Source organism: Roseovarius sp. D22-M7, from assembly GCF_037083785.1.
Taxonomy (GTDB): Bacteria; Pseudomonadota; Alphaproteobacteria; order Rhodobacterales; family Rhodobacteraceae; genus Roseovarius.
Genome location: NZ_JBAPKY010000016.1, coordinates 1 through 55,548, shown reverse-complemented (window position 1 = coordinate 55,548; position 55,548 = coordinate 1). Strand labels below are relative to the sequence as shown.

55 protein-coding genes and 1 pseudogene (1 of these 56 only partly in view) are annotated in these 55,548 nt (G+C 66.6%); 30 read left to right on the top strand and 26 right to left on the bottom strand.

What is annotated here, in order from left to right; genetic code table 11:
• A protein-coding gene (gene selD / locus V8324_RS09360; RefSeq protein WP_336419668.1) for a selenide, water dikinase SelD crosses the window boundary here: on the top strand, nt 1-2,023 show its 3' portion. Its footprint begins 164 nt before the window's first position; only the last 2,023 of its 2,187 coding nucleotides appear in the window; its start codon lies off the left edge, out of view; its stop codon occupies nt 2,021-2,023.
• Here the strand turns inward: selD and mnmH are convergent.
• From mnmH to cobS, 3 genes are all read right to left on the bottom strand, one after another.
• Nucleotides 2,020-3,057, bottom strand: a complete 1,038-nt coding sequence (mnmH, locus tag V8324_RS09355; protein ID WP_442970499.1) for a tRNA 2-selenouridine(34) synthase MnmH — start codon at nt 3,055-3,057, stop codon at nt 2,020-2,022. The genes selD and mnmH overlap by 4 nt on opposite strands.
• 92 nt (nt 3,058-3,149) lie before the next feature.
• Entirely contained in the window at nt 3,150-5,027 is a 1,878-nt protein-coding gene (gene cobT / locus V8324_RS09350) for a cobaltochelatase subunit CobT (protein ID WP_336419666.1), read from the bottom strand.
• Between the two features lie 24 nt (nt 5,028-5,051).
• Complete coding sequence (gene cobS / locus V8324_RS09345; RefSeq protein ID WP_336419665.1) at nt 5,052-6,038, bottom strand: cobaltochelatase subunit CobS; 987 nt, start codon at nt 6,036-6,038, stop codon at nt 5,052-5,054.
• A 175-nt stretch (nt 6,039-6,213) separates the two neighbouring features.
• Between cobS and V8324_RS09340 the strand changes: the two genes are divergently transcribed.
• From V8324_RS09340 to V8324_RS09330, 3 genes are all read left to right on the top strand, one after another.
• A complete protein-coding gene (locus V8324_RS09340) occupies nt 6,214-6,756 on the top strand; it encodes a sigma-70 family RNA polymerase sigma factor (RefSeq protein WP_336419691.1) in 543 nt (180 codons plus the stop codon).
• The gene (locus tag V8324_RS09335; protein WP_336419664.1) at nt 6,753-7,451 is read left to right on the top strand and encodes an anti-sigma factor; all 699 of its coding nucleotides are present in this window, start codon (nt 6,753-6,755) and stop codon (nt 7,449-7,451) included. Before V8324_RS09340 ends, V8324_RS09335 begins: the two co-directional genes overlap by 4 nt.
• A gap of 101 nt (nt 7,452-7,552) precedes the next feature.
• Nucleotides 7,553-8,140, top strand: coding sequence for a fasciclin domain-containing protein (locus V8324_RS09330; RefSeq protein ID WP_336419663.1), 588 nt, complete (start codon nt 7,553-7,555; stop codon nt 8,138-8,140).
• Nucleotides 8,141-8,214: 74 nt separating this feature from the next.
• Here V8324_RS09330 and mmsB read toward each other — a convergent pair whose 3' ends face one another.
• The 8 genes from mmsB to V8324_RS09290 form a co-directional block, all read right to left on the bottom strand.
• On the bottom strand, nt 8,215-9,087 hold the full coding sequence (gene mmsB / locus V8324_RS09325; RefSeq protein WP_336419662.1) for a 3-hydroxyisobutyrate dehydrogenase: 873 nt from the start codon (nt 9,085-9,087) through the stop codon (nt 8,215-8,217).
• The gene (locus tag V8324_RS09320) at nt 9,084-10,136 is read right to left on the bottom strand and encodes an enoyl-CoA hydratase/isomerase family protein (RefSeq protein WP_336419661.1); all 1,053 of its coding nucleotides are present in this window, start codon (nt 10,134-10,136) and stop codon (nt 9,084-9,086) included. Before V8324_RS09320 ends, mmsB begins: the two co-directional genes overlap by 4 nt.
• The gene (locus tag V8324_RS09315) at nt 10,133-11,275 is read right to left on the bottom strand and encodes an acyl-CoA dehydrogenase family protein (protein WP_336419660.1); all 1,143 of its coding nucleotides are present in this window, start codon (nt 11,273-11,275) and stop codon (nt 10,133-10,135) included. The genes V8324_RS09320 and V8324_RS09315 overlap by 4 nt, the downstream gene beginning before the upstream one ends.
• Nucleotides 11,276-11,480: 205 nt before the next feature.
• On the bottom strand, nt 11,481-11,765 hold the full coding sequence (locus V8324_RS09310) for a hypothetical protein (RefSeq protein WP_336419659.1): 285 nt from the start codon (nt 11,763-11,765) through the stop codon (nt 11,481-11,483).
• A 139-nt stretch (nt 11,766-11,904) separates the two neighbouring features.
• Nucleotides 11,905-13,425: an alanine/glycine:cation symporter family protein gene (locus V8324_RS09305; protein ID WP_442970502.1), complete on the bottom strand. Its 1,521-nt coding sequence runs from the start codon at nt 13,423-13,425 to the stop codon at nt 11,905-11,907.
• 64 nt (nt 13,426-13,489) lie between these two features.
• Nucleotides 13,490-13,924 carry a universal stress protein gene (locus V8324_RS09300; RefSeq protein ID WP_336419657.1) on the bottom strand — a complete coding sequence of 145 codons (435 nt, stop codon included), beginning with the start codon at nt 13,922-13,924 and terminating at the stop codon, nt 13,490-13,492.
• A gap of 225 nt (nt 13,925-14,149) precedes the next feature.
• A complete protein-coding gene (locus V8324_RS09295; protein ID WP_336419656.1) occupies nt 14,150-14,941 on the bottom strand; it encodes a hypothetical protein in 792 nt (263 codons plus the stop codon).
• Nucleotides 14,935-15,771 (bottom strand): sulfite exporter TauE/SafE family protein, encoded by an 837-nt coding sequence (locus V8324_RS09290; protein WP_336419655.1) that lies wholly within the window; start codon nt 15,769-15,771, stop codon nt 14,935-14,937. Before V8324_RS09290 ends, V8324_RS09295 begins: the two co-directional genes overlap by 7 nt.
• A 136-nt stretch (nt 15,772-15,907) precedes the next feature.
• Between V8324_RS09290 and truA the strand changes: the two genes are divergently transcribed.
• Complete coding sequence (truA, locus tag V8324_RS09285; RefSeq protein ID WP_336419690.1) at nt 15,908-16,684, top strand: tRNA pseudouridine(38-40) synthase TruA; 777 nt, start codon at nt 15,908-15,910, stop codon at nt 16,682-16,684.
• Here truA and ppk2 read toward each other — a convergent pair.
• The 7 genes from ppk2 to guaA all read right to left on the bottom strand — a co-directional run bounded on the left by ppk2 (nt 16,676) and on the right by guaA (nt 24,316).
• Complete coding sequence (gene ppk2, locus V8324_RS09280) at nt 16,676-17,554, bottom strand: polyphosphate kinase 2 (protein ID WP_336419654.1); 879 nt, start codon at nt 17,552-17,554, stop codon at nt 16,676-16,678. The genes truA and ppk2 overlap by 9 nt on opposite strands.
• A gap of 39 nt (nt 17,555-17,593) precedes the next feature.
• Nucleotides 17,594-18,568 carry an alpha/beta fold hydrolase gene (locus tag V8324_RS09275; protein WP_336419653.1) on the bottom strand — a complete coding sequence of 325 codons (975 nt, stop codon included), beginning with the start codon at nt 18,566-18,568 and terminating at the stop codon, nt 17,594-17,596.
• Between the two features lies 1 nt (nt 18,569).
• On the bottom strand, nt 18,570-19,493 hold the full coding sequence (locus tag V8324_RS09270) for a homoserine O-succinyltransferase (RefSeq protein ID WP_336419652.1): 924 nt from the start codon (nt 19,491-19,493) through the stop codon (nt 18,570-18,572).
• A gap of 28 nt (nt 19,494-19,521) precedes the next feature.
• Nucleotides 19,522-20,394 carry an ATPase gene (locus tag V8324_RS09265; RefSeq protein ID WP_336419651.1) on the bottom strand — a complete coding sequence of 291 codons (873 nt, stop codon included), beginning with the start codon at nt 20,392-20,394 and terminating at the stop codon, nt 19,522-19,524.
• Nucleotides 20,395-20,517: 123 nt separating this feature from the next.
• Nucleotides 20,518-21,666 (bottom strand): OmpP1/FadL family transporter, encoded by a 1,149-nt coding sequence (locus V8324_RS09260; RefSeq protein ID WP_336419650.1) that lies wholly within the window; start codon nt 21,664-21,666, stop codon nt 20,518-20,520.
• A 142-nt stretch (nt 21,667-21,808) separates the two neighbouring features.
• Nucleotides 21,809-22,696, bottom strand: a complete 888-nt coding sequence (locus V8324_RS09255) for a DMT family transporter (protein WP_336419649.1) — start codon at nt 22,694-22,696, stop codon at nt 21,809-21,811.
• A gap of 48 nt (nt 22,697-22,744) precedes the next feature.
• Entirely contained in the window at nt 22,745-24,316 is a 1,572-nt protein-coding gene (gene guaA, locus V8324_RS09250) for a glutamine-hydrolyzing GMP synthase (RefSeq protein WP_336419648.1), read from the bottom strand.
• A 205-nt stretch (nt 24,317-24,521) separates the two neighbouring features.
• On the opposite strand from guaA, the gene V8324_RS09245 reads away from it, so the two are divergent.
• A complete protein-coding gene (locus V8324_RS09245) occupies nt 24,522-25,703 on the top strand; it encodes an RsmB/NOP family class I SAM-dependent RNA methyltransferase (RefSeq protein WP_336419647.1) in 1,182 nt (393 codons plus the stop codon).
• Between the two features lie 194 nt (nt 25,704-25,897).
• On the top strand, nt 25,898-28,090 hold the full coding sequence (locus tag V8324_RS09240; protein ID WP_336419646.1) for an ATP-binding protein: 2,193 nt from the start codon (nt 25,898-25,900) through the stop codon (nt 28,088-28,090).
• 37 nt (nt 28,091-28,127) lie between these two features.
• On the opposite strand, the gene V8324_RS09235 is transcribed toward V8324_RS09240, so the two are convergent.
• On the bottom strand, nt 28,128-28,763 hold the full coding sequence (locus V8324_RS09235; RefSeq protein ID WP_336419645.1) for a gamma-glutamyl kinase: 636 nt from the start codon (nt 28,761-28,763) through the stop codon (nt 28,128-28,130).
• A 191-nt stretch (nt 28,764-28,954) separates the two neighbouring features.
• Here V8324_RS09235 and recA point away from each other — a divergent pair, with 191 nt between their 5' ends.
• From recA to V8324_RS09195, 8 genes are all read left to right on the top strand, one after another.
• The gene (recA, locus tag V8324_RS09230) at nt 28,955-30,034 is read left to right on the top strand and encodes a recombinase RecA (protein ID WP_336419644.1); all 1,080 of its coding nucleotides are present in this window, start codon (nt 28,955-28,957) and stop codon (nt 30,032-30,034) included.
• 134 nt (nt 30,035-30,168) lie between these two features.
• Complete coding sequence (gene alaS, locus V8324_RS09225) at nt 30,169-32,844, top strand: alanine--tRNA ligase (RefSeq protein ID WP_336419643.1); 2,676 nt, start codon at nt 30,169-30,171, stop codon at nt 32,842-32,844.
• On the top strand, nt 32,841-33,128 hold the full coding sequence (locus V8324_RS09220) for a DUF1330 domain-containing protein (protein WP_336419642.1): 288 nt from the start codon (nt 32,841-32,843) through the stop codon (nt 33,126-33,128). Before alaS ends, V8324_RS09220 begins: the two co-directional genes overlap by 4 nt.
• 43 nt (nt 33,129-33,171) lie before the next feature.
• The gene (locus tag V8324_RS09215) at nt 33,172-33,717 is read left to right on the top strand and encodes a histidine phosphatase family protein (protein ID WP_336419641.1); all 546 of its coding nucleotides are present in this window, start codon (nt 33,172-33,174) and stop codon (nt 33,715-33,717) included.
• A gap of 101 nt (nt 33,718-33,818) precedes the next feature.
• Nucleotides 33,819-35,198 (top strand): cysteine--tRNA ligase, encoded by a 1,380-nt coding sequence (gene cysS / locus V8324_RS09210; protein WP_336419640.1) that lies wholly within the window; start codon nt 33,819-33,821, stop codon nt 35,196-35,198.
• Nucleotides 35,195-35,812 (top strand): DUF6680 family protein, encoded by a 618-nt coding sequence (locus V8324_RS09205; RefSeq protein ID WP_336419639.1) that lies wholly within the window; start codon nt 35,195-35,197, stop codon nt 35,810-35,812. Before cysS ends, V8324_RS09205 begins: the two co-directional genes overlap by 4 nt.
• Nucleotides 35,802-37,424, top strand: coding sequence for a citramalate synthase (cimA, locus tag V8324_RS09200; RefSeq protein WP_336419638.1), 1,623 nt, complete (start codon nt 35,802-35,804; stop codon nt 37,422-37,424). Before V8324_RS09205 ends, cimA begins: the two co-directional genes overlap by 11 nt.
• Nucleotides 37,415-38,197 (top strand): squalene/phytoene synthase family protein, encoded by a 783-nt coding sequence (locus tag V8324_RS09195; RefSeq protein ID WP_336419637.1) that lies wholly within the window; start codon nt 37,415-37,417, stop codon nt 38,195-38,197. Before cimA ends, V8324_RS09195 begins: the two co-directional genes overlap by 10 nt.
• Before the next feature lie 8 nt (nt 38,198-38,205).
• Here the strand turns inward: V8324_RS09195 and V8324_RS09190 are convergent, their stop codons facing one another.
• On the bottom strand, nt 38,206-38,529 hold the full coding sequence (locus tag V8324_RS09190; protein ID WP_336419636.1) for a HesB/IscA family protein: 324 nt from the start codon (nt 38,527-38,529) through the stop codon (nt 38,206-38,208).
• 94 nt (nt 38,530-38,623) lie between these two features.
• Here V8324_RS09190 and V8324_RS09185 point away from each other — a divergent pair, with 94 nt between their 5' ends.
• The 6 genes from V8324_RS09185 to scpB all read left to right on the top strand — a co-directional run bounded on the left by V8324_RS09185 (nt 38,624) and on the right by scpB (nt 44,934).
• On the top strand, nt 38,624-39,781 hold the full coding sequence (locus V8324_RS09185; protein ID WP_336419635.1) for a deoxyguanosinetriphosphate triphosphohydrolase: 1,158 nt from the start codon (nt 38,624-38,626) through the stop codon (nt 39,779-39,781).
• Nucleotides 39,782-39,851: 70 nt separating this feature from the next.
• Nucleotides 39,852-41,594, top strand: a complete 1,743-nt coding sequence (argS, locus tag V8324_RS09180; protein ID WP_336419634.1) for an arginine--tRNA ligase — start codon at nt 39,852-39,854, stop codon at nt 41,592-41,594.
• Nucleotides 41,595-41,678: 84 nt separating this feature from the next.
• A complete protein-coding gene (locus V8324_RS09175) occupies nt 41,679-42,482 on the top strand; it encodes an SPOR domain-containing protein (RefSeq protein WP_336419633.1) in 804 nt (267 codons plus the stop codon).
• On the top strand, nt 42,458-43,486 hold the full coding sequence (gene nagZ, locus V8324_RS09170; RefSeq protein ID WP_336419632.1) for a beta-N-acetylhexosaminidase: 1,029 nt from the start codon (nt 42,458-42,460) through the stop codon (nt 43,484-43,486). The genes V8324_RS09175 and nagZ overlap by 25 nt, the downstream gene beginning before the upstream one ends.
• The gene (locus V8324_RS09165; RefSeq protein ID WP_336419631.1) at nt 43,479-44,270 is read left to right on the top strand and encodes a segregation and condensation protein A; all 792 of its coding nucleotides are present in this window, start codon (nt 43,479-43,481) and stop codon (nt 44,268-44,270) included. Before nagZ ends, V8324_RS09165 begins: the two co-directional genes overlap by 8 nt.
• 52 nt (nt 44,271-44,322) lie before the next feature.
• The gene (scpB, locus tag V8324_RS09160; RefSeq protein ID WP_442970501.1) at nt 44,323-44,934 is read left to right on the top strand and encodes an SMC-Scp complex subunit ScpB; all 612 of its coding nucleotides are present in this window, start codon (nt 44,323-44,325) and stop codon (nt 44,932-44,934) included.
• A gap of 309 nt (nt 44,935-45,243) precedes the next feature.
• On the opposite strand, the pseudogene V8324_RS09155 reads toward scpB, so the two are convergent.
• Both V8324_RS09155 and V8324_RS09150 read right to left on the bottom strand, forming a co-directional pair.
• A pseudogene (locus tag V8324_RS09155) lies at nt 45,244-45,510 on the bottom strand (ferric reductase-like transmembrane domain-containing protein); the annotation flags it as partial.
• Between the two features lie 148 nt (nt 45,511-45,658).
• Complete coding sequence (locus tag V8324_RS09150; RefSeq protein ID WP_336419629.1) at nt 45,659-46,171, bottom strand: twin-arginine translocation pathway signal; 513 nt, start codon at nt 46,169-46,171, stop codon at nt 45,659-45,661.
• Between the two features lie 309 nt (nt 46,172-46,480).
• Here V8324_RS09150 and V8324_RS09145 point away from each other — a divergent pair, with 309 nt between their 5' ends.
• The 4 genes from V8324_RS09145 to V8324_RS09130 all read left to right on the top strand — a co-directional run bounded on the left by V8324_RS09145 (nt 46,481) and on the right by V8324_RS09130 (nt 50,198).
• Nucleotides 46,481-47,161 carry a hypothetical protein gene (locus V8324_RS09145; protein ID WP_336419628.1) on the top strand — a complete coding sequence of 227 codons (681 nt, stop codon included), beginning with the start codon at nt 46,481-46,483 and terminating at the stop codon, nt 47,159-47,161.
• Nucleotides 47,162-47,268: 107 nt separating this feature from the next.
• Nucleotides 47,269-47,910, top strand: coding sequence for a DUF1007 family protein (locus V8324_RS09140; RefSeq protein ID WP_336419627.1), 642 nt, complete (start codon nt 47,269-47,271; stop codon nt 47,908-47,910).
• Nucleotides 47,907-48,779, top strand: a complete 873-nt coding sequence (locus V8324_RS09135) for a nickel/cobalt transporter (protein ID WP_336419626.1) — start codon at nt 47,907-47,909, stop codon at nt 48,777-48,779. The genes V8324_RS09140 and V8324_RS09135 overlap by 4 nt, the downstream gene beginning before the upstream one ends.
• Nucleotides 48,780-48,821: 42 nt before the next feature.
• A complete protein-coding gene (locus V8324_RS09130; protein ID WP_336419625.1) occupies nt 48,822-50,198 on the top strand; it encodes an MATE family efflux transporter in 1,377 nt (458 codons plus the stop codon).
• A gap of 120 nt (nt 50,199-50,318) precedes the next feature.
• Here the strand turns inward: V8324_RS09130 and V8324_RS09125 are convergent, their stop codons facing one another.
• Together V8324_RS09125 and V8324_RS09120 are read right to left on the bottom strand one after the other, a co-directional pair.
• Nucleotides 50,319-50,723 (bottom strand): hypothetical protein, encoded by a 405-nt coding sequence (locus V8324_RS09125; RefSeq protein ID WP_336419624.1) that lies wholly within the window; start codon nt 50,721-50,723, stop codon nt 50,319-50,321.
• 22 nt (nt 50,724-50,745) lie between these two features.
• Entirely contained in the window at nt 50,746-51,948 is a 1,203-nt protein-coding gene (locus V8324_RS09120; RefSeq protein WP_336419623.1) for a pyridoxal phosphate-dependent aminotransferase, read from the bottom strand.
• Nucleotides 51,949-52,033: 85 nt separating this feature from the next.
• Between V8324_RS09120 and V8324_RS09115 the strand changes: the two genes are divergently transcribed.
• The 3 genes from V8324_RS09115 to V8324_RS09105 all read left to right on the top strand — a co-directional run bounded on the left by V8324_RS09115 (nt 52,034) and on the right by V8324_RS09105 (nt 53,286).
• Nucleotides 52,034-52,435, top strand: a complete 402-nt coding sequence (locus V8324_RS09115) for a helix-turn-helix domain-containing protein (RefSeq protein WP_336419622.1) — start codon at nt 52,034-52,036, stop codon at nt 52,433-52,435.
• Between the two features lie 34 nt (nt 52,436-52,469).
• Nucleotides 52,470-52,694 (top strand): succinate dehydrogenase assembly factor 2, encoded by a 225-nt coding sequence (locus V8324_RS09110; protein WP_336419689.1) that lies wholly within the window; start codon nt 52,470-52,472, stop codon nt 52,692-52,694.
• Nucleotides 52,695-52,785: 91 nt separating this feature from the next.
• Complete coding sequence (locus V8324_RS09105; protein ID WP_336419621.1) at nt 52,786-53,286, top strand: MarR family winged helix-turn-helix transcriptional regulator; 501 nt, start codon at nt 52,786-52,788, stop codon at nt 53,284-53,286.
• Here the strand turns inward: V8324_RS09105 and V8324_RS09100 are convergent.
• Both V8324_RS09100 and V8324_RS09095 read right to left on the bottom strand, forming a co-directional pair.
• On the bottom strand, nt 53,280-53,990 hold the full coding sequence (locus V8324_RS09100; RefSeq protein ID WP_336419620.1) for a DUF1194 domain-containing protein: 711 nt from the start codon (nt 53,988-53,990) through the stop codon (nt 53,280-53,282). The genes V8324_RS09105 and V8324_RS09100 overlap by 7 nt on opposite strands.
• On the bottom strand, nt 53,957-54,385 hold the full coding sequence (locus V8324_RS09095) for a VOC family protein (RefSeq protein WP_336419619.1): 429 nt from the start codon (nt 54,383-54,385) through the stop codon (nt 53,957-53,959). Before V8324_RS09095 ends, V8324_RS09100 begins: the two co-directional genes overlap by 34 nt.
• A 146-nt stretch (nt 54,386-54,531) precedes the next feature.
• Here V8324_RS09095 and thyX point away from each other — a divergent pair, with 146 nt between their 5' ends.
• A complete protein-coding gene (gene thyX / locus V8324_RS09090; RefSeq protein ID WP_336419618.1) occupies nt 54,532-55,440 on the top strand; it encodes an FAD-dependent thymidylate synthase in 909 nt (302 codons plus the stop codon).
• 22 nt (nt 55,441-55,462) lie between these two features.
• Nucleotides 55,463-55,548, top strand: an 86-nt coding sequence (locus V8324_RS09085; protein WP_336419096.1) for a sugar phosphate nucleotidyltransferase, incomplete at its 3' end; no start/stop codon positions are given.

Here is a 55,548-nt window from a genome sequence, read left to right as displayed (position 1 = left end):
GCTGGTGGCGGGCCATTACCGCCGCGCCGAGCTCGAGATCGACCTCGTGCGGCTGGCGCGCTTTGCCGGCGCGCGGCTGCTGATCGGTCCGGTCACGCATATCGACGACACCGCCCGCGCGATGACCGTCGCGGGCCATGGCGAGATCGGCTATGACGTGGCCAGTGTCGATATCGGCATCCATTCGCGCATGCCCGATCTGCCGGGATTTTCCGAACACGGAACGGCGGCCAAGCCGCTCGGGCCCTTCGCGGCCCGTTGGGACGGGTTCGTGGCGCGGGTCGCGGCGGGCGAAGCCGCGCCGCAGGCGGCGGTGATCGGCGGCGGTGTGGCGGGGATAGAGCTTGCGATGGCCATGGCCCACCGGCTGCGCGGTGCCGGGCAGGACGCGGGCGCGGTCGCGGTCACGCTGATCGAGCGGGCCGCGCGGATCGCCCCCGAGATGCCGTCGGCCCGGCCGCGCCTGCTGCGCGCGCTCGATCAGATGGGCGTGCGCGTGCTGACAGAAACAGAGGTGACGCGCATCACCGGGGCCGGGGTCGATCTGGCCGATCACAGCCATGTGCCCGCCGGGTTCATCGCCGGGGCCGCCGGGGCGCGGGCGCATCCGTGGATCGCCGAAAGCGGCCTGCCGGTGACGGATCGGGGTTTCCTGCGCGTCGGCCACGACCTGCGGGTGCGCGGCAGCGAGACGCTGTTCGCCGCCGGCGATTGCGCGCATCTCGACCTCGCGCCGCGGCCCAAGGCCGGGGTGTTCGCGGTCCGCGCCGCGCCGGTGCTGCGCGACAACCTGCGCGCGGCGCTGTCGGGCCGACGGCTGCGCGCCTTTCAGCCGCAGCGCCATTACCTCAAGCTGGTCTCGCTGGGGGGCAAGTCCGCGCTGGCCGAGCGGGCAGGGGTGGCGGTGGCCGCGCCGCTGCTCTGGCGCTGGAAGGACCGGATCGACCGGCGGTTCATGGCGCAGTTCAACCCGTTGCCCGAGATGCAGGCGCCCAAGCGCCGAGGCCCCGCCGCGCTGGACGAGGCGGCCGGCGATGATCCGCTTTGCGGCGGCTGCGGAAGCAAGGTGGCGCCCTCGGTACTGGCGGGAACGCTGGCCGCCGAGCGGCACGGCACCCGGCCCGACATCCTGTCCGGACCGGGCGATGACGCGGCGCTGCTGGGGATGGGCGGCGTGCGGCAGGTGCTGACCACAGATCACCTGCGCGCCTTCACCCTCGATCATGGGCGCATGGCGCGGATCACCGCGCTGCACGCGCTTGGCGATATCTGGGCCATGGGCGCGCGCCCGCAGGCCGCGCTTGTCTCGATCACCCTGCCGCGCATGTCGGAACCGTTGCAGGCCCGAACCATGGCCGAGATCATGGCGCAGGCCGGCGCCGCGCTGCGCGAGGCCGGGGCCGAGATCGTCGGCGGGCATTCCAGCATGGGCGCCGAGCTGAGCATCGGCTTCACCCTGACCGGGCTGCTGGACGGGCCGGCGATCACCACCGGCGGGGCGCGCGCGGGCGATGCGCTGATCCTGACGCGGCCGATCGGGTCGGGCACGCTTCTGGCGGCGGAGATGCGCGGGCTGGCGCAGGGCGGCGATGTGGCCGCGCTGCTTACGGTGCTGGCACAGCCGCAAGGCGACGCGGCGCAGATCCTTGAAGGTGCCCATGCGATGACGGACGTGACCGGCTTCGGTCTGGCCGGGCACCTCGCGGCAATCTGCCGCGCCTCGGGCGTGGGGGCCGAGATTTCGCCCGCCGTCGTGCCGGTCTTTGCGGGGGCCGAGGCGCTGGCGGCGCAGGCCGTCCGCTCGACCGTGTGGGCCGCCAACCGCCGGGCGTCGCCGGTGATTGGTGCCGGGGATGACCCGCGGGCCTCGCTGCTGCACGACCCGCAAACCGCGGGCGGACTGCTGGCGGCGGTCGCGCCCGGGACGGCGCACCCGCGGGTTGCCGCGCTGCGCGCCGCCGGGCACGAGGCGGCGATCATCGGCACCGTCACCGACGGCCCGGCAGAGATCCGGCTGGTCTAGCCCTGCTCGGCGATCAGCCGGCGCGCGGTTGCCGCAAGCGTCATGTCGGCGAGGTCCGGCAGGTCCAGCACGGGGCGGTCATGCCGCGTCGCCATCCGGGTGTAGCGCGGGTCGTAATGTTGCACTATCAGCGCCTCGACCAGCGCCGCATGATCGCCCCTTGCGGCCATGTCGCGCCACTTTGCCACCGCCTCGTGCCCGTGAAAGCGTACCAGGCGGTCGAGGATCGCCTCGATCTGCGCCTGGTCGGTGCAGAGATCGGCATATTCCGTCATCAGGTGCCCGACGCGGGCGCCGAGCGGCGCGGCGATCCGTACCGCCGGCGCCGCCTTCATCGCCACGGCGAGGGCCGGCGGCAGGTTGATGCGGCCGATGCGGGTGCTTTCGGCCTCGACGAAGACCGGCCGCGCGGGATCAAGCCGCGTGACATGAGCGGCCAGCCGGCTTTCGAACCATTTCTGCGACGGCTGCGGGCGGTCCATCGAGCCGAAGACCGACCCGCGATGCGCCGCGAGATCCTCGAGGTCGAGGATCTGCGCGCCCTGATGCGCCAGATGGCCCAGCAGCCGCGTCTTGGCGGTGCCGGTGCCGCCGTCGATCAGCACCATCGGGGCCGGGAATTCGCTGTCGTAAAGCACGCCCGCGACCAGCCGGCGATAGCTGCGATAGCCGCCGGCGATGGTGTCGGCCCGCCAGCCGATCTGTTGCAGGATGCCGGTGAACGACCCTGACCGCTGCCCGCCGCGCCAGCAATAGACCAGCGGCCTGTAGCCGCCACCCCGATCCGCAAGCGCGCCTTCGAGATGCCGCGCGGCGTTGCGCGCCACCAGCGCGGCCCCGACCTTGCGCGCGAGAAAGCGGTCCTGCTGCACGTAGATCGTGCCGACGCGGGCGCGTTCGGCGTCCGACAGGACCGGCAGGTTGATCGCGCCGGGCAGGTGATCCTCGGCATATTCGGCAGGAGAGCGCACATCGATGATCTCGTCGAAGGGCAGCGCGCCGAGGTCGCCGAGGGTCGTGAGGGTCATGGGCATGATCTGGCGCGCGGGTCCTGTTGTCGCTATGGCCCGCGTGCATGCGGGGCGGGCGGGCGGAGATCAAGCGCTTTCGCGCGCGCCCCGCCGGGTCACATCGCCTTGCGCAACCCCATGACTCGGGCGCGCGCGCGCGGATCGTTGTCGAACAGCGCCGCAAGCTGTTCGGTCATCGCGCCCGCAAGCTGATCGGCGTCGGTGATGGTCACCGCCCGGTCATAGTAGCGCGTCACGTCATGGCCGATGCCGATGGCCAGCAATTCGACCTGTTTGCGCCGCTCGACCATGGCGATCACGTCGCGCAGGTGCTTTTCCAGGTAGTTGGCCGGGTTCACCGACAGCGTGCTGTCATCGACCGGCGCGCCGTCGGAGATCACCATCAGGATCTTGCGCGCCTCCTTGCGGGCGACCGTGCGCCGGTGCGCCCATTCCAGCGCCTCGCCGTCGATGTTTTCCTTCAGCAGGCCTTCCTTCATCATCAGCCCGAGATTGTCGCGGCTGCGCCGCATCGGCGTGTCGGCGGACTTGTAGATGATGTGGCGCAGGTCGTTGAGACGCCCCGGCAGTTGCGGCCGCCCCTCGGCCAGCCATTTCTCGCGGCTTTGCCCGCCCTTCCACGCGCGGGTGGTGAAGCCGAGGATCTCGACCTTGACCGAGCACCGTTCGAGCGTGCGCGCCAGCACGTCGGCGCAGACCGCGGCGATCGAGATGGGCCGCCCCCGCATCGAGCCGGAATTGTCCAGCAGCAGCGTGACCACGGTGTCGCGGAACTCGGTATCCTTTTCCACCTTGAAGCTGAGCGGCGTGGTCGGATTGGCGACCACCCGCGCCAGCCGCCCGGCGTCGAGGATGCCTTCCTCGCGGTCGAATTCCCAACTGCGGTTCTGCTGCGCCTGCAGCCGCCGCTGCAGCTTGTTGGCCAGCCGCGACACGGCGCCCTTCAGCGGGTCGAGCTGCTGGTCGAGATAGGCGCGCAGGCGCTCCAGCTCGATCGGCTCTGCGAGGTTCTCGGCGCGGATCTCTTCGTCGTGGGTGCTGTCGAACACCCGGTAGGTGGGATCGGCGTCCGACACGGGCTGCGGGGTAGGCGGCTCCAGCGGGGCCTCGCCCTCGGGCAGCTCGGTTTCCTCGTCCATCTCCTCGTCGGCGAGGTCGTCCATGCTGACCTGCGACTGAGCCGCGTCCTGCTGTTCGTCCTGGCTGCGTTCCGGATCGGCGTCGGCCTCGTCTTCCTGGCTGTCGTCGTCGCCGCTGCTGTCGGGCTCCTGCTGCTCGTCGCCGGTATCCTCGGCGTCGTCGTCGGTGTCCTCGTCGGGGCTGTCAGGATCGTCGCCCAGCTGGTCGCCGTAGCCCAGATCCTCGATGATGCGGCGGGCGAACTTGGCAAACGCCGTCTGATCGGCCAGCGTGTCCTGCAGATCCTCCAGCGTACCGCCGGCCTGCTTCTCGATGAAGCCGCGCCACAGCTCCATCACGTTACGCGCGCCGGCGGGCATGTCGCGCCCGGTCGCGAGATGGCGGATGAGATAGCCCGCGGCGGCGGGCAGGGGCGCGTCGGCCGCGGCGGTGATCTGGTCGTACCCCGCGCGGCTGGCATCCTGCGCGATGCGGGCGTCGATATTGGTGGCGGTGCCGGGCATCTCGCGCGCGCCCACGGCCTCGCAGCGGGCGGTCTCCATCGCCTCGTACAGCTCGCGCGCCATGTCGCCGGGCGGGCTGTAGCGGGCATGCAGGCCGGCATCGTGAAACTTGTGGCGCAGCGCCAGCGCATCGGCGGTGCCGCGCGCGATCAGCACCTCCTCGGGCGACATCCGGCGCGAGATCTGCGGCAGCCGCATCGCGTCGCCGGAAACCCCGCTGGGATCGACCGAATAGCTGACCGAGAGATCGGAATCGTCGGCCATCACCTTGGTCGCGTTGGCCAGCGCCTTCTTGAACGGATCGGCCGGGTTGTCGGTGGGTTTGTTCATTGCAGGCCCCCTGCGCCAGCGAGACTACCGCACCGTGACGTTCACGGCGCTTTCGGGCAGTTCCTCGTCAAAGCAGCGCTGGTAGAATTCGGCGACGGTCTGACGCTCCAGCTCGTCGCACTTGTTGAGGAAGGTCAACCGGAAGGCATAGCCCACGTCGCGGAAGATCTGCGCGTTCTCGGCCCAGGCGATGACCGTGCGCGGGCTCATAACCGTTGACAACTCGCCGTTCATGAAGGCAGTGCGCGACAGGTCCGCGACGGTCACCATGCGGCTGACGGTCTTGCGCCCCTCGGCGGTGTTGTAATGCGGGTTCTTCGACAGCACGATCGCCGTTTCCGCGTCATGGCTGAGGTAGTTCAGCGTCGCCACGAGGCTCCAGCGGTCCATCTGGCCCTGGTTGATCTGCTGGGTGCCGTGATACAGCCCGGTCGTGTCGCCGAGACCCACGGTGTTGGCAGTCGCGAACAGCCGGAAATAGGGGTTGGGCGTGATCACCTCGTTCTGGTCCAGCAGCGTCAGCTTGCCGTCGGCCTCGAGCACGCGCTGGATGACGAACATCACGTCCGCGCGCCCCGCATCGTATTCGTCAAAGACAATCGCGGTGGGGTTGCGCAGCGCCCAGGGCAGGATGCCCTCGTGGAACTCGGTCACCTGCACGCCTTCGCGCAGCTTGATCGCGTCCTTGCCGATCAGGTCGATGCGGCTGATATGGCTGTCGAGATTGACCCGCACGCAGGGCCAGTTGAGCCGGGCGGCGACCTGCTCGATATGGGTGGACTTGCCGGTGCCGTGATAGCCCTGGATCATCACGCGGCGGTTATGCGAGAATCCGGCCAAGATGGCGAGTGTCGTGTCGGGATCGAACTTGTAGGTGGGATCGAACTCGGGCACGCGCTCGGACGGCTCCGAGAATCCTTTAACGACCATGTTGCTGTCGATGCCGAACGTGTCGCGGACCGAGACCTCCTCGGTCGGTTTCGCGTTGATGTCCATCGTGCCGTCAGCCATGTCGCCGGTCCTTCATTCGGGTCGTTTGTGCAGTCGCGTGTTGCAACATATCGCGCGGAAGGGCAAGGGGAAGGCGCAATATCGGCCCGGCCCCAGGACGGATCGAGGGCGGATCGCGACTGGTCACGCGGGTTTCGCGTGATATGCTGGCATCCGCGGAACGCGTAATGAGGTCATCGTGACACGCAGCGATATCGAGGATCTGATCCTGCGTGTCGGCCAGGGAAACCGGGCCGCATTCCAGACGCTTTACGACGCCACCTCGGCGAAACTATTCGGCATCGCCTTGCGTGTCTTGAATGACCGCGCCGAGGCCGAGGACGTGATGCAGGAGGTTTACGTCAAGGTCTGGCACAACGCGTCCCGCTACAAGGTCAACGGTCTCAGCCCGATGACATGGCTGATCACCATCATGCGCAATACCGCGGTGGACCGCCTGCGCAAGCGGCGCCGCGCCGGAGAGCAGGCCGAGATCGACGATCGTGCGGCCGATCCCGGCATCGGCCCCGAGGATGCGACGATCGCCGCGTCAGAGCGCAGCCGCCTCGTGGCGTGTTTCGGCGAATTGCCCGGCGACCGGGCAGAGGCCGTGCGCCGTGCCTATCTGGAGGGCGAGACCTACGCGGATCTCGCGGCCCGTTTCGACGTGCCGCTCAACACGATGCGAACCTGGCTGCGCCGCAGCCTGCTCGCGCTCAAGGAGTGTCTGACGCGATGAGCGATCAGGATCAGCCGGATCGGGACGACGACCGCGTCCTTGCGGGGGAATATACCCTCGGGCTGCTCTCGGCCGACGAGGCGGCGGCGTTCGAGGCGCGCCTCAACCGCGAGCCGGAACTGCGCGCGCTCTACGCGCAATGGGCCGAGGATCTGACCGGCCTTGCCGATGACGCGCCCGCGCAGGCGCCCCCCGCGCATGTCTGGCGCGGGATCGAGGCCGGTCTCTTCGCGACAGAGGCGCGGCGGCCGTGGCACCTGCGGCTTCTGCTCTGGGGCGGCGGCGTTGCGGCCGCCGCGGCGGCCGTGCTCGTCATCGGGTTTGCCGGTCTTTTCGAGCGCGCGCCGCTGCCGCCCGGGGATGCGCCCTATGTCGCCGAACTCTCGGCCGAGGATCGCGACCTCGTGGTGCAGGCGGTCTATGACGACGCCACGGGGCGGCTTTTCGTCGAGCGGGCGGCGGGCGATGCCGCCCCGGGCCGCGCGCTGGAGTTGTGGCTGATCGCCGGCGAGGATGCGCCGGTCTCGCTCGGGGTGCTGCCGCCGGACCGCCGCGCCGTGCTGCGCGTGCCCGACACGCTGCGCGACCGGTTCGCGGGATCGACGCTGGCAATCTCGGACGAGCCCGAGGGCGGATCGCCCACCGGTGCGCCCACCGGCGATATCCTCGCGGTCGGACAGGTCCGCGACGTCTGAGCCGAAAAAAAGTCTGAAACTCTTTCGCACCGGCGTGCGTGTCTGCGTGTGACCTGCGGCCGAACGGGCCGCGGGCATCCGTTCAACCGAGGAGACAACACATGACACGCACCAAGATGTATTTCGCGTCGAGCGCCCTGGCGATCGCGGCGACCGGCGCGCTGGCCGTCAGCGCGACGATGGCCGTCGCGGCGATGGACAACCCGATGGTCGGCGGCGCCGAGATGTCGCCGCAGAAGAACATCATCGAGAACGCGGTCAATTCCGCCGATCACGAAACGCTGGTCGCCGCCGTGAAGGCGGCGGGCCTTGTCGAGACGCTGTCGGGCGAGGGGCCGTTCACCGTCTTCGCCCCGACCGACGCGGCCTTCGGCATGCTGCGCGAGGGCGCGGTCGAGAAACTGCTCGAACCCGGCGCGCGCGATCAGCTGACGCAGATCCTGACCTGCCACGTCGTGGGCGCCGATGCGATGGCGATGGCGATCAAGGGCATGATCGACGATGATGGCGGCATGCATATCGTGCCGACGCTTGGCGGCTGCGAGTTGAAGGCGACCTATGAAGGCGACAGCATCATGCTCGGGGACGAGCGCGGTCGCATGATCACCGTCACCATCGCCGACGTGAAACAGTCCAACGGCGTGATCCACGTCGTCGACCGGGTGATCCTGCCGCCGAAGCCCGAATGAATTTAGCCAGTTGACTTGGTTCAGAGTAGACGGGGCGGTGCCATGCGCCGCCCCGTTCCTTTCTGCGCCGTGCCCTAGCTTCGCCCGCGTTTCTCGAACCTTGGCAGCATCGCGGAAAAGTCGCGGCCGGTGCCGCCTTCGTTCTCGACGAATTGCGCGTAAAGCTCGCGCGCCGCGCGCCCCAGCGGCGTGTCGGCATCCGCCGTCTCGGCCGCCTGCTGGGCCAGCGTCAGATCCTTCAGCATCAGTTCGGCGGCGAAGCCGGGCGTGTAGTCGTTGTCGGCGGGCGATTTCGGGCCGATCCCCGGCGCCGGGCAATAGGTGTTCATCGACCATGACGACCCCGACGAGGTCGAGACGACATCGAACATCGCCTGCCGGTCGAGGCCCAGCTTGTCGGCCAGCGCGAACGCCTCGCAGGTGACGATCATCGTCGCCCCGAGGATCATGTTGTTGCAGATCTTGGCCGATTGCCCGTTGCCGGCCGGGCCACAATGAACTGCCTTTTGTCCCATGATATCAAAGAGGTCTCGGGCGGTCTTGAACCCCGCCTCGTCGCCGCCGACCATGAATGTCAGGGTGCCGGCCGATGCCCCACCGACGCCGCCCGAGACCGGCGCGTCGAGGGCCGACAACCCGGCCTCTTGGGCTTGCGCGGCGACGTCGCGCGCGCTGTCCACGTCCACGGTCGAGCAATCCAGCAGCACGGCGCCCGCCTCCATGGCCGGGATCACCTCGGCGGCCACCGCGCGCAGGATCTTGCCGTTGGGCAGCATGGTGATGACCACCTGCGCACCGCGCGCGGCCTCGGCGGCACTTGACGCGACAGTCACACCTTCGACCTCGACCCCGGCAGTGTCGAACCCGGTCACGTCATGCCCCGCCTTGGCAAGGTTGGCGGCCATGGGCGCGCCCATGTTGCCCAGCCCGATGAACCCGAACTTCATGTCGTCTCCTCCTCCTCGAATGTCGGTATGCCGGCATCAAGCGGCGCCAGCATCTCTGACACCGCCGCGTCGGGCAGCCTGTCGGGATCGTGCTGCCAGGCTGGATTGCGATCCTTGTCGATGATCGCGGCGCGCACGCCTTCCAGAAAATCGCCCTGCTCCATGGACCGGTAGGTATAGCGGTATTCCAGCCCGAGCGCGCGGCGGATGCCCGCCCCCTCGTTGCGCAAGGTCCGGATCATCTCTATCGTGCAAGCCATTGAAAGCGGGGAGTTTCGCTGCATCGCCCCCAGTGTGTCGCGGGCAAACCCGTCATCCTCGCCTTGAAGCGATGCGATGATGTCGCGCAATGTCACTGCGCCGAAATGCGCCCCGATCCTCTGCGTGTGCGACCGCAGATCAGCCTCGGGCGCCGATGAGGCGTGCCGCGCGATAAGATCCGTATCGCCCGTCTCTGTCAGCTCCGCGGTCAGCTTGCCCCAGCCCTCTTGCGGCACGTAAGTGTCGGCAAAGCCGCAATGGATCGCGTCGCCGGGCCCCATGCGCGTTCCGGTGGTGCCCAGATATTCGCCCAGCAGTCCCGGCGCGCGGGCCAGCAACAGCGAGCCGCCCACATCCGGCACAAGGCCGATGCTGCATTCCGGCATGGCGATCCGCGTGCTGTCGCAGACGATCCGGTGCGATCCGTGACAGGAAATGCCCACGCCGCCCCCCATCACGAAGCCCTGCATCAGCGCGACAAAGGGCTTGGGGTATTCCGCGATCTTCGCGTTGAGGCGGTATTCATCGGCCCAGAAGCGGCGCGCGAAGGCGTAATCGCCGGCGCGCGCGGTCTCGTAAAGCTGCTGCACATCGCCGCCCGCGCAGAACGCCTTGTCGCCCTCCGCGTCGATCAGCACGAGGCTGACCGCGTCGTCGTCGCGCCACGCGTCGAGGGCGCGCTCGATCTCGAGGCACATCTCGTAGGACAGCGCGTTCAGCGCCTTGGGCCGGGTCAGCGTGATGCGGCCGGCGCGCCCCTCGGTGCGGATGTGGATCTGATCGCTCATGTCCCGGCCAGCATCTGCCGCGCGACGATCAGGCGCATGATCTCGTTGGTGCCTTCAAGGATCTCGTGCACGCGGAGGTCGCGGACCAGTTTCTCGATCCCGTAATCGGCAAGGTAGCCGTACCCTCCATGCAGTTGCAGGCACTGGTTGACGACCTCGCTGCCGGTCTCGGTCACGCGCTTTTTCGCCATCGCGCAGAACTTGGGCGCGTCGGGGGCGCCGTTGTCGAGCTTCCACGCCGCCTGGCGCAGGAAGGTGCGCGCCGCCTGCAGGTCGATCTCCATGTCGGCAAGGCGGAATTGCAGGCCCTGGAACTGGTCGATGGACTGCCCGAAGGCCTTGCGCTCGGCCATGTATTTCAGGGTCATGTCCAGAGCCTGCTGTGCGGCCCCCAGCGAGCAGGCGGCGATGTTCAGCCGCCCGCCATCGAGGCCGTTCATGGCGTAGGAAAACCCCTTGCCCTCTTCGCCGATCAGGTTTCCGGCGGCGATCTTGCACTCGTCGAACTGCACCTGACGCGTCGGTTGGCTGCGCCAGCCCATCTTCTCCTCGAGCCCGCCGAAGCTGAGGCCGGGCGTGCCGTCCTCGACATAGACGGTCGAGATGCCGCGATAGCCGGCCTCGCCGGTGCGGACCATCACGAGGTAGGCGTCGGAATATCCGCCGCCCGAGATGAACGCCTTGGTGCCGTTGAGGGTGTAGCCTTCATTGGTGCGCTCGGCCCGGGTCTTGAGCGCCGCGGCGTCCGAGCCCGACCCGGGTTCGGTCAGGCAGTAGGACAGCACGGTCTCCATCGTCAGGGCGCCTGGCAGCACGCGTGCCTTCAACGCGTCATCGGCGAAATTGTCGATCATCTTGGCGCACATGTTGTGGATCGACAGGAAGGCGGCGACCGACGGGCAGGCCATCGACAGGGCCTCGAAGACCAGCGTCGCATCGAGCCGCGACAGCCCCGCGCCGCCCGACTCCTCGCTGACATAGAGCCCGCCGAACCCGAGCGCCGCGATCTCGGGCCAAAGCTCCTTGGGGATCGTGCCGGTGCGTTCCCAGTCGCGCGCATGCGGCGCGATGCGGTCCTGACCGAAGCTGCGGGCCATGTCGAAGATGGCCGTCTGTTCTTCAGAGAGGTCGAAATCCATGGCCGGCTCCTGCTGTTTGCGTTGCCGGATTTACAGGGTCTCGGGCCGAAAATTGCAAGCCCGTTTTACGCTGCATCGCAGCGGGCGCGGCGGACCGGGTCTGGGCTGACTTGAGCCCGCTACAGACGGCGACCGCGACGCGCGGCGGTTCATGATGTGTGAAATAGCAAGGGGCCGGGGGGCTGTCGCCCGCCCGGCATCGATCTTAGCTGAACCGGTTCCACGCCGATTTCATCGCTTCGGCCATGTTGTCCCAGGCCTTGTCGGCGCCCTTCTTGAAATCTTCCCATGCCTCGAGGCTGGAGGCCTGAACCTTCTCGTATTCCTTCTGCATCTCGTCCCGCTTTTCGCGCAGGTTGTCGATTTCTTCCTGGTACTTCGCCTGCATGTCCGCGGACGCCTCTTTCGATTGCGCCTTGAGCTTGTCCATCTCGGCCTGCCACTGGTCGAGCTGGGCCTGCATCTTCTCCTGATAGGTTTTCTTGTCCATGACGCGTCCTCCTTTTTGTCGATAAACACGGTTTCGCTTGTACCATCGCAGATATGAAGCCGTCGCGACAATGAAAAGAGGCAGGCGATGTTTCGCCTGCCCCGTGCCGTGTCCCCGGCCTTGTGTCCGCGTCAGGAGATCAAGCGAACTTCTTGATCTCGCCGGATTTCAGCCGGCCAGCATAGCTTTCCAGCTCGCGCTTGACGATAGGCATCAGCGCGTAGAGCCCGATGATGTTGACCACCGCCATCGCGAAGATCGCCGCATCCGAGAAGTCGATCACCGGACCCAGCTGCGAGGCCGCCCCGATCACCACGAAGATGCAGAATATCACCTTGAAAACAAGCTCTTTCGTCTCGCCTTCGCCGAAGAGGTAGGTCCAGGCCTTGAGGCCGTAATAGGACCAGGTGATCATCGTCGAGAAGGCGAAAAGCACCACGGCGAGGGCCAGGACATACGGGAACCAGCTGATCTTGCTGCCGAAGGCCGCCGAGGTCAGCCCGACACCCGAAGTGTCGCCGACGGTACGGACTGCCGTGCCCGCATCGTTGAGCAGATACATTCCGGTCAAAGGATCGCTCACCAGTTGCTGGGTGATGATGATCACCAGCGCGGTCATGGTGCAGACGATGACGGTGTCGATGAACGGCTCCAGCAGGGCGACATAGCCCTCGGTGATCGGCTCTTTCGTGCGGACCGCCGAATGCGCGATCGCCGCGGATCCGACGCCGGCCTCGTTCGAGAATGCCGCCCGCTTGAACCCCTGGATCAGCGCGCCGACGAAGCCGCCCGCGACCCCCAGACCGGTGAAGGCCCCCTCGAAGATCTGCCCGAAGGCCCAGCCGATGAGGTCGTAATTCATCGCGATGATGATCAGCGCGGTGCCCACGTAAAGAATGCCCATGAACGGCACGACCTTTTCGGTCACGCGCGCGATCGACTTGATCCCGCCGATGATGACCGCAAAGACCAGCCCCGCGAAGACCAGCCCGGTGATCCAGCCCGGGTACTCGCCCAGAACGCCGCTGATCTGCTGATGCGCCTGATTGGCCTGGAACATGTTGCCGCCGCCGAGCGCGCCGAGGATGCAGAAGATCGAGAACAGCACGGCAAGGATCTTGCCACCCGGCAGCCCGCGTTCGGTGAAGCCCTTGGTCAGGTAATACATCGGCCCGCCCGAGACGCGGCCGTCCGCGTACTCGTTGCGGTATTTCACGCCAAGCGTGCATTCGGTGAATTTCGTCGCCATGCCCATCAGGCCCGCGAGGATCATCCAGAATGTCGCCCCGGGTCCGCCGATGCCGATGGCGACCGCCACCCCGGCGATATTGCCCAGCCCGACCGTGCCCGACAGCGCCGTGGCCAGCGCCTGGAAATGGCTGACCTCGCCGGCATCGTTGGGATCGGAATAGTCACCCTTGACCAGCGCGATGGCATGGCCGATCACGCGAAACTGGATGAACCCGAAATAGACGGTGAACACCACCGCCCCGATCACCAGCCAGCCGACGATCCACGGAAACGCCGTGCCGGGAAAGTTCGAGAAGATGAGGCTCACGAACCAGCCGGTCGAGTCCGCGAAGATCTGGTTCACCTTGTCGTCGAGCGACATGGCCTGTTCCTGGGCACGGGCGGCCGAGGCGGCGATCATCGTCGCCATGACGGCGAGACCCGCGAGCACTGAAGAATATTTCATGCGTTTATTCCCTGTTGTTACTGTTCTGTCACGGCACGATGGTGCAGGGGACCGGTGCCGTCTGTACGAGCGCGCCGGCCACGGATCCGAATACCCGCGCGCCAAGGGGCGATTGTCCGTCGCGTCCGATGATGATCTGGACCGCGTCCTTCTCCTTGGCGATGCGGCCGAGGATGTCAGGCGTCTTGCCGTAGCGGATCTCGGTCTCCACCGCGATGCCGGCATCTTCGAGTTCGGCCACGACCGTGGAGGTGATGGCCTTTCGCGCGCGCTCCAGCTCTTCGCGGCGGCGCTTGTGGCGCTCTTCCAGCTCTTCCGGTGTCAGGAACGAGTAGGGCGACCATTCCAGCACATGCGCCAGCACGATGGTGCCGCCCTGCCTGCGCACGCTTTCCACCGCGAATTCCAGCGCGCGTCGCGCCGGCACGCTGCCGTCGAACCCGACGACAAATTTTCCAGACATGACTGTTCTCCCTCGTTGTTTCCTTGATCGGGCTGATCGGGGTCGAGTCATTATCTTGCCCGATGCGCAACGCTAGCAGACGAAAAGGATTCGATTGTCCTAAAAATCGCGGTTTTGCCCCTCATTTGCGTTTTATTTGACCAGCATTGTGACCGGAACGCGATTTCACGGGCATTCGTGGCCGACCGCAGACCTGGCTTCGCGCATTTTCAGCGGCGGACGGGCCTAGGGCCGGCGCAGCCATGCATCCTGCGCGACATCGCCGAATTGCGGCCGGAAATAGGCGACCATGCGCCCCTCGGGCGGGGCGCTGGCCCCTTCCTGCCACGGGGCCACACCGTGCAGCGCGAGGCGGTGCACCAGGCAGGCCGTGCCGGGCGGTCCGTGCACGGTGACACGCGGACAAGTTGCGAACACCTCGCGGCGGGCGGCGCGGTAGACATCGGTCACGTCGATGTCGCCCCAGTCGCTTGGATCGAGGCCGCCAAGCGCCGTCTCGAAGGCGTCGCGCATGATGTGGTGACTGCCCTCCCAGACGACCATCGGGGCGGCACCCGCGCCGGTCTCGGTCAGCGGCAGCCCGAGGATATAGGCGTGGCGTTCGCGCAGCATCCGGCGGCGGTCGGCACCGACCGGCAGCAACCCGTCGACATGCGCGGCGCAGCGGTTCAGCCGGTAGCGGAACGCCGCGTCGCTCTCGCCCGCGCGGGGCTTCGGGTAGCCCGGATAGGTGACCGAGACCTGGCCGGGATGCAGCGGCAGCGCCCCGTAAAGGTCGCGCGCCGCGTCGGTCGCGGCACACTCCAGCGGTGCCGAAGCACCGACCCGGCCACGGGAATCGTTGGGCAGGGTGTCGACGCCGACGAACCACGTGCCCTCGCATTGCAGCCATTGCGCGCGCTGGGCCGGATCCGCGATGCGCGCGAGGGCTGCACTGCGCGCCTCGGCCGCCCAGTCCCGAAGCGCGGCTTCTGCCGGGAAGTGCGCCCAGCCCGTCCGTACCAGATCCGCTACCATCCGACCGCCTTGCGCAGCATGTTGAGCGCGACCAGAGTGATGAAGACCGCGAACACCCGTTTCAGCGGTCTGGGGTCCATCGCATGGGCCAGCCGCACGCCCCAGGGCGCGGTGATCAGCGTCATCGCGACGATCACGCCGAAGGCCACCAGGTTGACCGCACCGAAGGTCAGCGGCGGGCGGTTTTCCGGCGCGATCCCGACGAACAGGAAGCCCGCCACCGACGGCACGGCGATGGTCAGGCCGAACCCCGCAGCGGTGGCCACGGCGCGGTGGATGGGCACGCCGTAAAGGCCCATCAGCGGCACGCCGAAAATGGCACCGCCGATGCCCATCAGCACCGAAAGAAAACCGATCACCGCTGACAGGACCCCGCGCAGCGGCCCCATGGGCATCGTCAGCCCGAGCCGCCAGTCGGCACGGCCGAACCCGATATAGAGCCCGAGGATCACGCCGAGCCCGCCGAATATCGCCTGCAGCGTGGTCGAGCGCAGGCTGGCCGCCACCACCACGCCGAGGATCGCGCCAAGGGCGATGCCCGGCGCCCATCCGCGCAGCACCGCCCAGTCGACGGTTCCGCGGCGATGATGGCTCAGCACCGAGCGTATCGAGGTGACGATCATCGTGGCCAGCGAGGTGGCAAGGCAGATCTGCATGAGCTGTGGCCCGTCATAGCCGAGCGTCCGGAACGCGTAGAAGAACGACGGCACCAGCACAAGTCCGCCGCCCACGCCCAGAAGGCCCGCCAGCACCCCGGCGACCGCGCCGATGACCAGCAGCATGCCCAGCATCTGCAAAAGCAGCGTGGTGTCTGGCAGGGGGGCGATCATGCGCGTGCTCCGGCAGCTGGACGTGGCCTCGGCTTACACCGCGCCGCGTCCAAGGAAAAGCGGCGCGGTTTTCCGGGTTGCCTTGATCCCCGCGATCCGGGACAAACCGCGCGTGCAATCCGCAAGACAGGTCCCGATGCCCCGCTACGCGATTCAGGTCGAATACGACGGCGCGCCCTTTTCAGGCTGGCAGCGTCAGGTCGCGCATCCGTCGGTGCAGGCGACGATCGAGGCGGCGCTCGCCCGGCTGGAGACCGGACCCCACCGGATCGCCGCCGCCGGGCGCACGGATGCGGGCGTGCATGCGCTGGCGCAGGTGGCCCATTGCGACCTGGCCGGGGACTGGCCGCCGCACCGTCTGGCCGAGGCGCTGAATTATCACCTGAAGCCCGATCCGGTGGCGATCACCGCCTGCGCGCGGGTGGCAGGCGACTGGCACGCGCGGTTCTCGGCCATCGAACGGCGTTATCTCTTTCGCGTCAGCACCCGCCGCGCGCCGCCGACCCTCGAGGCCGGGCGCGTCTGGCAGGTGCGGCGCGACCTCGACATCGCGGCGATGCGCGCCGGGGCCGCGCATCTGCTGGGGCATCACGATTTCACCACCTTCCGCGCGTCGATCTGCCAGGCGAAGAGCCCGGTCAAGACGCTCGACCGGCTGGACATCGCCTGCGTCGAGACCGTGACCGGCCCCGAGATCCATGTCGACCTAGCGGCGCGGTCGTTCCTGCACAGCCAGGTGCGCAGCTTCGTCGGCACGCTGGAAAGGGTCGGGTCGGGGGCGTGGCCGCCCGACCGGGTGGGCGCCGCGCTGCGCGCGCGCGACCGCACCGCCTGCGGACCGGTCGCCCCGCCGCACGGGTTGTACCTCGCCGGCGTCGCCTATCCCGAGGACCCCTTCGCCGGATCAGCCTGATCGGCCGGTCCAGCTATCGGGCCCGGTGGCGATGGACGCGTCGGACGTGCCGACCGCGCGGGGGTCCTTGTGGGTGTAGTCGAGGCCGGCCAGCACCTGCCTTATCGCGGCCAGCCGCGCGCGGCGCTTGTCGTCGGACCGGATGACGGTCCAGGGCGCGTGTTCGGTCTGGCTGCGCATCAGCGTCTCGCCGATGGCGGTGCTGTAGGCCTCCCATCGGCGGAGCCCCTCGACATCGACCCAGCTGAGTTTCCACTGCTTGAGCGGATCCTTCTCGCGGTCGAGAAAGCGGCGCAGCTGCTCGGCCCGGCCGACATCCAGCCAGAACTTGAAAAGCACGATCCCCTCATGCACCAGCATCCGCTCGAAATCGGGCACCTGGGCGAAGAAATGCTCGCGCTCGGACGGGGTGCAGAAATCGAAGACATGCTCGACAACACCGCGGTTGTACCAGCTGCGATCGTAGAACACCATCTCGCCGCTGGCAGGCAAATGGTTGATATAGCGCTGGAAATACCACTGCGTCGACTCGACGTCCGAGGGTTTGGGCAGGGCCACGACGCGCGCGCCGCGCGGGTTGAGATGCGCGCGGAAGCGGTCGATCGTTCCGCCCTTGCCGGCGGCGTCGCGGCCTTCGAAGAGGATGGCGATGCGGGTGCCCGTCGCCCGCGCCCAGTGCCGCAGCTTGACCAGCTCGATCTGGAGCGCGCGCAGATCCCGCTGGTAGGCCTTCTTCGACATCGGCTTGCCATAGGGAAACGCCGGGTCGAGGATACTGCCGGCCTCGGCCTCGTGGATGGCGGCGCGGACGTGATCCGGGGCCTCGGTCCTGAAATAGGCGCTGATCGCGCCGTCAAAGGGCAAGTCCATGCCGCGCACCTTCGCCGTTCATCGCGCCAGTATGACGACTTAGTCCGCGTCGCGCAATCCGGCGCGGGCGGCGGCGCGGTGAATGGCAGCGACGACCGCGTCCTCGGCGGCGTGATGCGGCATGTGGCCGATCCCGTCGAGCCGCGTCAGGCGCGCCCCCGCGACCTGGTCGGCGAGGGGTCGTGAATGGATCGACAGCCCCACGGTGGTGTCGGCGGTGCCGTGCACGATCTCGACCGGCACGGATATCGTGTCGTAGCGGGGATGCAGCGCCTCGATCTCGTCCAGCAGGTTGGCGCGTTGCAGGGCGTTGGCGCGCAAGGAGTGGCGGCGCAGGGTCAGGCCGGCGCCGACATGATCGAGATAGCCGTCGGGCGGCGCCTGCGGGGTAAAGATCTGCCGCACCGCGCCATGGACGCGGGCGTCATCCACGTAAGCCGTCAGGAACGGGATCAGCGCAGGGCCCAGTAAGGGATGCGACAGGATACGGTAATAGGTCGAGATCCCCCCCTCCCACGGCTTGGCCGCGCCGGAGATATTCACCAGCGCCGCGACGTGATCGGGGCGCGTCACCGCCCAGGCCAGCGCCACCGCGCCGCCATAGCTGTGACCCAGCACGATGGGCCGGTCGGCGCCCAGTTTGGCTGCGGCCTGTTGCAACAGCGCGGCCTGCTGGGTGATCGTCGCGCCACTGCCGTTGATCCGGTCGGTGTAGCCGAGGCCGGGACGGTCCAGCACGATCACGCGGTAGTCCTTGGCGAGGCGCGGCGCGAGCGAGAAGGTCATGTCGCGGGTATTGCCCGACGCGCCATGGATGAGCACGAGGTCGGGGGCCTCGCCCCTGGCGCGGCCCATCACCACGCCGTGCACGCGATGACCGTCCACCTCGACGATCCGGCCCTCGGGCGGGTAGGCGGCCTCGGCGCGGGCCTCGCGCAGCTGCGCGCGATACATGGTCCACCCCCAGAGACACGCCAGCACCAGCGCCGACAGGATCAGCGATTTCAGGGCCATTTTAACGGCCAATGCCGTGCATCTCGAACGGCGTGGTCTGGTAGATCTGGTTGATCCAGTTGCCGTAAAGCAGATGCGCATGGCTGCGCCAGCGGTTCTGCGGCGAGCGCGCGGGGTCGTCGCCGGGGTAGTAGTTGCAGGGCACGTTGATCGCGCGGCCCTCGGCGGCATCGCGGTCGTATTCCTGTTTCAGGGTATCGCTGTCATACTCGAAATGGTTGAAGATATAGAGCGCGTCATGCTTGGAATCCTCTACGAGGCAGGGCCCGACCTCGGGGCTGTCGAGAAGGATCCGCAGGCCCGGCACCGCCTCGATCTCGGGGCGCCGCATCTCTGTCCAGCGGCTGACGGGGATCACGCAATCGTCCGAGAAGCCCCGCAGGTAGGGCGAGGCGGGGGCCATGTTGAGATGCCGGAAACACCCGAAGGCCTTGGCAGGCAGCAGGTGCTTCTGCACGCCGTGAAAGTGGTTGATCATCGCCATGCCGCCCCAGCAAACGCCGAAGGTGGAATGCACATGGGTCTGAGTCCAGTCGAAGACCTGCTGCAATTCCTCCCAATAGGTGACCTCGTCGAATGCCAGATGCTCGATCGGGGCGCCGGTGATGATCAGACCGTCGTATTTCTCGCCCGAGGCGAGGACCTCGTCGAACGGCCGGTAGAAGCTTTCCATGTGTTCGGCGGCGGTGTTGCGCGTCTGGTGCTCGCTCATGCGGATCAGGTCGAACTCGATCTGCAGCGGCGTGGCGCCGATCAGGCGGGCGAACTGGTTTTCGGTCTGGATCTTCTTGGGCATCAGGTTGATCAGGCCGATGCGCAGGGGGCGGATATCCTGCCGCGCCGCCTGGTCGGGATCCATCACCATCACGCCTTCGCGCGTCAGCACGTCATAGGCGGGCAGGTTGGCGGGCATCTTGATCGGCATCGGCGCGGTGGTCCTTGCTGTGAGAGCGTCAGATAGCTACGCCATGACCACGCTCAAGGGCAATCGCGATCAAGTGTTCGAAATCGGCCCTGTTTCGGACCGACCCGACCTCGTCGGCGGTGATGCTGACGCCCCAGGGCACCATCGCCGCGTAGCGCGGCTGCCGGTGCGCGAGGGCACGGGCATAGGTCGCGCGGATGAAGCTGTCCGGATCGACCTCGTCGGCCTCGCAGTTGTTTTCCCGTAGATAATCGTCCCAGGCGGCATCGAGGAATTCCGGCTGATAGGCCATCGGCTTGGGTGCGCGGTCGAAGCGGCGGATCAATTCGGCGGTGTGCGCGTCCGAGCCCTCGATATGCACAAGCAGGCAATGCGCCGACAATTCGGTCAGGATCGGGTCGTCGGGATCGGTTCCGTCGACCCATTCGCAGATCGACCCGCCGGTGTCGCAGACGAAATTCGGATAGCCGTAAAGCCGCTGGCTGCGCTCGATGAAATAGCCGGTATCCATCAGCGCGTTGATCTCGGCGCGGCGGAACTGTTCCTGGCGGCGGCGGTATTCCTCTATCGGCATGCCGCCCTTGGCCGGATCGCCGGGCTTGCCGAGGTAGGTCGAGACCGGCGCGAGATTGTGGAACGAGATGTTGGAGCCGATATAGATCGAGTCCGACAGCAGCAGCTCGCGCAGGAACGGCACCTGCATCGCATGCGCCTTGGCGTTGTCGACGATCAACTCGCCCATGTAGCGGGTGCCGATGCGGTAATCGATGGAATAGTGGAACCAGTCGCCGGCGTCGCGCAGCAGCGTCGACAGATGCGTCTTGCCCAGCCCCGACATGCCGTAGAACAGCACGCGCTTTTCCGTCGCCTCGCGCCAGTGCCGCGCGGTTTCATAGATCATGGCCTGTCCCCTTTGGCGGCGGTGCTACAAAGGGTTGGCGGGCGCGTCAAACACCAAAGGGCGGGGCGCATGAAAAACCCCGCCTCGGGCCCGGGGGCGGGGGATCTGCATTTGCGGGATGTCTCAGAAGCGAAACCCGACCTTGAGCCCGAACGCCACCGCGTCATTGCCGCGGAAAGAGGCCACGCTGGTGTCGGCGTTGCCGAAATCCACGTAGGACAGGGCGCCCGTCACCTCCCAGGCTTCGACCCCGTGTGTCAGGGCCAGGGTGTAGCTCGTGAAGCCGTCTGTCCCGTCGAGGTTGCCCTTCTGGTCACCGGTCTGTTCCTCGTAGCCGAGGATGAATGCGCCACTCCACGTGTCGGTGAAGCTACGACCCAGGCCCAGCCGGTAGGTGTAGACATCGGACCTGTTGAAGGCGATCGGCGTCGTCACGGGCGCGCCGCTCGCGAATGAGAAAAAGTCCCCGGGTGCCACCTCGAACTCGGTCCATTCCCGCCAGCGTATGGATCCGAAGAGTAGCGTATCCGCGGCAATGCCGGATTGCGCATGAAGCGTCACGGATTGCGGCAGCTCGACCGTGAATGGCGCGCCGGTGTTGTCGCGAAAATCGTGTTCGGTCTTGGATTCGTAGGTCAGCGCGACTCGCAACGCGATATCGGGGATCTCGTAGGCTGCACCTAGCAGATAGCCGAGGTCATATTCCGTGTCCACGGAGAGGTTATAGCGACCAAGGGTCCCGGGTCCGGGGGGCACGTCGGCCGGCGGAAGCCCGCCCGTTGCCGGCGATAGAACCGTCAGATCCCCGCTGAGACCCACATATTGCAACCCGCCATAGACGCTGAAGCGCTCCGTGGCGTTGTATTTCGCCATGCCGGTAAAGCGGATCGACGAGACCGAGGCTTGCGACCCGCCAAAGAATGCGCCGCCCGAGAAGAACGATGCGGTGCGATAATCCACGTCCGCGCCGACCGGCTCGTCGATGACGAAGGCGATGGCAAGACGGTCATTGATCTGGTTCTTGTAGCCGATCGCGTAGTTCTGGTATGTCTCTTGGATGTCTCCGGTGGGACCGGCAAGACTTGCCGGCGGCCCGATCGGGCGCGCGCCGCCGCTCACGTCCGGCTGGACCGAGGACACGCTGAATTCCAGATATCTCCGGCCCTCTTCGAAAAGGATCTGCGACGGGTCACCACGTCTTTCGATGCCGCCTGCAATGGCGCCCGAAGATGCGGTTCCCAAGACCGTCGCGGCCAAAATCAGGTGCTTCATGGTCCCCCCTTGCCAAAACACAAAAGTACACTGGGCGATCGAAAAGCGCGATCAATATTTGACGCGGCGTTACGCTGTCGACTTTTTTAAAGGTTGCGTGACGGACACAGTGACGCTTGGATGCATGATCAGATCGACAGGATCAAACCCGCCTGCGCGTCTCGTGCCATAGGTTGAGGTAATTGGCCCCGAAGATCACCGCCGCCCCGATCAGCACGGCCGCATCGATCGCCTCGCCGTAGACCATCAGCCCGATCACCGCGATCAGCGGCAGGCGCAGGAAATCCACCGGGGTGATCAAGGTCGCGGGCGCGATCGACAGAGCGGTGGTCAGGCACACATGCGCCATCAGCCCGGCACAGCCGATCACGAACAGCCACGGGACCGAGACAAGCGAGGGCAGGGCGATGTCGCCGTCGAGCGCGGCGCAGATCAGGCCGAAGACGATCTGCGTGCCGGTCATCCAGAAGAGGATGCAGGTCAGCCGCTCGGTCCGGGTCAGCCGCTTCGTGGCAAGGATCGACCCGGCAAAGCCGAGCGCCGCGCCCGCCGCGGCCAGCGTGCCGGCATTGATCGTCTCGGGGCCGGGGCGCGCGACGATCAGGATGCCCGAGAACCCGATGACCGCCGCGACGGAGCGCACCCGGGTCATCCGCTCGCCGAGGATCAGCGGCGACAGCACCAGCACCCAGAGCGGCGAGGTGAATTCCAGCGCGAAGACCTGCGCCAGCGGGATCATGGTGATGGCGTAGAACCACAGGTTCTGCCCGGTGAAATGGCTGATGTTGCGGATCAGGTGCAGCCCCGGCGAGCGCGTGGTGATGTCGCGCGCATGCCCCGTGAAACGCGCCACGACCAGCACCAGCACGAACCCCACGAGGCTGCGATACATCATGATCTCGAAGGTATCGAGCTCGAAGCTGACCGCGCGTCCCGCCACCGCTATCGACGAGAACGAGACCACCGCGCCCAGCATCCACAGCGCGGCGCGAAGGACCCGCGGCGCGGGCGTGGATAGGACGCTCGTCATCTTACAATAGGCCTCGACCCTCGCCGGCTGGCGATCCGGTCACCCGCGTCACTCCCACTCGATGGTGCCCGGCGGTTTCGAGGTGACGTCGTAGGTGACGCGGTTGATGCCCCGGACCTCGTTGATGATCCGCGTCGCGGTTTCGCCGAGGAAGTCGTGGCTGAAGGGATAATAATCCGCCGTCATCCCGTCGACGCTGGTGACCGCGCGCAGCGCGCAGGCGAAATCATAGGTCCGCCCGTCGCCCATGACGCCGACGGTGCGCACCGGCAGGATCGCCGCGAAGGCCTGCCAGATCTCGTCGTAAAGCCCGTGCTTGCGGATCTGGTCGATGAAGACGGCGTCGGCCTTGCGCAGGATCTCGAGCTTTTCGCGGGTGATCTCGCCGGGGCAGCGGATGGCGAGGCCGGGGCCGGGGAAGGGGTGACGCGCGATGAAATGATCGGGCAGGCCCAGTTCTCGGCCAAGGGCGCGCACCTCGTCCTTGAAGAGCTCGCGCAGCGGTTCGACCAGTTTCAGACCCATCTTTTCCGGCAGGCCGCCGACATTGTGATGCGACTTGATGGTGACCGACGGCCCGCCAGAGAAGCTGACGCTTTCGATCACGTCCGGGTAGAGCGTGCCCTGGGCCAGAAACTCTGCCCCCTCGATGTCGCCGGCGTGTTTCTGGAACACGTCGATGAACAGCCGCCCGATGATCTTTCTCTTGGTTTCCGGGTCACTTACGCCGTCAAGCTCACCCAGGAAAAGTTCTGCCTCATCGGCATGGATCAGCGGAATGTTGTAGTGGTCGCGAAACATCGAGACGACCTGGACGGCCTCGCCCTGCCGCAGCAGACCGTGATCGACGAAGACGCAAGTCAGCTGATCGCCGATCGCCTCGTGCAGGAGCACTGCCGCGACCGAGGAATCGACGCCCCCCGAAAGACCGCAGATCACCTTGCGGTCGCCCACCTGCGCGCGGATCTTGGCGATCGCCTCGTCACGGTAGGCATCCATCGTCCAGTCGCCGGTAAACCCCGCGAGCCGCACGAAATTTTCCAGCAGCCGCCGACCGTCGGGCGTGTGATGCACCTCGGGATGGAACTGCACCGCGTAAAAGCGCCGATCCCGGTCGGCGGTGATCGCGAAGGGCGCGCCGGGCGAGGTGGCCAGCACCTCGAATCCCGGGGCGATTTCAGACACGTGGTCGCCATGGCTCATCCAGACCTGCGCGCGCCCCGAGCCGTCCCGGAACCACCCCTCGAGCAGATCGCTGTCCAGGCCCGACGGCGTGACGAAGGCGCGTCCGAACTCGGCGGTGGCGGTGTCGCCGGCCGCCACCTTGCCGCCAAGATCCTGCATCATCACCTGCTGGCCGTAACAGATCCCGAGGATCGGCACGCCAAGGTCGTAGACCGCGCGCGGCGGGCGGGGACTGCCATCGCGGGTGACGCTGTCGGGCCCGCCCGAGAAGATCACCGCCTTGGGGCGGATCTCGTCCAGCAGGGCCTCGGTTACCTTCTGATAGGGATGGATGTCGCTATAGACGTTGAGTTCGCGCAAGCGCCGGGCGATCAACTGCGTCACCTGGCTGCCGAAGTCGATGATCAGGAGGCGGTCATGGGATATCTGTGTCATGGCCAGCCCAGTAGAACGCGCGTCGCGCGCGTGCAAGACAAAGACGCGGAGGGCGGCCATGCAGGCGCGAGGATCGTTTTCGGCCGACGCCGCGATTGACGCCGGTGCGGACGCAAGGCATCCGGGGCTCTCAAGAGGAAAGGGCGATCCAGATCATGACACATCCCGGATCCGCGCAGGATCGATCCGGCCCCGCAGGCCCGTCTTGACCCCTGGCGCGCGTATCGCTGCGGCGATCGAGATCATCGATGCGATTGGCGCGGGCATGGCGGCGGAAAAGGCGCTGCAATCCTGGGCGCGGGGCGCGCGCTTCGCGGGATCGAAGGATCGAGCCGCGGTGCGCGATCACGTCTTCGACGTGCTGCGTAAGTGGCGGTCGAGCGCGGCCATGGGCGGCGATGCGACGGGACGCGGCCGGATGATCGGTGCCTTGCGCCTGCAGGGCGTGGACCCCGCGGCTCTTTTCACCGGAGAAGGCTACGCGCCCGCCACGCTCGGCACCGCCGAACTGAAGGACGCAGGTACAGCCTCGCCCGAAGACATGCGCGACCTGCCGGAATGGCTCTGGCCGCATTTTCTGAGCTCTTTGCAAGACGCGGCCGCGCCCACGGCAGAGGCATTGCGTCACCGCGCCCCGGTCATGCTGCGCGTCAATCGACGGCGCGGTTGCCTCGAGGAGGCGCAGACCCGGCTTGCGGCGGAAGGCATCACCGCGCATCCGGTCGAGATTGCGAGGAACGCGCTTCAAGTCACTGAAGGAGAACGCAAGATCGCGCACTGCTCGGCCTATGCCGAGGGGCTTGTCGAGCTTCAGGACGGCAGCAGCCAGGCCGCGATCGAGCGTCTGGAGATTGCGCCCGGCGCCCGCGTGCTCGACTACTGCGCCGGCGGCGGTGGCAAGCTGCTGGCGATGGCGGGCGCGGTCGATGGCACGTGGTTCGCGCATGACATCGCAGCCGAGCGCATGAAGGATCTGCCTGCCCGCGCCGCCCGCGCTGGGATCGAGGCGACGGTGCTGGAGACCGCCGATCTGTCGGCCGCGGCGCCCTTCGACATGGTGCTCTGCGACGTGCCCTGCACCGGCAGCGGCACCTGGCGGCGCACCCCCGAGGCCAAGTGGCGCCTGACGCCCGCGCGCCTGACCGAACTGACCCGCATCCAGTCCGATATTCTGCAAAAGGCGGCCGATCTCGTCGCGCCGGCCGGCTGTCTGGCCTATACCACATGCTCGGTGCTTTCGCAGGAAAATCAGGACGTTGTCGCGCAGTTTTGCAGCACGGATCCCGCGTGGAGCGTTGCCGGGATGCAGCACTGGCCGGTCTCGCCGACCGGGGACGGGTTCTTCCTCGCCCTGCTTCGCCGATCTGCCGGGAACGATCAACCTTGACGGGTATTCCATGGCGGCATTAAAGCCTGATTAAGGATTTTGCGTCAGGCTCGACTTGACTTCTTTTGCGGAAAGGCACGTCATTGGCGCTCGCAGGCATGTCCGATCGTCCTGTTTTTCAGGCGGCTAAACGGCTCTCCCGGAAATCGGGGGGAATCCTTGCGCTGGCGCTGGTGTCTTGCGCCGCGGCTGTCATGGTCGCGGACCAGCACATCCAGGTCCTGCTCGCGATGCTCTCGGCCACCTTGCTGTTCTGTGCGCTCTGGCTGCTGATGCTGCGCCCCGACACGGTCCTGCACCTTGATCGAGGCGTCGCGCCGGTCGCGGCGTTGATCGAGGATGATCCCGCGCCGGTCATTCTTGCGGATGCCGCTGGTGCCGTTCAGCACGCCAACGCAGAGGCGCGGCGCGCATTCCCGCTAAGCGAGGCTCCGACGCTGGTGGCCGCCCTGAGCGAGACTTTCGCGAATCCCGACCGCATCCTGCACGAGATGGTGATCGACGCGCAGATGAACGGCGCCGTCGTCCGACGCACGCCACGCCACGAAGATTCGATGCGGATCAGCGTCCACCGCACGGGCGCGGCGCAGTTTCTCTGGCGGTTCGACATCGACACTGCCGGGGTCGGTCCGCAGGGCAAGTGTGATGAGACTGCCTTGCCGACGCTCGAGGTGGGGCCGGACGACGCCGTGCTCGGCCTCAACCCCGCGGCGTATGCCTTGCTGGGTGCGGACGTGCGCAGCCTTGAAGATGTGATCACGACCGGGTCGCATCGCTCCGGCGAGACGTGCCTGATCCCCACGCCGGAAGGTCCGGTCGACTGTCTCGTGATAGAGCGCGAGGGCGGGGCGGGGCAGCGGGTCATCCACCTGGTGCCGCATGCGCGGAAGGTCGAGCGCGGCGCGGAGGACTGGGCGTTTTTCGAAGAGATGCCCGTGGCGCTGCTGAAGCTCGGACGCGACGGCATGATCCGGCAGTCCAATCGGCCGGCGCGGGATCTGCTGGGGATCGATGTTACCCGCGACCTGGCGTTCGGCGATGCGCTGGAAGGTCTGGGGCGGTCGATCAAGGACTGGATCGACGATGCCGCGTCCGAGCGCGGTACCGTCCATGCCGAATTCCTCCGCGTGCGCCGCGACGATCGCGAGGTGTTCGTCCAGGTTACGCTCAACCGCGCGATGGAGGACGGCGAAACCGTTCTCATCGCGGTGATGAACGACGCCACGGAATTGAAGTCGCTCGAGGCGCAATTCGTGCAAAGTCAGAAAATGCAGGCGATCGGGCAACTCGCCGGCGGCGTGGCGCATGATTTCAACAATTTGCTCACGGCGATCACCGGCCATTGCGACCTGCTGCTTCTGCGGCACGACCAGGGCGATCCGGATTACGCGGATCTCATGCAGATCAACCAGAACGCCAATCGCGCGGCGGCCCTTGTCAGCCAGCTTCTGGCCTATTCGCGCAAGCAGACACTGCGCCCGCAACTGGTCGATCTGCGCGAGACGCTCGCGGATCTCACGCATCTCCTCAACCGACTGGTCGGCGAGAAGGTCTCTCTCGGGCTCAGCCACGATCCGGCGCTGTCGTCCATACGGGCGGACAAGCGGCAACTCGAACAGGTGATCATGAACCTCGTCGTCAACGCGCGCGACGCGATGCCGAAAGGTGGCGAGATCCGGGTCCAGACGGAAAACGTGACCCTGACAGAGCCCTTGCGCCGGGACAGGGCGGTGGTCGCCCCGGGCCGCTACGTGTCGGTCAAGATCATCGACGACGGCATCGGCATCGCCCCCGACAAGGCCCAGAAGGTGTTCGAGCCGTTCTTCACCACCAAGCGGGCCGGAGAGGGGACGGGGCTCGGCCTTTCGACGGCCTACGGCATCGTCAAGCAAAGCGGCGGCTTCATCTTCTTCGACAGCGTGCCGCAGGAAGGCACTGTGTTCCAGCTGCTGTTCCCGGCCCATGCGCCGCTCGAGAACGCCGGTGCAGCCAAGACCGGCGATGCGGTTTCGGCAGGCCCTGTCAGCGGCGTGGTCCTTCTCGTCGAGGACGAGGCGCCCGTGCGCGCCTTTGCCGGCCGCGCGCTCCGGATGCGGGGCTATACCGTGCTCGAGGCCGAATCGGCTGAAGATGCGCTCGAGTTTCTCGAGGACCCCGAGACGCATGTGGATATCTTCGTGACGGACGTGGTGATGCCGGGGCTCGACGGGCCGGGCTGGGTGCAACAGGCGCTCAAGGCGCGGCCCGGGGCCCGCGTGGTGTTCATGTCCGGCTATGCCGAAGAGACCTTCAGCGAGGTGCAGGCGCGGATCCCGAACTCGGTCTTCCTGCCCAAGCCGTTCTCGCTCAAGGAACTGACGGACACGGTGCAGCGTCAAACCGGATAAGCGGCGCCCCGAACCGGTCGCTGAACTCCGGCGGAGGTCAGGGCTTGGGTCTCGCGGGCGGCGGCGTGTGGATCCCGTTCCCCTCGATGCTGTCCCAAAGGGCGAAATCGTCCCGGTACCTGCGACGCAAGCGGGCCTCGATCCCTTGTGATAGCGTCAGCGGCATCGCCGGTGACGTGTTTTCCGCCGCGGTTCGGATAGACGTCTCCAGGCGATCCTCGAGAAACGCCTTGAAGCCAGCCTGATCCTCGTAGCGGAAAAGATGCGTGACCCGGGTGCCGTTGCGTTGCGGCTCCAGGAATTTCGCTTGCGATCCGACCCGCGCGAAATCCGGCGGCTGCGCGCTGCAATACGCGGCGACGAAATCGTCGAAACTCATGCCATGTGTGCTGTTTCCATGCCCGGCGAGAGCCGCGCGCCGGCGGTAGCGAAACCAGCTGCGCAGCCAGCTGACAGGCTCGCGCATCACCGCGACGACATCGACATCCTCGCCGAGAAACCGCACGATCATCGGGCGGATGAACCGGTTGTAGCGAAAGACCGGCGCATGCTTGAGTTCGGGCGGCGAGGTCACGACCATCGAGGCCAGCGGGGCGAGCGCCATCTCGTAGGCCGTGCTGCCGGTCTTGGGCACCGCGAGCAGCACCAGTTTCTGCCTTGCGAAGACCAGCATGATTGCATCCCGTCCCTTGAATCGCGCACCCGAGGCGGCGATCTAAACCACTTGTTAATGCTTAACGCGAAAACTGTCAGTACAAACAAATACCTTGATCTGTCCAGATTGTGGCCTCATAACGGGAACAAGACATGAACATCTGCGCTCATTGCCGCATATGATCGGATGTGAAATAAGGAGACGAACGAATGGCAACGGCAGATTTACTCTCCATGGATAACAAGAAGAACGCGGACAAGCAAAAGGCGCTCGACAGCGCCCTGGCCCAGATCGAACGGCAGTTCGGCAAGGGGTCGATCATGAAGATGGGCGGCGACAACGTCATCGCCGACATCGAGGCCACCTCGACCGGATCGATCGGCCTCGACATCGCGCTCGGCATCGGGGGCATCCCCAAGGGCCGGGTGGTCGAGGTCTACGGACCGGAAAGTTCCGGCAAGACCACGCTGACGCTGCATTGCGTGGCCGAGGAACAGAAGAAAGGCGGCGTATGCGCGTTCGTCGATGCCGAACACGCGCTGGATCCGATCTACGCGCGCAAGCTCGGAGTCGATCTCGACGAGCTGCTGATCTCGCAGCCCGATACCGGCGAGCAGGCGCTCGAGATCGTGGACACGCTGGTGCGCTCTGGCGCGGTCAGCATGGTCGTGGTCGATTCGGTCGCGGCCCTGACCCCGAAATCCGAGCTGGAAGGCGAGATGGGCGACAGCAGCGTCGGCGTGCACGCCCGGCTGATGAGCCAGGCGATGCGCAAGCTCACCGGCTCTATCAGCCGCACGAAATGCACGGTGATCTTCATCAACCAGATCCGCATGAAGATCGGCGTGATGTTCGGCAGCCCCGAGACGACCACCGGCGGTAACGCGCTCAAGTTCTATAGCTCGGTGCGTCTCGACATCCGCCGCATCGGTTCGATCAAGGACCGCGAAGAGGTCGTCGGCAACTCGACCCGCGTCAAGGTGGTCAAGAACAAGGTGGCGCCGCCGTTCAAGCAGGTGGAATTCGACATCATGTATGGAGAGGGAATCTCGAAGACCGGCGAGCTGCTCGACATGGGCGTCAAGGCCGGGGTGGTCGAGAAATCCGGCAGCTGGTTCAGCTACGGCGACGAGCGCATCGGTCAGGGCCGCGAGAACGCCAAGAAATACCTCAAGGAACACGCCGACGTGGCCATCACCATCGAGGACAAGATCCGCGCCGCGCACGGGCTCGACTTTACCGCGCCCGAGGACACCAAGGGCGGGGACGGCGACATTCTCGAAGGCTGAGCCCCAACATCTTGCCACGCGGATGAGGCCCGGACCGTTCCGGGGGGCCTCGTCCGGCGACGGTGGACATGACGTTCGACCCCGGCTAAGTCTGCGCAAACGCAGGCCACGTAACGCCCGGAAAAGAGTGCCCCATGCCCACGCTCAACGATATTCGCGCCACCTTTCTCGACTTTTTCGAGCGCAACGACCACACCATCGTCGACAGCTCGCCGCTGGTGCCGCGCAACGACCCGACATTGATGTTCACCAATTCGGGCATGGTGCAGTTCAAGAACTGCTTCACCGGGATCGAGCACCCCGGCTATACCCGCGCCGCGACCAGCCAGAAATGCGTGCGCGCTGGCGGCAAGCACAATGACCTCGACAATGTCGGGTACACCGCACGCCACCATACGTTTTTCGAGATGCTGGGCAATTTCAGCTTCGGCGATTACTTCAAGGAACAGGCGATCCCCTACGCATGGGATCTGTTGACCCGAGATTTCGGGCTGGATGCGTCGAAACTGCTGGTCACCGTCTATCACACCGATGACGAGGCCGCGGCGATCTGGAAGAAATATGCGGGTCTCCCCGACGAGCGGATCATCCGCATCGCGACGGATGACAATTTCTGGTCGATGGGGGCGACCGGCCCCTGCGGTCCCTGCACCGAGATCTTCTACGATCACGGGCCCGGGATCTGGGGCGGACCGCCGGGCAGCGCCGAGGAGGATGGTGATCGGTTCATCGAGATCTGGAACCTCGTCTTCATGCAGTACGAGCGCTTCGCGGATGGCACGCAGCGCGATCTCGACATGCAGTCGATCGATACCGGCATGGGGCTGGAACGCATCGGCGCGCTGCTGCAGGGCAAGCACGACAATTACGACACCGATCTCATGCGCCACCTCATCGAGGCGAGCGCGCATGCCACCAGTGCCGATCCCGACGGTCCCGGCAAGGTGCATCACCGGGTGATCGCCGACCACCTGCGCTCGACCTCGTTCCTGATTGCCGACGGCGTGATGCCATCGAACGAGGGGCGCGGCTATGTGCTGCGCCGGATCATGCGGCGCGCAATGCGGCATGCGCACATGCTGGGCACGAAGGACCCGGTGATGCACCGGCTCGTCCCGGCGCTGGTGACGCAGATGGGGCAGGCCTTTCCGGAACTGGGGCGTGCGCAGCCGCTGATCGAGGAGACGCTGAAGATCGAGGAGACGCGCTTCAAGCAGACGCTCGACCGCGGATTGCGCCTGCTGGACGAGGAACTGGGCCGCGTGCCCGAGGGCGGCGCGCTGCCGGGGCAGGCGGCGTTCAAGCTGTACGACACCTACGGATTCCCGCTCGACCTGACGCAGGATGCGTTGCGCGAGCGTGGTCTCACCGTCGACACCGACGGGTTCGAGGCCGCGATGGCCGAGCAGAAAGCCAAGGCGCGTGCCGCCTGGGCCGGGTCGGGCGAGACGGCTGATCAGGCGGTCTGGTTCGACATCGCCGACGAGACCGGCGCCACCGATTTCCTGGGATACGATACCGAGACGGCCGAGGGCGAAATCGCCGCGATCGTCGAGGAGAACGCCCGCGCCAAGAGCGTCGAAAAAGGTGCGACATGCCAGATCGTGCTCAACCAGACGCCGTTCTATGCCGAGGCGGGCGGGCAGGTGGGCGATACCGGCACGCTGGTGACCAACACCGGCCATGCGCGCATCACCGACACCAAGAAGGTGGCGGGCGTGTTCATCCATTTCGCCGAGGTCACCGAGGGCGGGATCACGCGCGGGCAGGCGGCGCGGTTGCGCGTCGATCACGACCGCCGCAGCACGATCCGCGCCAACCATTCGGCCACGCATCTTCTGCACGAGGCGCTGCGCCGCGCGCTCGGGCCGCATGTCGCGCAGCGCGGCTCGCTCAACGCGCCGGATCGGCTGCGTTTCGATTTCAGCCATGCCAAGCCGCTGAGCGCCGAGGAAATGAGCCGGGTCGAGGGCGAGGTGAACGCCTTCATCCGCCAGAACGCGCCCGTCGAGACGCGGATCATGGCGCCCGACGACGCGCGCGCTCTCGGGGCGCAGGCGCTTTTCGGCGAGAAATACGGCGACGAGGTGCGCGTCGTGTCGATGGGCAAAATGGATGGGTCAGACAAGGGTACCGACGGGCGGACCTATTCGATCGAACTGTGCGGCGGCACCCATGTGCGCCGGACCGGCGATATCGGGGTCTTCACGGTGCTGGGCGACACGGCCTCCAGCGCCGGGGTGCGGCGGATCGAGGCGCTGACAGGTGCGGCCGCGTTCGAATATCTCAGTGACCGCACGGCGCGGCTTGGCGTGGTTGCGAGCGAACTCAGGACGCGGTCAGAAGACGTGCCCGCGCGGGTGAAATCCCTACTTGACGAGCGGCGTGATCTGGCCAACGAGGTCGCACAGCTGCGCCGGGATCTGGCGATGGCCGGCAGCGCCGGCGAGGGCGACGCGGCGGCCCCGCGCGAGATCGACGGTGTGCGCTTCCTGTCGCAGGTGCTTTCGGGCGTTCAGGGGCGCGATCTGCCGCCGCTGATCGACAAGATGAAGGCGCGCATCGGCAGCGGCGCAATCCTGCTCATTGCCGATACCGGCGGCAAGGTGGCGGTCGCCGCGGGGGTGACGGACGATCTGACTACGCGTCTGTCGGCGGTCGATCTGGTGCGCGCCGCGGTGGCCGAGCTTGGCGGCAAGGGCGGCGGCGGCCGGCCAGACATGGCGCAGGGCGGCGGCAACGACATCGGTGGCGCCGATGCGGCGATCGCCGCCGCCGAAGCAGTTCTGACATCCGAGAAGACCTCATGAGCGCCCTCTGGATCGCCCATGTGACGGTGACCGACGCTGACGCCTACGGTCGCTATGCTGCCCTGGCCGGCCCCGCCATCGCGAAGCATGGCGGTGTCTTCATCGCGCGGGGTGCGCGCTACGTGCAGCTCGAGGGGAAGGAGCGCGCGCGACATGTCGTCGCAAGGTTCCCGAGCTTCGAGGCCGCGCAAGCCTGCTACGACAGCGCCGATTACCAAGCAGCGCTCGATCATGCGCGCGGCGCGTCGGAGCGTGATCTGGTGATCGTGGAAACGTCCGAGTAGGACTGTGGCCAGTGAAGGCAAGCCAAGGGAAAGGACGACAGCCATGCGACTTCTGCTGACAGTCATCTTTCTGACCCACGCCTCTTTTGGCGCGGCTGCCGATCTGTCGCTGCTGAAGCAGGACGGTGTCGTGGCCCTGATGCGGCACGCGCTGGCCCCCGGCACCGGCGACCCCGCGGGGTTCGAGTTGGGCGAGTGCAGCACGCAGCGCAACCTCGACGATCGTGGCCGCGCGCAGGCGCGTCGCACCGGAGAGGCCCTGCGCGATGCCGGTGTCACCTTCGATCATGTCTGGACCAGCCAGTGGTGCCGGTCACGCGACACCGCCCGTTTGATGGACATGGGCGAGGTCGTCGAAAAGCCGCCGCTCAACTCGTTCTTCGGGGGGCAGGGCGATCGTGCGCGTCAGACGGCCGAAACCCGGGCGCTGATCGCGGCGCTTCCACCCGACGCGCGGCTTCTGATCGTGACGCACCAGGTGAACATCACCGCGCTGACCGGTCGCGCGGTTCGGTCGGGCGAGATCATCGTCACGCGCCGGACGGAAGACGGGCTGAGGCCTGTTGGGCGGATCTCGATCGATCGGTGACCGGACGGGCCGAAACCATGCCAGCTGCGCGGCCTGCATTGCGTGTTTTCAAGGGGGGCCGAAGTTGCTAGATCCGCCGGACAGAGGCGCGCGAGGCAGGAATGACCACCATAAAGCTGCACAATACCAGAACCCGCCGGAAAGAGGTCTTCGCGCCTCTCGATGACAAGAACGTACGGATGTATGTCTGCGGGCCGACGGTCTATGACCGGGCGCATCTGGGCAATGCGCGCCCAGTGGTGGTGTTCGACGTGCTCTACCGGCTGCTGCGACATGTATACGGGTCGGATCATGTCACCTATGTACGCAATTTCACTGATGTGGACGACAAGATCAACGCCCGCGCCGCCGAGAGCGGGCGCGAGATCGGCGAGATCACGGCCGAGACGACGCAGTGGTTTCTCGACGACATGGGCGAACTCGGCGCGCTGAAGCCCGACCACATGCCGCGTGCGACGGCGTATATCCCTCAGATGGTGGCGATGATCGAGGATCTGGTTACGAAGGGTCATGCCTACGAGGCCGAGGGGCATGTGCTGTTCGCCGTGGACAGCTGGCGCGAGAAGTATGGCGCGCTGTCGGGACGCTCGGTCGACGACATGATCGCCGGCGCGCGGGTCGAGGTCGCACCCTACAAGCGCAACCCGATGGATTTCGTGCTTTGGAAGCCGTCGGACGACGATCAGCCCGGCTGGGACAGCCCGTGGGGGCGCGGGCGGCCCGGCTGGCATATCGAATGCTCGGCGATGGCCCACGAATTGCTGGGCGAGAGCTTCGACATTCACGGCGGCGGCAACGACCTGATGTTCCCGCATCACGAGAACGAGATCGCGCAAAGCTGCTGCGCCCATCCCGAGGGCGACTTCGCGCGCTACTGGCTGCATAACGAGATGCTGCAGGTCGAGGGCAAGAAGATGTCCAAGTCGCTGGGCAATTTCTTCACAGTGCGGGATCTGCTGGATACGGCGGTCTCCGGCGAGGTGATCCGGTTTGTTTTCCTGCAGACGCATTACCGCAAGCCCATGGACTGGACAGAGAACAAACGTACGGATGCTCAGAAAGAATTGGGCAAATGGCACCGCATGAAGGGCAACGAGACGGCCGGACAGGCGCCGCAGCAGGTTCTCGATGCGCTTGGCGATGACTTGAACACGCCCAAGGCGATCGCGGAACTGCGGAAGCTTTCAGATGCCGGGGATATCCCGGGCCTGCTCGCCGGCATGGACCTGATGGGGATCAGGACCGTCAGCGATGAGTTCCTTTCGCAAATTCGGGAGGATGAAAGGGAGGTCGTCGAAGACGTCCGAAGTCAGCTCGTCGAGGCCCGTGAGACGGCAATGCGGACCAAGGATTTCTCCGAGGTGGATCGCCTGAAGTCCGCGCTCGTCGACGCGGGCGTCGAGGTGCGCATGAGCAAGGAGGGCGTAGAACTCGTGCCTGGCGCCGGCTTCGACCCTGCCAAGCTGGAGGCGTTGAAGTGACTGCTCAGTTCTGGATCACGACCGCAGCCATTGTGCTTGGACCGGTAGTTGCAGTCATCATCACTTTCTTGCTGCAAAAAAGAAGTGACCTTCGTCAGAGAAAACTTTTTGTCTTTCGCTCTTTGATGACGACCCGAAAGACCCCTCTAAGTCCCGAGAGAGTACAGGCACTCAATCTTGTAGAAGTCGAATTTCATAAAGAAAAAAATGTCCTAGATAAGTTCGAACGGCTCTTGCGAACCTACAACGATCAAGTCCGCTGGAGGTCTGATGACACGGAGATACGGAACGAGGTGATAAAGGAAGTTGATGATCGAACCGCTGAGCTGCTTCGAGAGATGGGGTCCGTTCTCGGTTATAGGCTTGAAAACCTAGACCTTTTGAGAGGTGGCTATTATCCAGAGGCATTTTCAACACTAGAAAAACAACAAGAGGAAATTCGCGAGTTTCTTGTCGGTTTGAACAAAGGAATAAGGCATCTTCCTACGGCTGTAGTAGACGTTCGGCATCCTCAAAAGATTTTAGACCAAGCTCGAGAGACGGACGAGGTGCTGAAGGCAGCGGCTCGTGATGAGCGCGGCTTTCCGGAGCAGGGCAAAGCAAGTGACACGTGACCGCCTCTATCTCTACGATACCACGCTGCGGGATGGGCAGCAGACGCAAGGGGTCAGCTTTTCCACCCCCGAAAAGGTCCAGATCGCCGAGGCGCTCGACCGTCTTGGCGTGGATTACATAGAGGGGGGCTGGCCCGGTGCCAACCCCACCGACAGCGCGTTCTTCGACGCCGTTCCAAAAACCCATGCCACCATGACCGCCTTCGGCATGACCAAGCGCGCGGGGCGGTCGGCGGAAAACGACGACGTGCTGGCGGCAGTGATGAACGCCGGCACCCCGGCCATCTGTCTTGTGGGCAAATGCCACGATTTCCACGTGCACGCCGCGCTCGGCATCACGCTGGACGAGAATGTCGAGAACATCGGGCGCTCGGTTGAGCACTTGGTCGCCGCCGGCCGCGAGGCGGTGTTTGATGCCGAGCATTTCTTCGACGGCTACGCGGCCAATCCCGACTATGCCCTGACCTGCCTGCGGGCCGCGATGCAGGCCGGCGCGCGCTGGATCGTGCTGTGCGACACCAATGGCGGCACGCTGCCCACCGAAGTCGGGCGCATCGTCGGCGAGGTGATCGCGAGCGGCGTCCCCGGCGACCGGCTGGGCATCCACACCCATGACGACACCGGAAATGCCGTGGCCGGAAGCCTAGCGGCGGTCGATGCCGGGGCGCGGCAGGTTCAGGGTACCCTAAACGGGCTGGGCGAGCGCTGCGGCAATGCCAATCTGACGACGCTGATCCCGACGCTGATGCTCAAGACGCCCTATGCCGAGCGGTTCGACGTCGGGGTCAGCCGCGACGGTTTGCGGCGGCTCACCGCTGTCAGCCGCCAGCTCGACGAGATCCTCAACCGCGTGCCGATGCGGCAGGCGGCCTATGTCGGCGCCTCGGCCTTCGCGCACAAGGCGGGGCTGCATGCCAGCGCAATCCTGAAGGATCCCAGCACCTACGAGCATATCGACCCCGAAACGGTCGGCAACGCGCGCATCATCCCGATGTCGAACCAGGCCGGGCAGTCGAACCTGCGCCGCCGGCTGGCCGAGGCGGGGATCAAGGTCGAGGAGGGCGATCCGGCGCTTGCGCGGCTGCTCGAGACGATCAAGACGCGCGAGGAGGCGGGCTATACCTATGACAGCGCGCAAGCGAGTTTCGAGATCCTCGCGCGCGAGGAACTGGGCCAGATGCCGCAATTCTTCGAGGTCAAGCGCTACAAGGTGACCGTCGAGCGGCGCAAGAACAAGCACGACCGGATGGTCAGCCTGTCAGAGGCCGTGGTCGTCGTGAAGGTGGACGGCGAGAAGAAGCTGTCGGTCAGCGAATCCATGGACGAGCGGGGCTGCGACCGCGGGCCGGTGAATGCACTGGCCAAGGCGCTGGCCAAGGACCTTGGACGTTACCAGCAAAGCATTGCCGACATGCATCTCGTCGATTTCAAGGTGCGGATCACCCAAGGCGGCACCGGCGCCGTGACGCGGGTGATCATCGATAGCGAGGATTCTGGGGGTCGCCGCTGGTCCACGGTTGGCGTGGGGCCCAACATCGTCGACGCCTCCTTCGAGGCGCTTCTGGAGGCGATCAACTGGAAGCTGCTGCACGAGACCGCCGCGTGGGCGTGAGTTTCGACAACAATCTCGTCGCCTGTGCGGACATGGTGCGGCGCGGCGACCCGTCGCGTTTTCAGGCGACGATGGCGGCACCGGTTGCAGCGCGCGGCGTGCTGTTTCCCATCTACGCCTTCAACATCGAGGTGGCGCGCGCGCCCTGGGTCACGCAGGAGCCGCTGATCGCCGAGATGCGGCTGCAATGGTGGCGCGACGTGCTGGAGCAGATCCGCAGTGGCGGTGGCGCGCGGGCGCATGAGGTGGCGACGCCCCTGTCCGGGCTTCTCGATGCCGAGGCGATCACGCAGCTCGACGCGCTGATCGCGGCGCGTCGCCGGGACACGCAGCGCGCGCCGTTCGAGGATGACGCGGATTTCTCAAGCTATATCGCTGCGACCTCGGGCAACCTGATGCTGGTGGCGGCGCGCGCCCTCGGGCCGGTGCGCGAGGATGTTGTGCGCGACGCGGGCTTCGCGCTTGGCCTCGCCAACTGGTTCCGGGCGATCCCGAGGCTCGAGGCGGCGGGGTGCAAGCCGCTGCCGGACGGGCGGCCCGAGGCGGTGCGCGGATGGGCGCGGGAAGGGCTGCGCTGCCTTGCGCAGGCGCGGGTAAGCAGGGCAGGGGTGTCGCGTGCCGCGTTTCCGGCGATGCTGCCGTTATGGGAGGCGGCACCGATCCTGCGCAGGGCGGCAGATCAGCCGAAGCTCGTCGCCGAGGGTGGGTTGGAACCCGCGCCCGCCCGCAGCCGGGCGATGCTCATGCTGCGCGCAATTTCGGGACGGTGGTAATACTGCGCTTACATCGAGAACGACGTGCCGCAGCCGCACGAGCTTGACACGTTCGGGTTGTCGATCACGAACCGGGCCCCGATCAGCTCCTCGCTGAAATCGATCGTCGCCCCGGCCAGGAACGGCAGCGAGACGCTGTCGACCACCACCTTTTGCCCGTCATGCTCCAGCACCAGATCGTCCTCGGCCGGCGTGTCGAGCTTGATGTCGTATTGAAATCCTGAACAGCCGCCGCCCTCGACCGCGACGCGCAGCGCGTGGTTGGATTTGCCCGCGTCGATTTCCGCCAGGCGGGCGAACGCGCGGGGGGTGACCTTGGGGGGCAGTTGCATGGCGTCTCTCCGGGCGTGATTTCAAGTGGTATTCAACATTTCGAACTTAGCTGCGATATAAGACCCGACGCAACAGGCGACAAGGACACCCAGCATGATGGCGCCCCATGCCACCGATCCGGCGCGGACCCGCGGCCGGCTGGTCGACGAGGAGGAAAGCGCCTTTCGCTCGCCGTTTCAGCGAGATCGCGACCGGATCATCCATTCCAGCGCGTTTCGACGCCTCAAGCACAAGACGCAGGTCTTCGTCGCCCATGAGGGGGATTACTACCGCACCCGGCTGACCCATTCGATCGAGGTGGCGCAGGTGGCGCGCACGATCTCCGGCGCGCTGGATCTGAACGCGGAACTGACAGAGGCGGTGGCGCTCGCGCACGACCTCGGGCACACGCCGTTCGGGCATGCGGGCGAGGACACGCTTGCGGCGCTGATGGCGCCTTATGGCGGGTTCGACCACAACGCGCAGGCCTTGCGCATCGTCACCTCGCTGGAGCGTCACTACGCCGTCTTCGATGGGCTCAACCTCACATGGGAGACGCTGGAAGGGCTGGCGAAACACAATGGCCCGATCACCGGCGCGTTGCCCTATGCGCTTGCCCAATACAATGCCCGTCACGATCTGGAGCTTGACACCCATGCCGGGGCCGAGGCTCAGGTCGCGGCGCTGTCGGATGACATCGCCTACAACAATCACGATCTGCATGACGGGCTGCGCGCGGGGCTTTTTACCGATGACGAGATCGCCGGCCTGCCCATCGTCGGCGACTGTCTGGCAGAGGTGGACCGCCTTCATCCCGGGCTCGACCACAAGCGGCGCCGCCACGAGGCGCTGCGCCGGGTCTTCGGGGCCATGGTCGGCGACGTGATCGCGCAATCTCGCGACACGCTGGCCGAGATAGAGCCCCGGACGGTCGAGGATATCCGCCGCGCCGGCACGCCGGTGATCCGGTTTTCCCCCGCGCTCTGGCACGATCTGCAGGCGATCCGGCGCTTTCTCTATACCCGGATGTACCGCGCGCCCTCGGTCAACGAGATGCGGGCGCGTGTGCATCGCGTGGTCAGCGATCTGTTTCCGTTCTACATGGGCGCTCCGCAGCATCTGCCCGATGAATGGCGCAGCGACGTGGCGCAGGCCAGCGACGAGACCGCGCTTGCGCGGCTGGTCAGCGACTATATCGCCGGTATGACCGATCGCTTCGCGCTGCAAAGCCATGCGCGGCTGATCGGCGGCGATGGCGGCCCCCTTGGCTGATCGACTGGGTGATTGACGCCCGGGGTCGCAGTGGTAAACCGAGCGGCAACGCAGCACGGAAAGGTGCGACATGAACCTCTTTACCGACATTCACCACGCGGTGCTCGACGCCCTCGCCGAAATGAACTCCGCAGGGCAGCTGCCCGACGGGCTCGACATGGCCGGGATAACAGTCGAGCCGCCGCGCGACCTCTCGCATGGCGACATGGCGACGAATGCGGCGATGGTTCTGGCCAAGCCCGCCGGTGTCAAGCCGCGCGACATCGCCACGCCGCTTGCGGCGCGGCTGGCCGAGGATGCGCGCATCGCCACGGCCGAGGTGGCGGGCCCGGGCTTCATCAACCTGCGGCTCGCCCAGGGGGTCTGGCAGGACGTCGTGCGGGCCGCCTTGCGCACGGGATCCGAATTCGGCCGCTCGGGGATCGGGCAGGGGCGGCGTGTCAATGTCGAATATGTCAGCGCCAACCCCACCGGTCCCCTGCATGTGGGCCACACGCGGGGCGCTGTGTTCGGCGATGCGCTGGCCGCGCTGCTGGATTTCACCGGGCACGACGTGACCCGCGAATACTACATCAACGATGGCGGGGCACAGGTCGACGTGCTCGCGCGGTCGGTCTATCTTCGCTATCTCGAAGCACATGGGCAGGAGGTGGCCTTCGCCGACGGCACCTATCCCGGGGACTACCTGATCGATGTCGGCCGCGCGCTGAAGGAAAAGGTCGGTGATGCTTATGTGGACCAGCCCGAAGAGGTCTGGCTGGAGGATGTGCGCGACTTCTCGACCGACGCGATGATGGTCCGGATCCGCGAGGATCTCAAGGCGCTCGGCGTCGAGATGGATCACTTCTTCTCGGAAAAGTCGCTGTATGGCACGGGCCTGATCGAGGCGGCGATCGAGGATCTGCGCGGCAAGGACCTGATCTATCGCGGCGTGCTGGAGCCGCCCAAGGGCAAGCGCCCCGAGGATTGGGAGCCGCGCGAACAGACGCTGTTCAAGTCCACCGAACACGGCGACGACGTGGATCGCCCGATCATGAAATCCGATGGCGGATGGACCTATTTCGCCCCCGACATCGCCTATCACTACGACAAGATCGCGCGTGGCTACGACCTGCTGATCGACGTGTTCGGGGCCGATCACGGCGGCTATGTCAAACGCATGAAGGCCGCAGTGTCGGCGTTGTCGGACGGGCGTGTGCCTATCGAGATCAAGCTGTGCCAGCTTGTCCGGCTTTTCAAAAACGGCGAGCCCTTCAAGATGTCCAAGCGGGCGGGCACCTTCGTCACCCTGCGCGACGTCGTCGACCTGGTGGGGGCGGATGTCACCCGCTTCGTCATGCTGACGCGCAAGAACGACGCGCCGCTCGACTTCGACTTCGCGCATGTGCTCGAGCAGTCGAAGGACAATCCGGTCTTCTATGTCCAGTACGCCAATGCGCGGGTTAATTCGGTCCTGCGCAAGGCCCGCGAGGCGGGGATCGCCGTCGAGGACGCGGCGCTGGCCGAGGCCGACCTGCGGATCCTGACGCATGAGGCCGAGATCGCAGTGGCGCGCAAGATCGCCGAGTGGCCGCGCCTGGTGGAGACCGCCAGCCGCGCCAACGAGCCGCATCGCGTGGCGTTCTACCTCTACGACCTGGCCAGCGATCTGCACGCGCTTTGGAACCGCGGCCATGACGAGCCGGGCTTGCGCTTCCTGCAGGAGGGTGATCCGGCTACATCACAGGCGAAAATCGCCCTCGTGCGCGCCGTGACCGTTGTTATTTGCGCCGGTCTTGGTATCTTGGGGGTGACCCCGGTCGAAGAGATGTGACACGCAGATCACGCAAGCCGGGGACGAGGCAGATTTCACGCATCCCCGGCGGACCCGTTTCGCCGGAGAACCGAGAGGCGAAACATGGCTGAGATGCAGGAGGCCCGGCCGGGGGCCGTGCATGGGGGTGTGGCCACCCTGACGACATTCACGAATATCACCGGGGCTGTTCTTTCGCTCGCATTGATCGCGGGAATCGGCATCTGGGGCTACAAGCTTGTGATCCGCGACGTGTCGGGGGTGCCGGTGGTGCGCGCGATCGAGGGGCCGATGCGCGAACAGCCCGCCGATCCCGGGGGGCGTTCCGCAGCACATCAGGGATTGACGGTCAACGCGATCGCCGAAAAAGGCGCCGCCGCCAATCCCGCCGACCGGCTGATCCTCGCACCGCCACCGCTCGAGTTGACACTTGCGGATATCCCGCGCAGCGGTGCAGCCGGTGAGGCCGCAAACCAAGTGCAGGACGCGTCAGTGTCCCTCGAGGCGGAGACGCCAGGCGCGGAAGACGGGATCGGACGCTCGTTGCGGCCGCGGTTGCGCCCCGACATTCCTGAGGCGGTCGCCTTCGCGGTGGCATCGGTGCGCAACCGCAACCGCAGCGCGCCCGAGGTCGAGGTCGCCCCCGAGACGATCTCCAAGGGGACCCGGCTTGCACAGCTTGGCGTATTCGATTCGGCCGAGGTCGCGCGCGAGGAGTGGCAGCGCATGGCGTCCCGCTTCGAGGGGTTTCTTGAGGGAAAGCAAAGGGTTGTGCAGCGCACTGAAAGTGGTGGTCGAACGTTCTACAGGCTGCGCGCCATGGGTTTCGCGGATCTTGGCGAGGCGCGGCGATTCTGCTCGGCCCTGGCCGCCGAGAACGCCGAATGCATCCCGGTCCTGACACGGTGACGCGGTTCGGGGCGACAATCCTCGACGCCGAGGGGCTCCGCCTGACGCCCGAGGAAAAGGCGCTTTTCCGCGCGTCGCGCCCCTTCGGCTTCATCCTGTTCGCGCGCAATATCCACAGCCCCGACCAGGTGCGGGCTCTCTGCGCCGAGATGCGCGAGGCGGCGGGGCATGACGCCGTCATCACCATCGATCAGGAAGGCGGGCGCGTGCAGCGTCTGCGCGCGCCGCGCTGGCGGACCTGGTCCGCGCCGCTCGATCAGGTGCGGCAGGCGGGCGCGACGGCGGCGCAGGTGATGTATCTGCGCTATCGCCTGATCGCCGCAGAGCTTCACGCGCTCGGCATCGACAGCAACTGCGCGCCCCTGGTCGATGTGGCCGGGCCGCAAACGCATCCGTTCCTGCGCGATCGCTGCTATGGCGAAGATGCCGCGACGGTCGCCCGGCTTGGGCGCTCGGTGGCGGACGGGTTGCTGGGCGGTGGGGTGCTGCCGGTGGTCAAGCACATTCCCGGTCACGGCCGCGCCGAGGCGGACAGCCATCATGATCTGCCGGTGGTCAGCCGCATGAAGTCCGTCCTACAAGAGACAGATTTCACGACGTTTCGGGCGCTCAATGATCTGCCGATGGGGATGACCGCGCATCTTGTCTATGCCGATATCGACGCGGCGCCCGCCACGCTGTCGCCCACGGTGATGCGGGTGATCCGCGACGAGATCGGGTTCGACGGCCTGATCATGACCGACGACATCTCGATGAAGGCGCTGGACGGCGCGTTGCCGGATCTGACACGCGGCGCGCTCGCTGCGGGCTGCGACGTGGTGCTGCATTGCAACGGCACGCTGGCCGAGCGACAGGCGGTGGCCGAGGCCGCGGGCTGGATGACCGAGGCCGCGCAGCGCCGCGCGGACCGGGCCCTTGCATGGCGCAGACCGCCCGATGACGTTGACATCTCGACCCTTTCGGCGCAATTTTCCGCGCTGACGAAGGGGCAGGGTGATGGCTGAGATCGATTTCGAGGCATCCGAAACGCAAGGTCACGTGGCTGAACGGCTGGCCGCCGAAGCGCTGATCGTCGATGTGGACGGGTTCGAGGGGCCGCTCGACCTGCTTCTCACCCTCAGCCGCACGCAGAAGGTCGACTTGCGCAAGGTCTCTGTTCTGCAACTGGCGCAGCAATATCTTGCCTTCGTGGAGCAGGCCACCGCTTTGCGGCTGGAACTGGCCGCCGATTACCTGGTCATGGCCGCTTGGCTGGCCTTCCTGAAATCGCGGCTGCTTCTGCCCCCCGATCCCGCCGAGGACGGACCCTCTGGCGAGGAGATGGCGGCGCATCTCGCGTTCCAGCTCGAACGGCTTCAGGCGATGCGCGATTGCGCGGCGCGGCTGATGGCGCGCGACCGGCTGGGACGCGATTTCTTCGCGCGCGGCAGCCCCGAGGAGGTGACGCGCCAACGCACGGTGCGTTACACGGCCAGCCTGCTCGATCTCATGCAGGGCTATGCGAGGATCCGCACGCGCGACGAGTTCCGGCCTTTCGTGATGGACCGCGATGCGATCTTCACGATGGAAGAGGCGCTCGAACGGTTGCGCGGGCTGATAGGTTATGCCGGGACCTGGACGGATATCGCGAGCTATCTTCCCGCGGGCTTCGGCACCGATCCCGCGCGGCGCCGGTCGGCGACCGCGTCGACCTTCGCGGCCTCGCTGGAACTGGTCAAGGAGGGCCGCGTCGAGATCCGGCAGGCCGAGACCTTTGCCCCGATAGAGCTGCGTCGCAAGGATGAATGACGTGGCGCAAGACATTGAAAACGAAACGCGACCGTTCCTAGAGATCCCGTCGATGTTCCAGCAGGAGCGCATGATCGAGGCGATGCTGTTTGCCAGTGCCGCGCCGCTGAGCACGCGCGACATGGCCCAACGAATGCCCAAGGGATGCGATCCGGCGGAGGCGGTGGTGCAGTTGCGGACGCGGTACGAGGGGCGCGGGGTCGCCGTCGTGCGGGTGGGCGATGCCTGGGCGATCCGCACCGCGCCCGATCTGGGGCCATTGCTGCAACCCGAGACCGTCGAGACCCGCAAGCTGAGCCGCGCGGCGATCGAGACGCTGGCGATCATCGCCTATCACCAGCCCGTCACCCGCGCCGAGATCGAGGAGATCCGCGGCGTGTCGGTCAGCCGCGGGACCGTCGATCAACTGCTTGAAATGGAATGGATAAGGTTCGGCCGGCGCAAGATGACACCGGGCCGGCCGGTGACCTTCGTGGTCACGCAGGGGTTTCTCGACCACTTCGGGCTGGAGGGCGCGCGCGATCTTCCCGGCCTTCAGGAATTGCGCGCCGCGGGCTTGCTGGAAAACCGTCCGCCGCCGGGGCCGATGACCCAAGGCGACGGGGCTCAGGACGATCACGAGGCCGAGACAGCGCCCGGCCAGAACGAGCTTTTCGAGGACTGAGTTGTACAATATCCGCGGAGTTCGTTCACAAACTGCCGCCTGACCGCGCGCAGCGGGCGCGGCGCAAGATCGGGCGGTCATGATTAGCGACGCCCTGTCGCGCCGTTCAGGCGCCCTGCGGGTCAGCAGCGCCCATGCGCGCAAGTCGATCAGCACCTTCACGGTCGCCGCGAGCGCCAGTGCGCAGAGCGCGGCCTTGGACGCGGTTCCCATCGTGCCCTCGATCAGCATGGCATGGACAACACTGCACAGGACGACCACCGCGACGAGCGCCGAATGCCCGAGGCGCCAGATCCGCGGTGGCAATCGCAGTGGGCGGCGCAGCGCTGCCAGCAACCCGGCCCCGAAAAGCGCCCACATCGCCACCACGCCCCACGCCGAGAACGGTGTGGGCGAAGCGAAGAGCAACGCGTCGATCACGTCTGGCGGGCTGGTCACCCACAGCCCCGCGACATGCGCGACCACCGCCGCGACCAGCGTCGCCCCGACCCAGCGATGCACGCGCCTGCCCCGGCGCATCGGCAGGCCGGGCAGGTATCCGCCGGCCAGCAATGGCTGCAACAGAAGCAGCGCCATGGCGATCACGCCGGCGAGGCCCGAGGCGATGTAGACCGGCTGGCGCCATTGCAGCAGCGGGCTGCTGGCGGCGATGGCGAGGGGCACCGCGATGGCCAGGCCGAGGGCCGCCCAGATCAGGATCGCGCGGACAGGCATGCTGCGGGGATCAGGCCGGTTCGAGAACGAAATCCGCGCTGAGGCTCGTGTCCTCGGGGCTCGACATCAGCGGGCGCAGGAAGACGGTCTGGAATTCGCCACCGCCATAGCCGCTGTCATAGGCGAGGTGGCCGTGTGCCTGACCGAAGGCCGGCACGATCTGCGGCATTTCCAGCCGGAAGGTGCCATCCGCGTCGGTCAGCGTGGCGCCATGGCTGCGCTCTTCGCGTTCGTGCCCCTCGGTGGTGTGGGCCCAGATCTGGATCCGGGCGCCCCTGATCGGCGCGCCGTCGCCGGCCCGGCGCACGGTGCCGGTCATCCAGAACCCGCCGCCGCCGATACGCTCGACGATCGGCGCGCCGGGGATGTAATTGTTCGAGCCGCCGCGCATGGTGGGCGTCGGCGCCAGCCCCTTGGCGCGGGCGGGAACGATCAGGCCGGACGCGCCGGTCATCAGCGCCGCCCCGGCGGTGGCGGCCCCGGCGGCGAGAAAGGCGCGGCGGTCGGGGAGCTTGCGGATCATCGCGGTGTCTCCTTTCTGAACGGGCATGGCGGTAGGGGAACATTATCCCAAATCCACATATTGAGATAGGTTTTGCGAACGCGGGTTCAACAGGATGACGCCGGTATCGCGCGCGCATGGCGGGGGTTGCGGGTGCGTTCCTGTGTCGGGATCCGGCCGCGTTGTCGACGCTGTCTGATCCCGCACGGCGTTTTCGCCAGTATCAACGGCATTCCACCGCGCCATGATGGCTGATAAGATGAAACCACGAAAGGATCATCCGCGCGGGCTGCGTGCCGGCCCGCGACGGGATGAGGCAAAGAGGTCGCGATGTTCGAAGGGATACGCAATCGGTTGAGTGCCACGCTGGCGGCGGTGCTGCTGCTTGCCCCGGTCGCACAGGCTGCGGGGCCCGGCGACAGCGCCGGGGCGCAGCCACCGCCCGCCGGCTTGATGTGGAACCGGACGGGACTGCCCGCAGTGTTTCCGCTTCAGGTCAAAACCTCGCCGGGGCCCGACTACATGCTGACGCTGATCGATGCCGAGACCGGCACCGATGCGCTTGCCGCGTATATCGAGGGGGGCGCGTTCTTCAAGGTGCTGGTACCGCCGGGGACGTTTCGGTTGCAATTCGCCACCGGCGCTGTCTGGCACGGTGAAGAGGATCTGTTCGGCCCCGGCGAGAATACGCGGGTGTTCGAGTTGCGCGCGCCGCTGACCTTCGAGACGCGAGGCGTGGGCGTCAAGGCCGGCCATGTCGTCGACCTGACCTCGCGCGCGCCCGGTCGACTGGCCGGGGTCACCGTGAGGGATCAACTGATCTGCCAGTCCTTCCGGCCGCAGTTTCCATCATCTGACGAGACCTTTCCCAGACCGCCCGCGCTGCGCTATTCCGAGCGGTCCGAACGTCTGCGGGACGCGCAGATCCCCAAGCGCGACAGGCGGCTTGGTTTCGTTCCGCGATACGACATGCCGGCGCGCCGCGATGTCCGGTCGCGCTATTGCGGCTGACCGAGGGCCGTGGCGCGGCGGGCAGGCGTGCCGGTTTCCGCGCATGTTCGGTGTCGGGGCGAGCTGCGCGCTTGTCCATGGCGCGGCGGCTGCGTAGAGATGGGCGCATGATCCGACGCATCTGCCTGACCCTCGCGCCCTGCCTGTTACTGCCCTTCGGCGGGGCGGGCGCGCATCCGCATGTCTTCGTCGACGTGGGCCTTCGGTTCGAGGCCGACGGCCGCGGCAATCTGACCGGGGTCGAGGTGACCTGGCGCTATGACGATTTCTTCTCGCTGCTGATTCTCAGCGACATGGGGCTGGACACGGATGGCGACGGCGTGCTGACCGAGGCCGAGCGCGCGCGGTTGAAAGGGTTCGACCTGGAGGAGTGGCCCGAGGGGTTCGAGGGCGATCTCTACATCCACCGCGGCGGCGAGAAGATCACGCTCGACCATCCGGTACCCACCGGCGTCAAGCTGGAGGACGGCCGAATCGTCGCCACGCATCGGCGCGGTTTCGGCCCGGTGCCCGCCGACGGTCTGCGGGTCGAGCCTTATGATCCGACCTATTACGTCGAGTACACGCTGGCCGGACCGGTGGAGCTGCCCGGGGCCTGCGATCACGCGATCCGCGAACCCGATCTCGACGCGTCGCAGCGCGCCTTCCGCGAGATGATCGCCGAATTGAGCGCCGAAGAGGCCTATGACGGGGTCGAGGTCGGCAATCTCTTTTCCGACGTGATGGTGATCTCGTGCAGCGCCTCGTGACACGGCCGGCCCTGAGCCTGGCCGCGCTGGCGCTTCTGGGGGTCGTCGTCTGGCTGTGGGGCTTCGGTGGCGCGGGCGCCGTGGGCGCGTGGGCCAAGGCCGGACAGGCCGAGACGCAACAGGCCATGGCGCGGCTGCTTCGCAGCCTTCGGGCGGGCGATCCCGGCGCGCTGAGCGGCCTGCTGGCGCTGTGTTTCGCCTACGGCTTCTTCCATGCGGCGGGGCCGGGGCACGGCAAGATCCTGATCGGCGGCTACGGCATGGCCGCACGGGTGAGCGCGCGGCGCCTCTCGGCGCTGGCGCTGGCCTCGAGCCTTGCGCAGGCGGCCTCGGCGGTGGCGCTGGTCTATGCCGGGGTGCTGTTGCTCGATCTGACGCGGCAGCACATGACCGGGCTCGCGGAGGACATCATGGCGCCCGCCAGCTACGCCGCGATCGCCGCCGTCGGCGGCTGGCTGGCCCTTCGCGGGCTGCGGCGGCTGCGGCGGGGTCCGGCGACGCCCTGTGCGACCTGCGGACATGCCCACGCGCCCACGCCGGCCGAGGCCGCGTCGGTCACCGGCTGGCGTGATGCCGCGATGCTGATCGGCGCCGTGGCGATCCGGCCCTGCACCGGCGCGCTGTTCCTGCTGATCCTGACCTGGCGGCTGGGGCTGGAAATGGCGGGCATCCTGGGCACCTTCGCCATGGGGCTGGGTACCGCGAGCGTGACGCTGGTCGTGGCGCTGGCCTCGGTCACGCTGCGCGAAGGGGCGCTGGCGCGGCTCGCGTCGGGCGGGACCGTGGCGCGGGCGCTGCCGCTGCTGGAACTGGCCGCCGGGGTGATCATCGCGGCGCTGGCGCTGCAACTGCTGCGCGGGGCGCTCTGAGGGGGCTTGCGCGGGGCTGCGGGCGCGGCTAACGCCCAAGGCATGCAACCGCGCGTCACATATCGCCAGCACGCCCGTGCCGTGCTGGGGCTGGGCCTGCCGCTGATCGGCAGCCACGTCGCGCAATTCGCCATCAACCTCACCGATGCGCTGATGCTGGGCTGGTATTCGGTCGAGGCGCTGGCGGCCGAGGTCCTGGGCGGCACGCTGTTCTTCGTGCTCTTCATCATGGGATCGGGGCTGGCCTGGGCGGTGATGCCGCTGGTGGCGTCCGCCGAGGCCTCGGGCGAGCGTACCCATGTGCGGCGCGTGACGCGCATGGGGCTTTGGGCCTCGGCGATCTTCGGGCTGGTATCGCTGCCGCTGATGCTGGGATCCGAGACGCTGTTCGGGCTGCTGGGGCAGGCGCCCGGCACCTCGGCGCTGGCGGCCGATTACCTGATGATCGCCGGCTGGGGGATCCTGCCGGCACTGGCGGTGATGGTGCTCAAATCCTACCTCGCAGCACTCGAGCGCACGGCGGTGGTGCTGTGGGTCACCGTCGCGGCGGTCGGGCTGAATGTCGGCATCAATTACCTGCTGATCTTTGGCCATTTCGGCTTTCCCGAACTGGGCATCGAAGGGGCGGCGATCGCGTCGCTTTTCGTGCATCTCGGCTCGCTGGCCGCGCTGGTGCTTTACGTGCGGCATGTCACCCCCGAGCATGCGCTGTTCACCCGCCTCTGGCGTCCCGACTGGGCGGCGCTGGCGCAGGTCTTTCGCCTCGGCTGGCCCATCGGGATCACGAACCTGGCCGAGGTGGGACTGTTCGCCGCGGCCTCGGTGATGATGGGCTGGCTGGGGACGCTGCCGCTCGCCGCGCACGGGATCGCGCTGCAGGTCACCTCGGTGGTCTTCATGGTGCATGTGGGTCTGTCGAACGCGGCCACGGTGCGCGCCGGACAGGCGCATGGCCGCGGCGACGGGCAGAGCCTGCGCGACGGCGCGCGCGTGGTGCTCGGTCTGTCGGGTGCGGTGGCGCTGTCGACGATGGCGTTGTTCCTGTTGGTGCCCGACCCGTTGATCGCCCTCTTCCTCGATCCCGGCGACCCGGCCCGTTCGGATGTCATCGCCATCGGACGGGTGCTGCTGGCGGCGGCGGCGCTTTTTCAGCTTGTCGACGCGGCGCAGGTCATGGCCCTGGGCCTGCTGCGCGGCGTGCAGGACACCCGTGTGCCGATGGTGATCGCCGCGCTCAGCTACTGGGCCGTCGGCGTGCCGCTGAGCTACGCCCTCGGCTTCGGGCTGGGCTATGGCGGGGCCGGCGTCTGGTTGGGCATGGCCGCGGGGCTGGCGCTGGCCGGCGTGTTCATGCTGGTGCGCTTCTGGGGCTGGTCGGTGCGCGGTGTGCAGGTCGCCGCCGCGCCGGGACCGGGATGAGCGCCGGTCATGTGGCCGCGCGACGGCCCTGGGCGCCCCCGCGTTTCACCTTGCCCCAAATACTCCCGCCGGAGGCATGCGAGATCTCGATCGGGGACGACACGGAGTCCCGGGCGCCGATCACTTGTCCCTGAGCACCCGGTCCGCCTTCTTGCGCACCAGCACCGTGCGCAGGTCGTGCATCGCCAGCAGCAGCGCATCGGTCACCCGGTCCAGCTGTGCGTCGGTGGCGCGCGATTGCGCCCATTGCGCCGTCAGGTTGAGGTGATCCACGGTGCGCAGGATGTCGTCGATGTCGCGGTGATCGAGTACGTCCTGACGCGCCTCCATCCAGTCGGCGATCGCCACCATGTCGGCGTCGCTGAGCGCGCGATCCCCATGCGGCTTGATCTCGCGCTTGCGGATGTTCACAACCGCGATCTGCTCCATGTCGATCCGGCGCTGACGGTTCCCGGTATCCACGCGGAATACCACGGCGCCGTTCTCGCGCACCCTGAAATAATACTCCGGCAGATCGTCCGCCATGTCGCGCCCTTTTTCGCTTGCCTCATTGAAGCCCGGCGCAGAAGGCGCCGATCCGGTCGCAGGCCTCGCTCAGGGCGGCGTCGGAGGTCGCGTAGCTGACCCGGAAATGCGGCGACAGGCCGAAGGCCGCGCCGAACACCACCGCGACGCCGGCCTCCTCCAGCAGGGCGGTCGCGAAGTTCTCGTCGGTGCCGATCACCGCGCCGCCTGCGGTTCTCTTGCCGATCAGCCCCGCGATCGACGGGTAGACGTAGAACGCCCCCTCGGGCACCGGGCAGGTCACGCCCTCGATCGCGTCGAGCATCCCGACCACCAGGTCGCGGCGGCGCTTGAAGACGGCATTGTTGGCGGCGATGAAATCATGGCTGCCGTTCAGCGCCTCGACTGCCGCCCACTGGCTGATGGTGCAGGGGTTCGAGGTGCTTTGCGACTGTATCTTGCGCATCGCGCCGATCAGCACCTCGGGGCCGGCCGCGAAACCGATCCGCCAGCCGGTCATGCAATAGGCCTTGCTGACGCCGTTGCAGGTCAGCGTCCGGTCGTAAAGCCCCGGCTCGACCTGGGCGGGGGTGCAGAATTGGAACCCGTCATAGGCGAGGTGTTCGTACATGTCGTCGGTCATCACCCAGACATGGGGATGCCGCATCACCACGTCGGTCAGCGCCTTGAGCTCGTCCCGGCTGTAGCCCGCGCCGGTGGGGTTGCTGGGCGAGTTGAAGATGAACCAGCGGGTTTTCGGCGTGATCGCCGCCTCGAGCGCGGCGGGCGTCAGCTTGAACCCGGTCTCGATGCCCGCGGATGCGATCACGGCTTCGCCGCCGGCCAGCCGGACCATGTCGGGATAGCTGACCCAGTAGGGCGCGGGGATCACCACCTCGTCGCCGGGGTTCAACGTGGCCATCAGCGCATTGTAAAGGATCTGCTTGCCGCCCGAGGCGACGCTGACCTGCGCGCGGCTGTAGTCCAGCCCGTTGTCGCGGCGGAACTTGGCGCAGACCGCGTCTTTGAGTTCGGGGATGCCGTCGACGGCGGTGTATTTCGTGCGGCCCGCCTCGATCGCGCGGATGCCCGCCGCCTTGATGTGGTCGGGCGTGTCGAAATCCGGCTCTCCGGCACCGAGGGCGATCACGTCGCGCCCCTCTGCCGCCAGTTCCTGCGCCTTGGTGGTCACGGCGATGGTGGGCGAGGGGCTGACCCGAGATAATGTCGCGGACAGGATCGACATCGCCGCCTCCGGTTTGAGTTCACATGCTCGATGCCATAGGGTACGGTCCAGAGCGGATCAAGGATGATCAGCGGAAAGGGAAGAGATGACGACTGAAAGCAAGGAAAGCTGGTTCGACCCGGATGTGACCACCTTCGGCGACCGTGTCGCCGGGGCGCGCCAGCACGCGGACATGACACAGGCCGAACTGGCCAAGCGGCTTGGCGTCAAGATCAAGACGCTGCGCGCCTGGGAGGACGACCAGTCCGAGCCGCGCGCCAACAAGCTGTCGATGATGGCGGGGCTGCTGAACGTCTCGTTGCTGTGGCTTCTGTCGGGCGAGGGCGAGGGCCCGGACAGTCCCACGCTGGGGGATCTGTCCCCGGATATCAGCGAAATGCTGACCGAGATCCGCGACATCCGCGCGCAGATGGCGCTGTCGACCGACCGCCTGGGTCGGCTGGAGAAGAACCTGCGCGCCAAGCTGAGGGAGGAAGCCGTTGAGTGAGGAACCCCGCGACACGCGGATCAAGCGCCTTGCGATGCGCTCGGTGCGGCGCGGCATCAAGGAGATGGACGTCATCCTCGGCCGCTACGCCACGGCGCGGCTGGCCGAGATGGACGACACCGCCCTCGACGACTACGACGCGCTGCTGGTGGAGAACGATCAGGACCTCTACCAGTGGGTAACCGGGCAGGTGACCCCGCCCGCCCGGCATGCCGGGCTTGTCGACGATATCACCCGCGTCGCCTGCGTATCTAAATAGATCGGATTTTATACGCTATCGTCGGGGTTTAACAGATTATTGGGCTTTATGTTCCATGGTCCGTTGCGAACAGTACCGCACGGAGATGACCATGAGTTTTCACAAGTCCACAGCTTCGCCGGACGCGCAGACCGCGTTCATAACCGGTTATCTCGAGGCGCTTTCGCTTGTCGAACGTCTGCACCGTCTTCTGCTCGACGTCGTCAAGGACGAATTCGAGCGGCTCGGCATCCTTGATATCAACGCGGTGCAGGCGCTGTTGCTGTTCAATATCGGCGATCACGAGGTAACCGCGGGCGAGTTGAAGACGCGCGGCTACTACCAGGGCAGCAATGTCAGCTACAACCTCAAGAAGCTTGTCGAGACCGGGTACATGAACCACCAGCGCTGCGAAGTGGACCGACGTGCCGTGCGGGTGCGGCTGACCGAGAAGGGCCGCGGCATCCGCGATGTCGTGGGCGCGCTTTTCGCCCGGCATGCCGAGGGGCTGGAGTCGCATGGCGTGCTCGGCCCCGACGGCATCGACCAGATCACCAGCTCGCTGCGCCGGGTAGAGCGCTACTGGACCGAACAGATCCGCTACATCTATTGATCCGGGCGCGCGCCCACCACTAGGTCGCTGATCTCGCGAAAGAGCTTGCGCCCCATGGCGCGCTCGAAATCCGCGTAGCCGCGTGCCAGTTCCAGAAAGGCGCCCGGGCCGCGCAGCACCTCGTCGCTGTAATGCGCCACCACGGTCGGGCCGTGGCCCAGCACCACCAGCCCGTTGACGGTGATTCCGTCGAACGGAAAGTGCCGGTAGGCAAGCCGCGGGCCGAATCCCTGGTTGTTGGCGCCGTCGCCCGAGACGTCGATCACCCGGCGCGCGCAATCGGCTGGCGCCCGCGTCATCAGTTGCGCGCCATAGCCCAGGGCCGAGCCGAGCGCAGTGGGAAATTCCGCGGTGACCCGCCGCATGCCGGCGATCGTGGCGACGGCACGGGTGATGTCGTCGGGGCTGCGCAACGGGGTCCAGTCGAGGTGCAGTTGCTGCTGGAATCGCCCGCTCCATTCATAGACGGATAGAACCACGTCGCCGCGTCCGGACATCAGGATCGCGCGCCGGATGTCGGGCGCGTCGAGGGCCGCGGCCAGCCCCTCGCGCTGAAGGTTGTAGTCCAGCGCATCGACGGAGGACGACGCATCGACCGCCAGCGCCAGCGCTAGCCTGCAGGCCGCCTCGGCCGGGGCGGCGCCCAGCCCCGACAGGAGGGCGGCGAGCCTTACCAAGAGCCGGTGTTTTCCATGCTCGCCCATGGCTCGACCGGGGTCAGGGCGTCGCCCTCTTGCAACAGCTCGATCGAGATGTTGTCGGGGCTGCGCACGAAGGCCATGCGCCCGTCGCGCGGGGGCCGGTTGATGGTCACGCCGTTGTCCATCAGATGTTGGCACATGTCGTGGATGTTCTCGACCGAATAGGCCAGATGCCCGAAATGCCGGCTGTCCGAGGGCAGCCCCTCGTCGCCGTCCCAGTTCCAGGTCAGTTCGACGGGGCAGTCCTCCTGACCCTCGGGGGCCATGAAGACGAGGGTGAAGCGCCCGCCCTCGACATCCATGCGGCGCGTCTCCTTGAGGCCGAGAAGGCCGAAGAATCGCATCGTCTCGTCCAGATCCTTGACCCGGACCATGGTGTGCAGATACCGGATTTTCATGTGCTCTCCTTTGTGACCTTTCATGATCAAGATAACCCTGTGCGGCATCATGTCGAGACCGAAGGACGCGCGTGCCGCGGCATGGTGCCCACCGGGACCGCGGGCTATTGTACCATTACGACTCAGTGCATTTGAAAGGCTCCGCCATGCCCCTCAGCCCCGATCAACAGGCCGAAATCGACGCGCAGCGCGCCACGCCGCGCGAGACCCTGCGCGCCACGGCCGACGGGATGGAGCCGCATCTCTACACCGCCCACCCGGTGCTCGACCACGGCTTCGTGCGGGTGATCGACTACATGGGCGACGACGCGGCGATCTGCCAGGCCGCGCGGGTGTCCTACGGGCGCGGCACGAAATCCGTCAGCAACGACGAAGGGCTGATCCGCTACCTGATGCGCCACTGGCATTCGACACCGTTCGAGATGTGCGAGATCAAGCTGCACGTGAAGCTGCCGGTCTTCGTCGCACGCCAATGGATCCGGCACCGCACCGCCAACGTCAACGAGTATTCCGCGCGCTACTCGATCCTCGACCGCGAGTTCTACATTCCCGCGCGCGACGCGCTGGCGGCGCAATCGAGCACCAACAACCAGGGCCGTGGCGCCGCACTGGAGGGCGAGGAGGCCGATCGCGTGCTGCGGCTGCTGACCGACGACGCGATGCGCTGCTACGACCATTACGAGGAGATGATCTCGGATGACGGCCAGCAGGGTCTTGCGCGCGAACTGGCGCGGATGAACCTGCCCGCCAACATCTACACGCAATGGTACTGGAAGACCGACCTGCACAACCTGCTGCATTTCCTGCGTCTGCGCGCCGATCCCCACGCGCAATACGAGATCCGGGTCTATGCCGAGGCGATCTGCCGAATCGTCGCCGACTGGGTGCCCGCCGCCTACCGCGCCTTCGCCGATTACCGCATGGGCGGCGCCACGCTGTCGGCCACCGCCATTGATTGCGTGCGGCGGATGCTGGCCGGCGAGGAGGTCACGCAGGAGATATCCGGCATGTCGAAGGGCGAATGGCGCGAGTTCCAGACAGCACTCGGGCGCTGAGGCGGGGCGGGAAGGGGCAGGCATGGCGCAGGAGATTCACCCGCTTTTGCTATGCGGCGGGTCCGGGACGCGGCTTTGGCCGTTGTCGCGCAAGAGCTATCCCAAGCA

What these genes read in the sequence shown, in the direction of transcription:
- mnmH (WP_442970499.1), bottom strand. Translation starts at nt 3,057, where the DNA reads ATGCCCATGACCCTCACGACCCTCGGCGACCTCGGCGCGCTGCCCTTC.
- cobT (WP_336419666.1), bottom strand. Translation starts at nt 5,027, where the DNA reads ATGAACAAACCCACCGACAACCCGGCCGATCCGTTCAAGAAGGCGCTG.
- cobS (WP_336419665.1), bottom strand. Translation starts at nt 6,038, where the DNA reads ATGGCTGACGGCACGATGGACATCAACGCGAAACCGACCGAGGAGGTC.
- V8324_RS09335 (WP_336419664.1), top strand. Translation starts at nt 6,753, where the DNA reads ATGAGCGATCAGGATCAGCCGGATCGGGACGACGACCGCGTCCTTGCG.
- V8324_RS09330 (WP_336419663.1), top strand. Translation starts at nt 7,553, where the DNA reads ATGACACGCACCAAGATGTATTTCGCGTCGAGCGCCCTGGCGATCGCG.
- mmsB (WP_336419662.1), bottom strand. Translation starts at nt 9,087, where the DNA reads ATGAAGTTCGGGTTCATCGGGCTGGGCAACATGGGCGCGCCCATGGCC.
- V8324_RS09320 (WP_336419661.1), bottom strand. Translation starts at nt 10,136, where the DNA reads ATGAGCGATCAGATCCACATCCGCACCGAGGGGCGCGCCGGCCGCATC.
- V8324_RS09315 (WP_336419660.1), bottom strand. Translation starts at nt 11,275, where the DNA reads ATGGATTTCGACCTCTCTGAAGAACAGACGGCCATCTTCGACATGGCC.
- V8324_RS09310 (WP_336419659.1), bottom strand. Translation starts at nt 11,765, where the DNA reads ATGGACAAGAAAACCTATCAGGAGAAGATGCAGGCCCAGCTCGACCAG.
- V8324_RS09305 (WP_442970502.1), bottom strand. Translation starts at nt 13,425, where the DNA reads ATGGCGACGATGATCGCCGCCTCGGCCGCCCGTGCCCAGGAACAGGCC.
- V8324_RS09300 (WP_336419657.1), bottom strand. Translation starts at nt 13,924, where the DNA reads ATGTCTGGAAAATTTGTCGTCGGGTTCGACGGCAGCGTGCCGGCGCGA.
- V8324_RS09295 (WP_336419656.1), bottom strand. Translation starts at nt 14,941, where the DNA reads ATGGTAGCGGATCTGGTACGGACGGGCTGGGCGCACTTCCCGGCAGAA.
- V8324_RS09290 (WP_336419655.1), bottom strand. Translation starts at nt 15,771, where the DNA reads ATGATCGCCCCCCTGCCAGACACCACGCTGCTTTTGCAGATGCTGGGC.
- truA (WP_336419690.1), top strand. Translation starts at nt 15,908, where the DNA reads ATGCCCCGCTACGCGATTCAGGTCGAATACGACGGCGCGCCCTTTTCA.
- ppk2 (WP_336419654.1), bottom strand. Translation starts at nt 17,554, where the DNA reads ATGGACTTGCCCTTTGACGGCGCGATCAGCGCCTATTTCAGGACCGAG.
- V8324_RS09275 (WP_336419653.1), bottom strand. Translation starts at nt 18,568, where the DNA reads ATGGCCCTGAAATCGCTGATCCTGTCGGCGCTGGTGCTGGCGTGTCTC.
- V8324_RS09270 (WP_336419652.1), bottom strand. Translation starts at nt 19,493, where the DNA reads ATGCCGATCAAGATGCCCGCCAACCTGCCCGCCTATGACGTGCTGACG.
- V8324_RS09265 (WP_336419651.1), bottom strand. Translation starts at nt 20,394, where the DNA reads ATGATCTATGAAACCGCGCGGCACTGGCGCGAGGCGACGGAAAAGCGC.
- V8324_RS09260 (WP_336419650.1), bottom strand. Translation starts at nt 21,666, where the DNA reads ATGAAGCACCTGATTTTGGCCGCGACGGTCTTGGGAACCGCATCTTCG.
- V8324_RS09255 (WP_336419649.1), bottom strand. Translation starts at nt 22,696, where the DNA reads ATGACGAGCGTCCTATCCACGCCCGCGCCGCGGGTCCTTCGCGCCGCG.
- guaA (WP_336419648.1), bottom strand. Translation starts at nt 24,316, where the DNA reads ATGACACAGATATCCCATGACCGCCTCCTGATCATCGACTTCGGCAGC.
- V8324_RS09240 (WP_336419646.1), top strand. Translation starts at nt 25,898, where the DNA reads ATGGTCGCGGACCAGCACATCCAGGTCCTGCTCGCGATGCTCTCGGCC.
- V8324_RS09235 (WP_336419645.1), bottom strand. Translation starts at nt 28,763, where the DNA reads ATGCTGGTCTTCGCAAGGCAGAAACTGGTGCTGCTCGCGGTGCCCAAG.
- recA (WP_336419644.1), top strand. Translation starts at nt 28,955, where the DNA reads ATGGCAACGGCAGATTTACTCTCCATGGATAACAAGAAGAACGCGGAC.
- alaS (WP_336419643.1), top strand. Translation starts at nt 30,169, where the DNA reads ATGCCCACGCTCAACGATATTCGCGCCACCTTTCTCGACTTTTTCGAG.
- V8324_RS09220 (WP_336419642.1), top strand. Translation starts at nt 32,841, where the DNA reads ATGAGCGCCCTCTGGATCGCCCATGTGACGGTGACCGACGCTGACGCC.
- V8324_RS09215 (WP_336419641.1), top strand. Translation starts at nt 33,172, where the DNA reads ATGCGACTTCTGCTGACAGTCATCTTTCTGACCCACGCCTCTTTTGGC.
- cysS (WP_336419640.1), top strand. Translation starts at nt 33,819, where the DNA reads ATGACCACCATAAAGCTGCACAATACCAGAACCCGCCGGAAAGAGGTC.
- V8324_RS09190 (WP_336419636.1), bottom strand. Translation starts at nt 38,529, where the DNA reads ATGCAACTGCCCCCCAAGGTCACCCCCCGCGCGTTCGCCCGCCTGGCG.
- V8324_RS09185 (WP_336419635.1), top strand. Translation starts at nt 38,624, where the DNA reads ATGATGGCGCCCCATGCCACCGATCCGGCGCGGACCCGCGGCCGGCTG.
- argS (WP_336419634.1), top strand. Translation starts at nt 39,852, where the DNA reads ATGAACCTCTTTACCGACATTCACCACGCGGTGCTCGACGCCCTCGCC.
- V8324_RS09175 (WP_336419633.1), top strand. Translation starts at nt 41,679, where the DNA reads ATGGCTGAGATGCAGGAGGCCCGGCCGGGGGCCGTGCATGGGGGTGTG.
- nagZ (WP_336419632.1), top strand. Translation starts at nt 42,458, where the DNA reads ATGCATCCCGGTCCTGACACGGTGACGCGGTTCGGGGCGACAATCCTC.
- V8324_RS09165 (WP_336419631.1), top strand. Translation starts at nt 43,479, where the DNA reads ATGGCTGAGATCGATTTCGAGGCATCCGAAACGCAAGGTCACGTGGCT.
- scpB (WP_442970501.1), top strand. Translation starts at nt 44,323, where the DNA reads ATGTTCCAGCAGGAGCGCATGATCGAGGCGATGCTGTTTGCCAGTGCC.
- V8324_RS09150 (WP_336419629.1), bottom strand. Translation starts at nt 46,171, where the DNA reads ATGATCCGCAAGCTCCCCGACCGCCGCGCCTTTCTCGCCGCCGGGGCC.
- V8324_RS09145 (WP_336419628.1), top strand. Translation starts at nt 46,481, where the DNA reads ATGTTCGAAGGGATACGCAATCGGTTGAGTGCCACGCTGGCGGCGGTG.
- V8324_RS09140 (WP_336419627.1), top strand. Translation starts at nt 47,269, where the DNA reads ATGATCCGACGCATCTGCCTGACCCTCGCGCCCTGCCTGTTACTGCCC.
- V8324_RS09130 (WP_336419625.1), top strand. Translation starts at nt 48,822, where the DNA reads ATGCAACCGCGCGTCACATATCGCCAGCACGCCCGTGCCGTGCTGGGG.
- V8324_RS09125 (WP_336419624.1), bottom strand. Translation starts at nt 50,723, where the DNA reads ATGGCGGACGATCTGCCGGAGTATTATTTCAGGGTGCGCGAGAACGGC.
- V8324_RS09120 (WP_336419623.1), bottom strand. Translation starts at nt 51,948, where the DNA reads ATGTCGATCCTGTCCGCGACATTATCTCGGGTCAGCCCCTCGCCCACC.
- V8324_RS09115 (WP_336419622.1), top strand. Translation starts at nt 52,034, where the DNA reads ATGACGACTGAAAGCAAGGAAAGCTGGTTCGACCCGGATGTGACCACC.
- V8324_RS09110 (WP_336419689.1), top strand. Translation starts at nt 52,470, where the DNA reads ATGCGCTCGGTGCGGCGCGGCATCAAGGAGATGGACGTCATCCTCGGC.
- V8324_RS09105 (WP_336419621.1), top strand. Translation starts at nt 52,786, where the DNA reads ATGAGTTTTCACAAGTCCACAGCTTCGCCGGACGCGCAGACCGCGTTC.
- V8324_RS09100 (WP_336419620.1), bottom strand. Translation starts at nt 53,990, where the DNA reads ATGGGCGAGCATGGAAAACACCGGCTCTTGGTAAGGCTCGCCGCCCTC.
- V8324_RS09095 (WP_336419619.1), bottom strand. Translation starts at nt 54,385, where the DNA reads ATGAAAATCCGGTATCTGCACACCATGGTCCGGGTCAAGGATCTGGAC.
- thyX (WP_336419618.1), top strand. Translation starts at nt 54,532, where the DNA reads ATGCCCCTCAGCCCCGATCAACAGGCCGAAATCGACGCGCAGCGCGCC.